This is a genomic window from Verrucomicrobiia bacterium (assembly GCA_019694135.1).
Classification (GTDB): Bacteria; Verrucomicrobiota; Verrucomicrobiia; order JADLBR01; family JAIBCM01; genus JAIBCM01.
In genome coordinates, this window is sequence record JAIBCM010000004.1 from 55,363 (window position 1) to 113,033 (window position 57,671).

54 protein-coding genes and 1 tRNA gene (2 of these 55 only partly in view) are annotated in these 57,671 nt (G+C 41.6%); 29 read left to right on the forward strand and 26 right to left on the reverse strand.

The features are described 5' to 3' along the window. On the forward strand, nt 1-694 hold the end of the coding sequence (locus K1X66_06880) for a hypothetical protein (GenBank protein ID MBX7158092.1). 800 nt of this gene lie to the left of the window's left edge; only the last 694 of its 1,494 coding nucleotides appear in the window; its start codon lies beyond the left edge, outside the window; the stop codon is at nt 692-694. Nucleotides 695-804: 110 nt separating this feature from the next. On the opposite strand, the gene K1X66_06885 is transcribed toward K1X66_06880, so the two are convergent. Both K1X66_06885 and K1X66_06890 read right to left on the reverse strand, forming a co-directional pair. After that, nucleotides 805-1,746 carry a flippase-like domain-containing protein gene (locus K1X66_06885; GenBank protein MBX7158093.1) on the reverse strand — a complete coding sequence of 314 codons (942 nt, stop codon included), beginning with the start codon at nt 1,744-1,746 and terminating at the stop codon, nt 805-807. Nucleotides 1,747-1,755: 9 nt separating this feature from the next. Beyond that, entirely contained in the window at nt 1,756-2,586 is an 831-nt protein-coding gene (locus K1X66_06890) for an aminotransferase class IV (GenBank protein MBX7158094.1), read from the reverse strand. 108 nt (nt 2,587-2,694) lie between these two features. On the opposite strand from K1X66_06890, the gene zwf reads away from it, so the two are divergent. From zwf to K1X66_06905, 3 genes are all read left to right on the forward strand, one after another. After that, nucleotides 2,695-4,209 carry a glucose-6-phosphate dehydrogenase gene (zwf, locus tag K1X66_06895; GenBank protein ID MBX7158095.1) on the forward strand — a complete coding sequence of 505 codons (1,515 nt, stop codon included), beginning with the start codon at nt 2,695-2,697 and terminating at the stop codon, nt 4,207-4,209. A 4-nt stretch (nt 4,210-4,213) separates the two neighbouring features. Further along, complete coding sequence (pgl, locus tag K1X66_06900) at nt 4,214-4,918, forward strand: 6-phosphogluconolactonase (protein MBX7158096.1); 705 nt, start codon at nt 4,214-4,216, stop codon at nt 4,916-4,918. A gap of 97 nt (nt 4,919-5,015) precedes the next feature. After that, on the forward strand, nt 5,016-6,428 hold the full coding sequence (locus K1X66_06905; protein ID MBX7158097.1) for a LysM peptidoglycan-binding domain-containing protein: 1,413 nt from the start codon (nt 5,016-5,018) through the stop codon (nt 6,426-6,428). Here K1X66_06905 and K1X66_06910 read toward each other — a convergent pair whose 3' ends face one another. Continuing rightward, complete coding sequence (locus K1X66_06910; GenBank protein MBX7158098.1) at nt 6,429-7,691, reverse strand: outer membrane protein transport protein; 1,263 nt, start codon at nt 7,689-7,691, stop codon at nt 6,429-6,431. An 89-nt stretch (nt 7,692-7,780) separates the two neighbouring features. On the opposite strand from K1X66_06910, the gene K1X66_06915 reads away from it, so the two are divergent. From K1X66_06915 to K1X66_06935, 5 genes are all read left to right on the forward strand, one after another. Then, the gene (locus tag K1X66_06915; protein MBX7158099.1) at nt 7,781-8,533 is read left to right on the forward strand and encodes an SDR family oxidoreductase; all 753 of its coding nucleotides are present in this window, start codon (nt 7,781-7,783) and stop codon (nt 8,531-8,533) included. Nucleotides 8,534-8,617: 84 nt separating this feature from the next. Further along, nucleotides 8,618-8,794, forward strand: coding sequence for a hypothetical protein (locus K1X66_06920; GenBank protein ID MBX7158100.1), 177 nt, complete (start codon nt 8,618-8,620; stop codon nt 8,792-8,794). A 321-nt stretch (nt 8,795-9,115) separates the two neighbouring features. Then, nucleotides 9,116-10,552: a class I SAM-dependent methyltransferase gene (locus tag K1X66_06925; protein ID MBX7158101.1), complete on the forward strand. Its 1,437-nt coding sequence runs from the start codon at nt 9,116-9,118 to the stop codon at nt 10,550-10,552. Then, nucleotides 10,545-13,256, forward strand: a complete 2,712-nt coding sequence (locus K1X66_06930; GenBank protein MBX7158102.1) for a response regulator — start codon at nt 10,545-10,547, stop codon at nt 13,254-13,256. Before K1X66_06925 ends, K1X66_06930 begins: the two co-directional genes overlap by 8 nt. Nucleotides 13,257-13,258: 2 nt before the next feature. Beyond that, nucleotides 13,259-14,524, forward strand: a complete 1,266-nt coding sequence (locus K1X66_06935) for a hybrid sensor histidine kinase/response regulator (GenBank protein MBX7158103.1) — start codon at nt 13,259-13,261, stop codon at nt 14,522-14,524. Nucleotides 14,525-14,527: 3 nt separating this feature from the next. Here K1X66_06935 and K1X66_06940 read toward each other — a convergent pair whose 3' ends face one another. Together K1X66_06940 and ruvC are read right to left on the reverse strand one after the other, a co-directional pair. Further along, nucleotides 14,528-15,067 (reverse strand): DUF2062 domain-containing protein, encoded by a 540-nt coding sequence (locus K1X66_06940; GenBank protein MBX7158104.1) that lies wholly within the window; start codon nt 15,065-15,067, stop codon nt 14,528-14,530. Nucleotides 15,068-15,218: 151 nt separating this feature from the next. Next, on the reverse strand, nt 15,219-15,707 hold the full coding sequence (gene ruvC, locus K1X66_06945) for a crossover junction endodeoxyribonuclease RuvC (GenBank protein MBX7158105.1): 489 nt from the start codon (nt 15,705-15,707) through the stop codon (nt 15,219-15,221). Between the two features lie 52 nt (nt 15,708-15,759). Here ruvC and K1X66_06950 point away from each other — a divergent pair, with 52 nt between their 5' ends. Further along, on the forward strand, nt 15,760-16,083 hold the full coding sequence (locus K1X66_06950) for a hypothetical protein (GenBank protein MBX7158106.1): 324 nt from the start codon (nt 15,760-15,762) through the stop codon (nt 16,081-16,083). Between the two features lie 15 nt (nt 16,084-16,098). Next, nucleotides 16,099-16,971 carry a hypothetical protein gene (locus tag K1X66_06955; protein ID MBX7158107.1) on the forward strand — a complete coding sequence of 291 codons (873 nt, stop codon included), beginning with the start codon at nt 16,099-16,101 and terminating at the stop codon, nt 16,969-16,971. Between the two features lie 3 nt (nt 16,972-16,974). On the opposite strand, the gene K1X66_06960 is transcribed toward K1X66_06955, so the two are convergent. The 8 genes from K1X66_06960 to tadA are packed head-to-tail and all read right to left on the reverse strand — an operon-like array spanning nt 16,975 to nt 29,354. Beyond that, nucleotides 16,975-17,628 (reverse strand): lipoate--protein ligase family protein, encoded by a 654-nt coding sequence (locus tag K1X66_06960; protein ID MBX7158108.1) that lies wholly within the window; start codon nt 17,626-17,628, stop codon nt 16,975-16,977. A gap of 11 nt (nt 17,629-17,639) precedes the next feature. Further along, complete coding sequence (locus K1X66_06965; GenBank protein ID MBX7158109.1) at nt 17,640-20,036, reverse strand: UvrD-helicase domain-containing protein; 2,397 nt, start codon at nt 20,034-20,036, stop codon at nt 17,640-17,642. 17 nt (nt 20,037-20,053) lie between these two features. Continuing rightward, nucleotides 20,054-20,578: an SRPBCC family protein gene (locus K1X66_06970; GenBank protein MBX7158110.1), complete on the reverse strand. Its 525-nt coding sequence runs from the start codon at nt 20,576-20,578 to the stop codon at nt 20,054-20,056. Between the two features lie 37 nt (nt 20,579-20,615). Continuing rightward, nucleotides 20,616-23,423 carry a hypothetical protein gene (locus K1X66_06975; protein ID MBX7158111.1) on the reverse strand — a complete coding sequence of 936 codons (2,808 nt, stop codon included), beginning with the start codon at nt 23,421-23,423 and terminating at the stop codon, nt 20,616-20,618. Further along, entirely contained in the window at nt 23,413-24,729 is a 1,317-nt protein-coding gene (locus tag K1X66_06980) for an alkaline phosphatase (protein MBX7158112.1), read from the reverse strand. Before K1X66_06980 ends, K1X66_06975 begins: the two co-directional genes overlap by 11 nt. Nucleotides 24,730-24,759: 30 nt before the next feature. Beyond that, on the reverse strand, nt 24,760-26,019 hold the full coding sequence (locus K1X66_06985) for a type II secretion system F family protein (protein MBX7158113.1): 1,260 nt from the start codon (nt 26,017-26,019) through the stop codon (nt 24,760-24,762). Nucleotides 26,020-26,025: 6 nt separating this feature from the next. Further along, the gene (locus K1X66_06990; GenBank protein MBX7158114.1) at nt 26,026-27,684 is read right to left on the reverse strand and encodes a GspE/PulE family protein; all 1,659 of its coding nucleotides are present in this window, start codon (nt 27,682-27,684) and stop codon (nt 26,026-26,028) included. Beyond that, nucleotides 27,684-29,354 carry a Flp pilus assembly complex ATPase component TadA gene (gene tadA / locus K1X66_06995; GenBank protein ID MBX7158115.1) on the reverse strand — a complete coding sequence of 557 codons (1,671 nt, stop codon included), beginning with the start codon at nt 29,352-29,354 and terminating at the stop codon, nt 27,684-27,686. The genes K1X66_06990 and tadA overlap by 1 nt, the downstream gene beginning before the upstream one ends. A gap of 141 nt (nt 29,355-29,495) precedes the next feature. Here tadA and kdsA point away from each other — a divergent pair, with 141 nt between their 5' ends. The 7 genes from kdsA (at nt 29,496) to K1X66_07030 (ending at nt 37,167) form a co-directional block, all read left to right on the forward strand. Next, a complete protein-coding gene (gene kdsA / locus K1X66_07000) occupies nt 29,496-30,296 on the forward strand; it encodes a 3-deoxy-8-phosphooctulonate synthase (protein ID MBX7158116.1) in 801 nt (266 codons plus the stop codon). A gap of 4 nt (nt 30,297-30,300) precedes the next feature. Beyond that, complete coding sequence (locus tag K1X66_07005) at nt 30,301-31,113, forward strand: MBL fold metallo-hydrolase (GenBank protein MBX7158117.1); 813 nt, start codon at nt 30,301-30,303, stop codon at nt 31,111-31,113. Nucleotides 31,114-31,116: 3 nt separating this feature from the next. After that, the gene (gene purD / locus K1X66_07010; GenBank protein MBX7158118.1) at nt 31,117-32,361 is read left to right on the forward strand and encodes a phosphoribosylamine--glycine ligase; all 1,245 of its coding nucleotides are present in this window, start codon (nt 31,117-31,119) and stop codon (nt 32,359-32,361) included. Nucleotides 32,362-32,367: 6 nt separating this feature from the next. Further along, on the forward strand, nt 32,368-33,390 hold the full coding sequence (locus K1X66_07015; protein ID MBX7158119.1) for a hypothetical protein: 1,023 nt from the start codon (nt 32,368-32,370) through the stop codon (nt 33,388-33,390). Nucleotides 33,391-33,457: 67 nt separating this feature from the next. Further along, nucleotides 33,458-35,638 (forward strand): ribose 5-phosphate isomerase B, encoded by a 2,181-nt coding sequence (rpiB, locus tag K1X66_07020; protein ID MBX7158120.1) that lies wholly within the window; start codon nt 33,458-33,460, stop codon nt 35,636-35,638. 14 nt (nt 35,639-35,652) lie between these two features. After that, on the forward strand, nt 35,653-35,874 hold the full coding sequence (locus K1X66_07025) for a hypothetical protein (GenBank protein ID MBX7158121.1): 222 nt from the start codon (nt 35,653-35,655) through the stop codon (nt 35,872-35,874). A gap of 60 nt (nt 35,875-35,934) precedes the next feature. Then, on the forward strand, nt 35,935-37,167 hold the full coding sequence (locus tag K1X66_07030; GenBank protein MBX7158122.1) for a 4-hydroxy-3-methylbut-2-enyl diphosphate reductase: 1,233 nt from the start codon (nt 35,935-35,937) through the stop codon (nt 37,165-37,167). Between the two features lie 14 nt (nt 37,168-37,181). Here the strand turns inward: K1X66_07030 and rfbA are convergent, their stop codons facing one another. Genes rfbA through K1X66_07045 form a run of 3 tightly spaced genes read right to left on the reverse strand, consistent with a single transcriptional unit; the run spans nt 37,182 to nt 40,004 of the window. Beyond that, on the reverse strand, nt 37,182-38,057 hold the full coding sequence (rfbA, locus tag K1X66_07035; GenBank protein MBX7158123.1) for a glucose-1-phosphate thymidylyltransferase RfbA: 876 nt from the start codon (nt 38,055-38,057) through the stop codon (nt 37,182-37,184). A 7-nt stretch (nt 38,058-38,064) separates the two neighbouring features. Beyond that, nucleotides 38,065-39,120: a dTDP-glucose 4,6-dehydratase gene (gene rfbB, locus K1X66_07040; GenBank protein MBX7158124.1), complete on the reverse strand. Its 1,056-nt coding sequence runs from the start codon at nt 39,118-39,120 to the stop codon at nt 38,065-38,067. A gap of 5 nt (nt 39,121-39,125) precedes the next feature. Continuing rightward, the gene (locus K1X66_07045; GenBank protein ID MBX7158125.1) at nt 39,126-40,004 is read right to left on the reverse strand and encodes a sugar nucleotide-binding protein; all 879 of its coding nucleotides are present in this window, start codon (nt 40,002-40,004) and stop codon (nt 39,126-39,128) included. An 85-nt stretch (nt 40,005-40,089) separates the two neighbouring features. Here K1X66_07045 and K1X66_07050 point away from each other — a divergent pair, with 85 nt between their 5' ends. Beyond that, nucleotides 40,090-40,749 carry a DUF1573 domain-containing protein gene (locus K1X66_07050; GenBank protein ID MBX7158126.1) on the forward strand — a complete coding sequence of 220 codons (660 nt, stop codon included), beginning with the start codon at nt 40,090-40,092 and terminating at the stop codon, nt 40,747-40,749. 24 nt (nt 40,750-40,773) lie between these two features. Here K1X66_07050 and K1X66_07055 read toward each other — a convergent pair whose 3' ends face one another. Further along, the gene (locus K1X66_07055) at nt 40,774-42,168 is read right to left on the reverse strand and encodes an MBL fold metallo-hydrolase (protein ID MBX7158127.1); all 1,395 of its coding nucleotides are present in this window, start codon (nt 42,166-42,168) and stop codon (nt 40,774-40,776) included. Nucleotides 42,169-42,290: 122 nt separating this feature from the next. On the opposite strand from K1X66_07055, the gene folK reads away from it, so the two are divergent. From folK to K1X66_07080, 5 genes are read left to right on the forward strand one after another with little or no spacing between them, the layout of a single operon-like run. Continuing rightward, the gene (gene folK / locus K1X66_07060) at nt 42,291-42,791 is read left to right on the forward strand and encodes a 2-amino-4-hydroxy-6-hydroxymethyldihydropteridine diphosphokinase (protein MBX7158128.1); all 501 of its coding nucleotides are present in this window, start codon (nt 42,291-42,293) and stop codon (nt 42,789-42,791) included. Continuing rightward, complete coding sequence (gene panB, locus K1X66_07065) at nt 42,772-43,533, forward strand: 3-methyl-2-oxobutanoate hydroxymethyltransferase (protein MBX7158129.1); 762 nt, start codon at nt 42,772-42,774, stop codon at nt 43,531-43,533. Before folK ends, panB begins: the two co-directional genes overlap by 20 nt. Nucleotides 43,534-43,590: 57 nt before the next feature. Further along, nucleotides 43,591-44,784, forward strand: a complete 1,194-nt coding sequence (sucC, locus tag K1X66_07070) for an ADP-forming succinate--CoA ligase subunit beta (protein ID MBX7158130.1) — start codon at nt 43,591-43,593, stop codon at nt 44,782-44,784. A 1-nt stretch (nt 44,785) separates the two neighbouring features. Then, nucleotides 44,786-45,658 (forward strand): succinate--CoA ligase subunit alpha, encoded by an 873-nt coding sequence (gene sucD / locus K1X66_07075; GenBank protein MBX7158131.1) that lies wholly within the window; start codon nt 44,786-44,788, stop codon nt 45,656-45,658. Between the two features lie 14 nt (nt 45,659-45,672). Next, the gene (locus K1X66_07080; protein ID MBX7158132.1) at nt 45,673-46,797 is read left to right on the forward strand and encodes a citrate synthase; all 1,125 of its coding nucleotides are present in this window, start codon (nt 45,673-45,675) and stop codon (nt 46,795-46,797) included. On the opposite strand, the gene rnhC is transcribed toward K1X66_07080, so the two are convergent. Next, nucleotides 46,794-47,717, reverse strand: coding sequence for a ribonuclease HIII (rnhC, locus tag K1X66_07085; GenBank protein ID MBX7158133.1), 924 nt, complete (start codon nt 47,715-47,717; stop codon nt 46,794-46,796). The two genes, K1X66_07080 and rnhC, sit on opposite strands and share 4 nt — an antisense overlap. Here rnhC and mutY point away from each other — a divergent pair. From mutY to K1X66_07100, 3 genes are all read left to right on the forward strand, one after another. After that, complete coding sequence (gene mutY, locus K1X66_07090) at nt 47,716-48,759, forward strand: A/G-specific adenine glycosylase (GenBank protein ID MBX7158134.1); 1,044 nt, start codon at nt 47,716-47,718, stop codon at nt 48,757-48,759. The genes rnhC and mutY overlap by 2 nt on opposite strands. A 2-nt stretch (nt 48,760-48,761) precedes the next feature. Next, nucleotides 48,762-49,184, forward strand: a complete 423-nt coding sequence (locus K1X66_07095) for an EVE domain-containing protein (GenBank protein ID MBX7158135.1) — start codon at nt 48,762-48,764, stop codon at nt 49,182-49,184. A 78-nt stretch (nt 49,185-49,262) separates the two neighbouring features. Beyond that, entirely contained in the window at nt 49,263-49,466 is a 204-nt protein-coding gene (locus K1X66_07100) for a cold-shock protein (protein ID MBX7158136.1), read from the forward strand. A 33-nt stretch (nt 49,467-49,499) separates the two neighbouring features. Here the strand turns inward: K1X66_07100 and trxB are convergent, their stop codons facing one another. Next, a complete protein-coding gene (gene trxB, locus K1X66_07105; protein ID MBX7158137.1) occupies nt 49,500-50,438 on the reverse strand; it encodes a thioredoxin-disulfide reductase in 939 nt (312 codons plus the stop codon). A gap of 61 nt (nt 50,439-50,499) precedes the next feature. On the opposite strand from trxB, the gene K1X66_07110 reads away from it, so the two are divergent. Continuing rightward, the gene (locus K1X66_07110) at nt 50,500-50,871 is read left to right on the forward strand and encodes a dUTPase (GenBank protein ID MBX7158138.1); all 372 of its coding nucleotides are present in this window, start codon (nt 50,500-50,502) and stop codon (nt 50,869-50,871) included. 75 nt (nt 50,872-50,946) lie between these two features. Here the strand turns inward: K1X66_07110 and K1X66_07115 are convergent, their stop codons facing one another. The 7 genes from K1X66_07115 to K1X66_07145 form a co-directional block, all read right to left on the reverse strand. Next, complete coding sequence (locus K1X66_07115; protein ID MBX7158139.1) at nt 50,947-53,520, reverse strand: CHASE2 domain-containing protein; 2,574 nt, start codon at nt 53,518-53,520, stop codon at nt 50,947-50,949. Further along, the gene (locus K1X66_07120) at nt 53,517-54,512 is read right to left on the reverse strand and encodes a flippase-like domain-containing protein (protein MBX7158140.1); all 996 of its coding nucleotides are present in this window, start codon (nt 54,510-54,512) and stop codon (nt 53,517-53,519) included. Before K1X66_07120 ends, K1X66_07115 begins: the two co-directional genes overlap by 4 nt. After that, nucleotides 54,509-55,414, reverse strand: a complete 906-nt coding sequence (locus tag K1X66_07125) for a sugar phosphate isomerase/epimerase (GenBank protein MBX7158141.1) — start codon at nt 55,412-55,414, stop codon at nt 54,509-54,511. The genes K1X66_07120 and K1X66_07125 overlap by 4 nt, the downstream gene beginning before the upstream one ends. Nucleotides 55,415-55,484: 70 nt before the next feature. After that, complete coding sequence (rpsU, locus tag K1X66_07130) at nt 55,485-55,673, reverse strand: 30S ribosomal protein S21 (protein MBX7158142.1); 189 nt, start codon at nt 55,671-55,673, stop codon at nt 55,485-55,487. 150 nt (nt 55,674-55,823) lie between these two features. Next, a complete protein-coding gene (locus K1X66_07135) occupies nt 55,824-56,540 on the reverse strand; it encodes an rRNA pseudouridine synthase (protein MBX7158143.1) in 717 nt (238 codons plus the stop codon). 10 nt (nt 56,541-56,550) lie between these two features. Next, on the reverse strand, nt 56,551-56,703 hold the full coding sequence (locus tag K1X66_07140) for a small basic protein (GenBank protein ID MBX7158144.1): 153 nt from the start codon (nt 56,701-56,703) through the stop codon (nt 56,551-56,553). 104 nt (nt 56,704-56,807) lie between these two features. Further along, nucleotides 56,808-56,890, reverse strand: a tRNA-Leu gene (locus tag K1X66_07145). Between the two features lie 171 nt (nt 56,891-57,061). Here K1X66_07145 and K1X66_07150 point away from each other — a divergent pair. Further along, a protein-coding gene (locus K1X66_07150) for a hypothetical protein (protein ID MBX7158145.1) crosses the window boundary here: on the forward strand, nt 57,062-57,671 show its 5' portion. The gene runs 539 nt beyond the window's last position; 610 of the gene's 1,149 nt are visible here — the first part of the coding sequence; its start codon is at nt 57,062-57,064; its stop codon lies off the right edge, out of view.

Consider the following 57,671-nt stretch of genomic DNA (forward strand, 5'->3'; position numbering starts at 1 on the left):
GGGCGGAACAGCGGGCGACTTTAAAATTGCGCCCAATTCAAGTCGTGTTGTATTTTTAGCGGATGATGATAGCACTGACTTAGAGCTGTATAGCGCTGCGATAGCGGGCGGGGGATTGATTAAATTGAATAAACCCATAGTCATGAATGGTGCAATTGGTAATTTCAAGATTAGTCCGAATTCTTCGCGCGTAGTTTATATTGGCGATGTGGAGGTTGATAAAAAGAACGAAATTTTTAGTGTTCCTATAGCCGGAGGAAATGTGACAAAGCTCAATAAAGCGGTGATAAATGGAGGAACGGTTTTTAATTTTTCTATCAGCGGCGATTCGGCTCGAGTGCTTTATTCTGGAATAGTCAATATCAATGCTTCTGAAATTTTTAGTGTTCCTGTTACTGGTGGAGCTTCGATAAAATTAAATTTACCTTTGCAAGGCCAGCAAGATGTGTTGCAAAACGAAATCACTCCTGATTCAACCAAGGTAGTTTATAGCGTGGATGATTGGTTGGAAAAGACGCGAGAAACTTTTTATGTGCCTATTACGGGAGGGCCTTCTAAACGGGTTAATGGAACGATGGTTGAAGGTGGGCAAGTTGGTGAATTTAAAGTGGCACCGTTTTCGGATCGTGTGCTCTATCGCGCTAATGAAGATTTTGTGGATCGTTTGGAGTTGTTTGAAGGGCGATTGCCTTGAAAAATAACTATGAGGCAAATATTACTTTGTAAAACGAATTTGATTAAATAACGTGTAAAAGGCAACCCGCCTGATTTGAAAGGAATTTGACAATCCTATTTTATTGATTTTTAGCTTTTAGTTTTAAGCTGAGAAAAATATTTAGCGAAAAAGGGTAACCCGCCAATTGCTGGCAAAACATAGCGTGCGGTGCAAAGTAAGCCCAATGCTGCAGCGATGTGAGCGTTAAAATAGGGTTGGTAAAAATAGATAAGAGCGCCGTCGCGTGTGCCGACTCCGGCAAAGGTCAGAGGAATAAGACCGGCTAAAATGGCTAAGGGAGAAAGCGCTAAATTAGTAAGAAAAGGAACTGATGCACGCAAAGCTAGTATGAAAAGCCAGATTTGGAAAAGGTGCAAAAACCATAAAAAAATAGAGGTGAGCGCCACGCGAAAAAGGCGGTTGCGATCTTTCCAAAAGTAGTCATGCATGGTAAGCCAAGCTTCTTCGAGTTTATGAAGTTTTTCGGCAATTTTCTTGGGGGAAAAATGTGAGCTGTAATAAAAGAAAGTTTTCGCAAGTTTTTTGGAACTTAAAAGTCCGAACCCCAGAATAGTGCCGCTGACGATGGCAAAGGTCATCATCCAAAAAAGTGCATCTTTTTGTGGGTAGAGTAGCAATCCTAAAATCCCCCAGAGTAGTAAAGAAAGCATATCGCAAGTTTTTTCAAAAACGACGAGGGAAAATGCGAGTGAGCCTTGTAGATGTCCCTGATTTTTTAAGAAGTAAGCTTTTGCGAGATCACCCATTTTTGAGGGAAGAACGAGATTTAAAACGCTTGCTGCTAAGGTTAATCGCGTGGCTTCTCCAATGGGGAAAGCGACTTCTAGAGGAATCATTTGTTGAAAACGCCAAGCTGTTAAAAAGGTGAGGGGAATAACTAAAGCAAGGCTGGTAATCATCCAGCCTGGATGGCAGTGGGCAAAGACTGGTAATAATCCGCGAAAATCGATTTTCCAATAGATGATTGCAAGGATGCCCAGGCTGATGATGAGGGAAATAATTTTTTTCATGCTAAAAATTTAACCAGTGAGTTTTTGATAGAGTTGATGCAAACGCTGGGTAAGGGGACCAGGCTTGCCGTTACCAATTTTAATTTGGTTCACTCGAATAGCAGGAATAATCTCGCGATTGCTGGAGGTAATAAAAAGTTCGGAACAATTTTTTAACAGAGCGAAAGAAATTGGTTTACGAATAAGGTTTAATCTTTCTTTTTTGATTAATTTTATCACTTCCTGAGTTGTAATTCCGATAAGAATGTTTTTATCTGCAGTGATAATTTGATTATTTTTGATGGCGAAAACGTTGAAAGTGGATCCTTCCAAAATGGCGTTTTGATTGTCAACAAACACGGCTTCGTCAAAGCCTTTTTTCCGCGCTTCGATAGTGGCTGTGACTCCGCTTAAGTAGCTGGTCGATTTGGCTTCGGGAAAGGAGCGGGTAAGTGGTGTGGTATAAAGTGAAATGCCCTTTTGATATTGCCATACGGGAAAAGGTTTAAAGGGTTCAATCCAAATGATGACTGAGCCAGTTTTTTCTGGGATAAAGCCCGATGAAATTCCGCCGGTGATGTAAATTTTGATTAAGCTTTCCGGAAAAGAATTGGTTTGGAGCGTTTTGAAAACGCGTTTTTTGATTTCGGCTAAAGAACACGGAAGTTTTAGATGAATAAGAGTTGCGGTTTGTTTTAATCGTTGCAAGTGGGCTTCGAGACGAAATGGAATTTTTTGGTAAGTTCGGATGGATTCAAATGCGCCGTAGCCTCGTGAAAAAGTAAGATCTTGAATGGGCAGTTGAGCGCGATCAGAGCGGATCAGTTTTCCGTTGATATTAAAAAAAGGTGAATGCGACATAAGGCAGTGAAGAATGGCATAATAATTGAGAATGGCGAGTTTTGAAATAAGATAGGAAAGTGAGTATTTTCTCGATTCGAGATTAAGGTTTGCTAAGGGTTGGCGTTTATGACTGAGATTTATCGTTCTACATGTGATTTGGGGGATGGAATGACGGTGACACCTCCGTTCGCGATGGTTATTTTTGGTGCGTCTGGTGATTTGACGGTGAGGAAGTTGATGCCGGCACTTTTTCATCTTTATTTAGAAAAACGTTTGCCGGAGATTTTTCAAATCGTGGGTTTTGCGCGCCGTCCCAAAACCGATGAACAGTTTCGCGCGGAAATGAAGGAAGGGGTTAAAAAATTTTCACGTTCGGAGCAATGGGATGAAAAAGCTTGGGCGGAATTTGAATCGCACGTTTTTTATTCGGTGGGAGAATTTCCCGATGCTTCGGCTTATGAACGATTGCAGCAACGTTTGTTGATGTTGCCAGGAAGTCGTGAGGTAGAGGGGCATTACTTGTTTTATTTAGCAACTGCGCCGGAATATTTTGGTGTGGTGGCGCATCATCTTCATGGAGCGGGTCTTTTTTCGGAATCGAAAAGGCAAAAGTTAATTGTGGAAAAGCCATTTGGCATTGATGGCGAGACAGCAGAAAAATTGACTCAGGAATTGCAAGCCGCGGTAGCCGAGTCTTTGCTTTATCGTATTGATCATTATTTGGGTAAGGAAACGGTTCAGAATTTGCTGTATTTTCGTTTTGCTAATTCTATTTATGAACCGCTTTGGAATCGTCGCTATATTGATCACGTTCAAATTACGGTGGCGGAGTCCGAAGGAGTGGGATCGCGAGGGGGTTATTTTGATAAGTCTGGATCGCTTCGAGATATGTTTCAGAATCATATGATGCAGTTGTTGGCTTTAACTGCGATGGAGCCGCCGGCGTCGTTGGATGCGGAATCGTTGCGTAATGAAAAGGTGAAGGTGCTCTGTTCTATTCCCGATTTTCAGAAGGAGCAATTATCGGAACGTGTGGTGCGTGGACAATATGATGGATATCGAAACGAGGAGCGGGTAGATCCTAAGTCGATGACGGAAACATACGTGGCAGTCAAATTATTTGTAGACAATTGGCGTTGGTCAGAGGTGCCTTTTTATTTGCGAACGGGCAAGTTTTTGAAGCATCGAACTAGTGAAATTGTGGTGGTTTTTCGTCGACCACCGAGTGTTTTGTTTCAAGCAAAGTGCGGTTTGCATTTGATGCGCAATACGTTGCGTATTCGTCTCCAGCCGGATGAAGGGATTCATCTTTGTTTTAATGCGAAAACACCAGGACGTGGTCGTATTGAATCGGTGGATATGGATTTTAAATATGCTTTGGAATTTGGTTCGTATTCGCCTGAAGCTTATGAGCGTTTGTTGTATGATGCGTTGGTGGGCGATTCCACGCTTTTTACTCGTGCGGATGAGGTTAAAGAGGCATGGCGTATAGTTGACTCGATTCAAAATCAGTGGCAGGATCAACCTATGCACACTTATGCTCGGGGCAGTTGGGGGCCTGAAGCGGCAGATCAATTAATGACATGCGAGGGAAATCGTTGGTTGACGGAGGAGGCGAGCACTCGATCGACCGCGCCTTGATTTTATGAAAAATGTAGCTTTTTTTGAATACGATAATGAACCGGCTTGGATAGATAATTTACTGAAAGCCTGGAAACGATTAGGAAATATCGCGATACAAAATCGTGGTTTTTTTGCTGTGGCTTTAGCAGGAGGTTCCACCCCCAAGTCATTTTATCAAGCGTTGGCGAAAGAGGAATGGAATTGGGGGGCGACGCGTCTTTTTATTGGTGATGAACGTTATGTGCCTCCGGATGATTCTCAGAGTAATTTTTTGATGATTAAACAAAATTTATTGGATGTTCTCCATGGAGCTTCTTCTTCTATCTATCGTTGGAGAACGGAATTGCGTCCTGAAGCAGCTGCGGAGGAGTATGAAATGCAGTTAAAACGAAATTTGGGTGATCCTCCTAGTTTTGATCTGGTGTTGTTAGGGTTGGGAGCAGATGGTCACACGGCATCGCTTTTTCCAGGCTCCAGCGCGTTGCGGGAAGCAGGTCGTTTTGCTGCGGTGAATGAAGTGAAAAATTTAAAAACGTTACGATTGACTTTGACCTATCCGATTCTCAACACAGCGCGAGAAGCCTGGTTTTTGATTCGCGGTGAAGAAAAGCGAGAAATTTTGGATGCGTTGCGCGATTTGGAAGCTTCTTATCCTGCGGCAAGAATTCGTCCCCAAAATTCTAAATATTATTATTTCTTGAGCGAAAAACAGAAAGAAGAGTCGTAAAAGGATGAAGAGCAGGCCACAAAAGCTTAGTGCGCTCTGACTCGACAGTTGCAAAAGGCTTGTTACGCTGAACAGCGTGTTCGGGAAATGTTTTGTTTTGCTGAATTTGGTTTTAGGTTTTGCCAGTTGTACATGGGCGGAAACGAACCAAGTTTATATCGTCAAAAAAGGCGATACGCTCACTCGTATTGCTGTTTGTCATAAAGTTTCTTTGACTGATTTGGTTGAGGTTAATCAAATTGATCCGCAAGCGATTTTATCCATTGGTAAGCAGTTGGTGATTCCCAATCCTGTTATAGTAACCAATTCGGCCACGACCAATGCAGAACCTGTTTTAGTTATTCCTTTGCCTGAGCTGCGAAATACAGATAGTAATGTTGTTGCGCAGACTTTTACTAATGCATCAACTCTTACAAATGAAATAAAAGAATCAACGAATTCTTTACTAATCACTAATGTGATTTCAGCGCCAATCAAAAATTCATCGCATGTTGAAGAGATTTATGTCGTGAAGCCGGGCGATAATCTTTATAACATTGGCAAGCGCTTTAGAGTTTCAGTTGAAGAATTGACGCAATGGAACCAAATTTCAGCAAAATCTATTCTTAAGATTGGTCAACGTTTGAAAATTTATTTGCCGTCTTCAGTTGGCTCAATGACTAACGCTGATGTTGTCTCCATTAAACCAGATTCTTTACCCCCTAAGGTAGAGCCTTTAATTTTAGATTCCTCGCCCAAACCTGAAAAAAAACCGGAGCCGCCATTGATTAGCAATGCTCCAACAGCACCCGTTCATTCTCCTGAACTCACAAACTCATCAGTTGTTGTCTCGAATAAGACTGAGGAAAAAAAGCCTGAATTAAAAACAGAAAGAATTGAAAAAGCAGAAAAAGTGGAAAAACCAGAACCAGAAAAAAAACCGGAACCGCCGCGACCTGTCGCTAAACCTCCTCCGCCCAAACCGGTTCAGCCGCCTCCAAGTCCTCCTCCTAAGCCCGATTCTTCAAAGGGTGGTGACAACTATATTTTTCTTCAACGCGTTAAAGCGAAAATCGATCAACCCAGAGTAAAGCCGGGTCGTTGGAAATATATCGTAGTCCATCATAGCGGCACGAGACAAGGGAATGCTCAAATTTTTGATACTTATCATCGCAAAGTCAAACGCATGGAAAATGGTTTGGCCTATCATTTTGTGATTGGTAATGGAAGCAGCACTCGCGATGGTGAGATCGAAGTTGGTAATCGCTGGATGAAACAGTTGCAGGGGGGACATCTTTATAGCGAATATTTAAATACGATTGCGATTGGCATCTGTTTCGTGGGAGATTTTAATCGCGATAAACCTACGGCTAAACAAATAGCCGCTTGTATTGAACTTATCGATTATCTCAAGAAAATATGTGGTAATTCTAAAATCAAATTTTGTTTGCATCGCGAAATCAATCCCCGTCCTACTGATTGTCCCGGTGATCGTTTCCCAGCTACTTTATTGCATCGAAGATTGGACTAATTAAAACTGGTAGCCAATTGAAACTGAAAATGCGTGATTATCAAATTTATAATCTCCATCGGCAGTTTCTCCAACCATAGAAGTGGTTTCACTATTTCTCACATGATTCCAAGGTCCAGTAACATAGTGGTAAGCTGCGGCGTAACGCCAATTTTTGTAACGGTAGGAAAGTCCGCAGCTCATGAAATGTAAATCAGTGTCTGGTAGGGCAGGAAAATAATTAGCATTTGGCACAGAATTTTCACTGAAGACGTAACCAGCACTTAGGGTCAAACCGTTCTGAAAATAGTAGCTAGCTCCAAATTCATACATCCAACTTGCTTTCCAATTGAGAGGCAAAACGACATCTCCTGAATTTTTTTGAATGGTTACGCTATTTAATGTGTCCCAATCCGACCAGTGTGCATTAAATTCAAAATTCCAAGATGGGGTGGGACGATATGAAACGCCCACTACAACCTGTTGAGGAAAATCAACTCCAACGGTAGTAATTTCAGAAGGAGTGTAGGGATTGGCTTCTGAATTGCCACGAAAATTCATAGTTGTTGCACTTCGATAAGTTGCTCCAAAAGAAAGTTGGCGAATGGGTTGCCACAAAAGACCAATATTAAAACCGTAAGCGATATCGTCTCCCTCTACTTCAAATTCATCGCTTTTGGGAAGACCGAATAAAGAATTTTGAGGATTGTTATACAAACTACTTGGCACAAAGATTCCGCGTTCTATTGAAATTTTGGCATAGTTAATGGTTGGGCCGGCAGCGATAGAGAAACTACGACTGACTTGTAAAGCAACGACAGGGTTAAAAGTTAAATATTGTAGTTTGGCTTCTGTAACGATGCTGCGAAACCCAGAATCTTCTGGCCATTCTAATGCTAATCCATAAGGAGCGTAGAGACCTAGCCCAAAAGAAAAGGGGCTGTTTTTAGGTGATACGGTATAAAAAAAGCTTGGTATGGATTGCAGCTCACCATCTGTATCAGAGTGGTGACCATCTAGACTTCGATATTCTGATTTGACGGTAATAGCATAGAGATTGAACTGAAGATTTTGTTTTTCTAAATGAGTGATACCGGCTGGATTGTAGTAAATGGCAGAAGGATTATCCGCCGTTGCCACAAAAGCATTTCCACGAGCCATTGCTTCGGCATCTTGGTTGGGGAGTAAAAAACCAAATCCATGGCTATCTTGAAAATTAATGGTAAAAAAGGTTAAGAAACTCACAATAAAATAATAGAAAAAACGACAGGAGATGGTGTGCATACTAATAATGATTTACAGTTAAAAAAAATTCTATTAAGTAACTTATGGAATTGCGAGACTATTATTAAAAAGTATAAAAGGTAATTTACATGAAAAATAAAGTGGTATTAGTCACTGGGGGAAGTTCTGGAATCGGCAAAGCAACAGCGCTTGCGTTAGCTCAAGCAAAAGCAAAAGTAGTCGTGGTTGCTGATAAAAATGAAGAAGGTTTGCAGGGGTTAATCCAAGAAATTAAAAGTATCGGTGAAGAGGCTTTTTATATTAAAATGGATGTATCAAAAGAGGGTGAGGTAGCGGCTTTGGTTGAAAAAATAGTGGCAAAGTATGGTCGCTTGGATTGTGCTTTTAACAATGCAGGTATTGAAGGGCCTCAACTTCCGCTTCATGAATTAAGTGAAAAAGATTGGGAGCACTTGATTAGTATTAATCTAAAAGGGGTTTGGCTATGTATGAAATATGAAATAGCTCAAATGTTAAAGCAAGGAGGTGGAGCTATTGTTAACATGTCTTCCGTGGCGGGAGTTGTAGGGCTTCGGGGTTATAGTAGTTATGTAGCTGCCAAACATGGTGTGATTGGTCTCACTAAAACAGCTGCTTTAGAATATGCGACATTAGGCATTCGAGTGAATGCGATTTGTCCCGGTGCTATTAATACTCCTCTTTTAGATCGCATGATTGGAGGAAATCCTCAAATTGAGCAATGGCTGATTTCACAAGAGCCGGTAGGTCGTTTGGGGCAACCGGAAGAAATTGCTAAGGCTGTTGTATGGTTATGCTCGAACGAGGCGTCTTTTGTCACGGGTCACTCCATGGTGGTGGATGGGGGAGCAACAGTTCAGTAGATTAATAATAAGTGATTTACTTTTCTCATTATCGTTTTGAAAAAAAGATTGAAGAAAAAGAGCGTTCTTCTATGCTTTTTTTTCATGAGCGACCCATTGCAAGTGGTTTTAAGAGAGCTTCAAGACTTGTCGGATTCGCAAGTAGAAAAAGTCGCAGAATTTATTGCTTATCTTAAGGGATTAAATGAGTTAGTCAAAAATGAGGAAGATGAGGACTTCTTAGAATCTGATTGGAAAGAGGGTAGGTTTGATCTCAATTGATAGCAAGAAATCACGGCTTTTTATTTACTAGTGAAAGATCGCGGTTTGAATCTTGAATGAATAGTGTTAATTCTGTTCCTAAGTGAGATAATAATCTATCTGGCTCTAGCTTTCGCGGAAAGAAAGAGATCAGGAATTTACTTTACATAATCTCTATTTATAAAATATTGAAACCTCAGCCACCCTCTTTTTAGGAAGAGGAAAATGGTTTTCTTTGCTGGAATAAGCTTTAATTTTATTTATCAAACCTAAAACTAATGAGTTATTTCTTCACTTGTATCATAAGGCTTTTCGAGGCATATTTTTAAGTTTACACTGACTATGATGATCAGTTCGGATTCGGGAAAGGAAAGTTTTGTTGTTTGTCGTAATAGTCAAGGAAGTGCTGTGCGCGCCACGGTGCTTCGAATGACTCGTCATACTGTTACCTTTGAAGTTTATAATCCCTTTAGCATATTACAAAATTCGGAAGTTTTATCTGAATTTAAAATTTTTGTGGGAGAAAGGCTTGCTTATAATGGCAAGGCTGTGGTGAGTGGGATTGTTAATACAGGTCTTTTATTAATTTGTGAAGTGAGTTTAGGAGAATCCTGGTTGGATGTAGACGTTTTTTCCCCTTTTGGCCTTCAAAAAAATATAAAATCTGAATTCGAAACTTTTCTCAAAGGCTGGGAAAGACTTCAAGGTGTCGTATCTGATTTTAAAGTTATGATTGCCGATATCCAGATGTTTTTAACCGATTTAAGACAATGGCTGGAGCAAGTTGAGTTTGGAATTCAGGCAGATCCCAACCAGAATCATGAACAGGTAGAAAGAGAAATCCTAGAAGATTTAGAAGGAGTCATGCTAAGGCGCGTTCAACCACTTTTTGACCGTTTTGAAGAAATGACATCGGGCATACAGGAGCCTATGCGTCCTATTCATCGTTTTTACGCCAAGCAACAACTTCATCCTTTGGTGCTTTGTGCTCCTTTTGTCCATCGAACTTATCAAAAACCTTTAGGCTATGCGGGTGATTTTGAAATGGTAAATATGATTTTGAACGATCCTTTTCAAGGGAGCTCCTTATTTGCTAAAGTAATTAACTACTCCTTTTTACAACAGGCTCCTGCACAGGCACACCGAAACCGCGTTAAATATTTAACTAATATTTTATTTGATGAGGTGGAACGTTTAAAAACTTCTGGCAAAAAAATTAAGATATTAAATTTGGGTTGCGGTCCCGCTCAAGAAATACAAAATTTTCTTCAGGCTTACGATCTTAGCGATTTAGCGCATTTTACTTTAATTGATTTTAATGATGAAACATTAGCTTATACGGAGCAAAAAATTAAAAATGCCTGTAAGCAATTTAAGCGGCAAGCTGAGTTTCGTTTTGTTAAAAAATCAGTTCATCAAATTTTAAAAGAGTGTGGAAAAAGTAACGAGATACTGATGCCTGAAGATTATGATTTGGTTTACTGCGCTGGATTATTCGATTATTTATCAGACAGAGTTTGCCAAAGATTAGTAGAAGTTTTTTACCAATTAGTTAGGCCCGGCGGGTTAGTGGTGGTAACAAATGTGGACATTCAGAATCCGCAAAAAAATATGATGGAATATGTTTTAGAATGGCATTTAATTTATCGTAATTCAGAAAATCTTCAATATTTGGTCCCAAAAGCCGTAGATAAAAACTTTTGGTCAGTCAAAGCCGACGAAACAAAGGTTAACATTTTTTTGGAGTTAAGGAAAAACTTGAGTTTGGTAAATGTCTGATGCAATCCATCTAACAGAAGCTTTTAAGCAATACAACCGTCAGATGCGGATTGTAAATGCTCGTATCGCGTGCTTGCTTGCTGGTTCTTTAATGCCGCTCGGTGCTTTGCTTGATTTTCTTGTTTATCCTTCTTATTTGTTGTCCTTCTTTAATGCTCGATTGTTATGTGCTTTTTTAATTTTTTTAGTTTGGTTTATTTTAAATACTAAATGGGGAGAGCGTTATTATTTGATTTTTTCTCATGGTTGGTATGCCCTCCCTACTTTTTTTATGGCCTGGATGATCTATCGAACAGAAGGTGAAACCTCTCCTTATTATGCGGGATTGAATTTAGTGATTGTAGGAACGAGCGCTGTGGTCCAAGGCACCTTTTTACAGAGTATTGTTTCTGTCTCTGTAGTGGTAGTTTGTTATTTTATTGCGATATTCACTCATGGAAATTTTGAACACATTAAAGCTTTTATTAGTAATCTTTATTTCATTATTTTAACAGCTATCATTGTGCTTACGGGAAGTTACTTTTATAATCGATTGCGTTTTCGCGAGTTTGCTTCGCGCTATGAATTGGATGAAAATAAGCGTGAGTTGGAAGCGGCGAATCAGAAATTAATTGAGTTGGATCAGGTCAAGAGCCGATTTTTTGCCAATGTCAGTCATGAATTGCGAACGCCGTTAACATTGCTTTTAGCTCCTTTGGATAAATTGCGGGCTCAAAAAGAGTTGAAGACGATTCGAGGAGGTATGGAGCTTTTAGAGATTATGTATTCCAATGCGATGCGATTGTTGAAGTTGATCAATGATTTATTGGATTTGGTGAAATTGGAATCGGGCCGCATGGAAATTAAGAAAGAATCGGTTGATGTCGAAAAATTAGTCTTGGGAATACTGACTTCGATTAAAAAAATGGCAGAGGATAAAATGGTGCGGATTAACAATCAAATTTCCGAACAATTGAGTTGGGTTAAATTAGATCGTGATAAGTTTGAGAAGATTATACTTAATTTGGTTTTTAATTCTTTGAAATTCACTCCGGCAGGAGGAAGCATTACCGTAAAACTTTTTGAGCAATCAAACCAATTGGTTTTGCAGGTGATCGATACGGGAATGGGTATTGCTAAAGAGCATCTGCCTCATATTTTTGAGCGTTTTTGGCAAGCGGACACTTCTTCTCGAAGAAAATATCAGGGCACAGGAATTGGGTTGGCTTTGATTAAAGAATTGGTCGAAGCGCAGGGCGGTAAAATTGTAGCTAAAAGTGAATTGAAAAAAGGGACGGAGATGACGATTTATTTGCCTTTGGAAAAAGGCGAGGCGACTGTGGATTTAGAACCGTCTCATACGTTACCGCTTGCGGAGTGGTCATTAAATGGGGAACGAAGCGAAGCAGAGGAGGTCACGGTAGTTTCACCTTCGGAAGAGTGGCTAGTGCAGTTGCATAAGCGAGCAGAATTATTTCCGGCGATGGTTTCTTTACGAGAATCGATTAAGCCGGTTGAGACCAATCTTTCTTCCAATCGGCCAAAAGTTTTAATTGCAGATGATGAGCCTGATATGTTGCGATTTATTAAATCGCAGTTGCAAACGCGTTTTCAAATTTTGGAAGCGACTAATGGCCAGCAGGCTATTGACAAGGCGCAACAGTTTTTGCCGGATTTAGTTGTGTTAGATATGATGATGCCAGTTAAAGATGGGGTGCAGGTTTGTCAGGAGTTGCGAGAAAAAATTTCAACTCGGCATTTACCTATTATTCTTGTGACGGCGCGCGCAGATGAGGAGACAAAGCTCGCGGCGCTTTCGGCAGGCGCAACCGATTTTTTAACGAAACCGTTTTCCTTAACGGAACTTTTAGTGCGTTGCGAAAATCTAATTAGCGCTTTTCAGTTGCAAAAAGAAATTGCTAGAAAAAACCAGGAATTGGAGGCGGCTTTGGAACAGATCAAAGAGGCGGAAGCTCAGTTGGTGCAATCGGCCAAAATGGCATCTTTGGGGCGCATGAGTGCAGGATTAATTCATGAAATTAACAACCCTTTAAATTATGCGAATTCGGCAATGTATGTTTTGAAAAAAGAATTGGTTCACTTGCCTGAACCTTCGCAGGAAAAAGTTAACGAAACATTACAAGATGTGAATGATGCCATTCAGCGAGTGCGCAGTATTGTAACGAATTTGCGTGGATTCACACATCCCGACACGGAAAGTTTTACGTGGGTTTTTGTTCAGGATGTTTTTGATGCCGCTATCCATTTTATTAATCCAGAAATTCATCGCGATAATATTAAAGTAGAAGTTCAAGTGGCTAAAGATTGGGAAATTCTAGGTAATAAAAATCAGTTGATTCATTTAATGATTAATTTGTTGCAAAATGCGATTGATAGTATGAAAGAAAAAGAATTTAAGGATGGAGAAGTGCCCACTTTGCGTATTCAAGGAGGTATCGGTTCCGAAAATGCAATTAGCATTCGAGATAATGGAATGGGCATTCAAGAAGAAAATCGTGAAAAGATTTTTGACCCCTTTTTCACGACAAAAGATGTTGGTGCAGGCATGGGATTGGGGTTAAGTATTTGCTATCGGATTATTCATCAACACCAAGGAAGGGTGAGAGTCGAGAGCGAAGTGGGGAAATTTTGTGAATTCATCATTGAATTTCCATCGCAAAACTGTAAAAAACAATCAATTGAGAGCGATGCTCTAAAGATATAATTATGGAAACTCCTTACGACTACAAAAAATTTGCTATTTTATACGTGGATGATGAAGAAAAATCATTGAAATATTTCACGCGAAGTTTTGATGATCATTTCCGCATTTTTACTGCATCCAACGCTGCGGATGGTTTTGAAATTTTGAAAAATCACGCTGATGAAATTGGTATTTTGATTACGGATCAGAGAATGCCTGGAGAAAAAGGGGTTCAGTTGTTGGAAAAAGTGCGTCACTTACGACCACGTATTTTGAGAATTTTAGCAACGGCTTATTCTGATATGGATGCTGCTATTGATGCTGTTAATACGGGCGCGATTTACAAATATATTACTAAACCCTGGGATATTCCTTATATGGAAATGACATTGCGTCGTGGTTTGGAATTTTTCATTGTTCAACAAGAACGCGATGGATTGTTAAAAGAAAAAATCGGAGCGTTGCATCGGGTCATGATGACGGATCGTTTGCTTAGTTTGGGGATTTTGGCTTCTGGTTTGGGACATCACATGCGCAATTCGTTGGTGGCAGTAAAAACTTTTTTGGATTTGGCACCGGCAGAATTGCGCTCCGAAAGCATTGAAATAGAAAAATTGAGAAATCCCAATTTTTGGAACGATTTTTACGGTTTAGTTAAAGATCAGGTTAAAAAAATTATCGATATTTTAGCGGATTTGGAACATATTCCTGATAAACCGAAACCCGATCTTTTCAAGCCAGTAGATTTGTTAAGTTTAATTCGATCGGCTGTAGAATCTTTTCAACCCAAGTTTCAAGCCCAGTCAGTTTCTTTGGAATCACATCTGCCCCAGACACTTGCTCAAGTTAAGGGGGATAGCGCTATGTTTGATCGACTTTTTCGTTTGTTATTGGCGGATGAATTGGCAAGTTTAGCCAAAGGACAGAAATTGTCTTTCACGGTGAAAGAAGGAGTTTCTGATGGTGCGGAACCAAAAGAAATTTTGATCGTTTTAGAAGATGATGGCAAAGGGCTTTCGGATGAATTATTGCGTAGCGTGTTTGATCCCTTTTTTGTGCGTAGCAATGGCGCTCAGGAGTATGGCATTAACCTTTTAGCTTGTTACTTCATTGTGCATCATCACGGAGGTTCTATGAAGGTGGAAAATCGCTCTGAAGGAGGATTGCGTCTTAGCGTTCGTTTGCCTTTTGATCCAGATACTTCTCTTTGTCGTGAAGAGGATCGTAACTTCTTACAAAAAGTTTTTATTAACGAACAAGTTTGGGAAGATCTTTTAGCAAAAGGTTAAGAATTAATCTTCGCTGCTAAGATTTTGAATTTTGTGGTGGTTTCGATTATGTTTAGAAAAAGTATTCGTTTTTTCTTTCCAAAGAGTTTGAATTAAAAAATAACCTCCGAGCCCTAAGATTAAACCGATTACTGAACAACCAAGAAATAGTGGAAATCCTGCTTGCCATAACCAAGTGAAATTGCCTTCAAAAGATAGAGTAGTCAGAGGGCGATTTAGGAGGAAACATCCTAAAGCATACGCAAAAGAATAAAAAAAAGGGGCTGTCAAAGGATTGGTAGTAAAAAGCAAAATAATAGTAGTCGGAAGATTGGCACGCAACAAAAGAGCCAGAGTTAAACCTGCAATCAAATGAAATCCAAAAAAAGGGCTCGTGCTAATTAAGCAGCCAATAACCCATCCTCGCGCGACCGGTTGTTTTCGCCAAGCCCAAGACGATTTCAAAAAAAGATTGTCGCCAAAACAACGATGTAAAAAACCGCCACGAAGTCGCCTTCGAGAAAATCCTTTCTTATGAATCCAACGAAAATATTTGAGTTTCAACAATAGCTCCTATTCAAACTGACGTGTCACTCGCCAGCAGCAACAAACGACTGACAATTTACTATGTAACACAATTCTTTTGCTTATTAAATTAGAAAGAAATAATGAAAAGAAAAAATCGAAGAATGATAATGTCTTACACATGGTTTTGTTAAGCGTAGCGACAACGTTGCGCATGAGTTAAAGCCACTGCCAAGGCATCACTTGCGTCGGGCGAGGGAGTGGTGTCTAAGCCTAATAAAGCTCGGATCATGAATGCGACTTGATTCTTACGAGCAGCTCCGCGCCCGGTTGAGGCCATTTTAATTTGACGCGGAGCATATTCAAAAAGCTCCAGACCATTTTGAGCCACTGCCAGAAGAACAACTCCCCGTGCGCAACCTAGCGTGATAGCAACCGAATGGCTTTGCACATAGATGGTTCTTTCTAATGCGACACCATGAGGATGATAATCATGAATTAAACTCTGCAATTTTTCATAAAGGTTCGCTAAACAATTTTCTACGCTTAATTGAGGCGAATTTTTAATGATTCCCCAAGTTAAAACGCGATGACGGGATGGAGAAAAGCTTTCGATAACGCCATAACCCGTACTGCGCAGCGAGGGATCAATGCCAAGAATCACTTGTGAAGAGCTCATGAGAGATGGTTTCTTAATAGAAAAATAGTATCATTTATGGCATATTATTACTATGAAAACTCAAATCAAAACTTGGTTGTTATTGGGTTGTTTTATTTTTAACGTTTACGGAGTGATGGGGCAAACCTTTGAAATAGAAACGCCCAAAACAAAAAAGAAAATAACTCCTGTAGAGCCCTCGCGAGCTCCTAATCGCATTATTGGCAAACGAGCTAATTATAGTGGAGCGATTATCCAATTCATTAAAACAAAACCGGCTTGGCAAGCAATCAATCCTTTTGCCCCGAAAGCCTATGGAGCAGGTTATCATAACACGACCCAGGATCCCTATTCTGGTGAAATCGACGGATTAAAGCTGTTCTCTATTGAGTTTTAGGTTAAACTCAAACTTATGGGTTTGTTTGGATTCGGTTCGGAAAACGACAAGGGTGAAGAAAAAAAAGAATCTTCTATCGATTCGGCGCAAAATGCATCTTCGTCCGATGAGCGCAAACCGACTTGTTCCGAAGTTACGCCTCGTTTGAAAGCATTGCCTTCCGGATTAAAAAAAGTTTCTGCTGGCTCGATTTCTTTAAGCTCAAATGAAAATAATGCCTCTCAAACTTCCTCTTTACCAGTCGAGGTTTCTCCAGCTTCTTCAGAAGATATGGTTTCAGAAAGTCAACGTATTTTAGCTTCACTAGCAAGTTTGACCGAGAGCGAACCTGTAGCAAAACCTGAAGAAAAAAAACAAGAATCGATTGTCGAACAATCGACTTCTCATGCTCAAACTTTTATTTCTTCGCTGCCTTCAGTCGTCATATCCGAATCTTTTTCTTCGGTGTCGCAAGATATTTCTACCGTGGCTGAACGTCGACAACGTGCTTATCGAGCTCTGTCACGTTGGTTGAACAATCCGACAGAAATTGAAGTGGATCTGGTTAATTTACCAAAAATTTTGCTAAAAAATTCTGAAATTCATGGTGCCGCCATTATCGATCAAGAAGGATTAATTTTAGGTTTGGAAACCTCGATCGAAATCAATCGTAAAGTGCTAGCGAATTTAGTATTGAAACTTTTTTATCAATGCCGATTTGCTGCCGAGGAGTTAGATCTTGTTTTTCGTGATCAAACAATTGTATCTCTTGGTGAATTAACTCTGCAAATCAGTCATTGGCAGGCTTTTTATTTGATTACTTTTCATCAGCATTTGCCCTCCGAAAAACTTTTGCATCGATTGCGAAAAACGGTTCGAGCTTTGGCTCGGGTTGAAATGGGAGTTTAAATCTTATCGCATTTCATTCCAGATTTTGAGCGAATAACGTTCTTTCTCTAATTTTTTTGCCAAAACGATTTCTTCTTCGGTTAATTGATCGCTTTGGAATTTTTTTTCAAAAATTTCTTCTACAGCTTGAATAAGATGTGAGAAAAAAGTTGTCGGCAAAGAATTGATTAAAAGACTGCCTTGATGCAAAACGGCAAGTTGGGTGCGACGTTGTGCGGCTCCGGCAATTTTTTGTCCGGAGCTATTGACTAAATCAAATTTAACCGGTTTTTGAAAGCAAGCTGAAGATTCCAGTTCAGAAGGTGCGGGAATAACTTGGCTGGTGATGTGACAGTGGGATAACGCTTTTTGGATGGCTTCATGAATTTTTCGATAACTTTCGCTCGTTCCGCTTTGTGCAAGGGAGTGGTTGCGAGGAAAAATGAGTGTATAGGTAAAATCGTTTGCATGATCCACCAGACCACCACCGGTTAAACGTCGGACAAAACTTCGACCTGGAGGCACCACGCTTTTGCTTTGAAAATACCCTAAAGAAACAGCGGGTTCATTCCATTGGTAAATTCTTAAAACAGGGGTTTGGCAAAGACGCAAAAGAGCTTCATCAACTGCCATATTGTAAGCAGGAGAGTTTTTATCATGATGAATGACGCGAGCCATAATGAAATAATCTATTTCAAGCACGCATCAATTTCAATGATTTGAGAAAAAGTGTTAGCTGGCAACGCTTCCCAGTCGACTAAGTTAGAAAAGGTGAAATCTGTTTCATTAGCATAAAGTGCTTGAGCTTGGGGCACAATTAACACCTTTTTAGCGCGAGTAAAAGTGACATATAAAAGACGTTGTAATTCTTCTCGTTGCGCTTTTTTTGTGATGGCTTCGTCGTCACAATCTTTTTGGTAAGGATGAACTTGAATTTTTAATTCTTGTGTTTCCGGATGGCGTTTGATTTTGGGATAAGTTTCGGGCGCGTGATAGATGCGACGGTTCATGCCTAAGGCTATGACAATAGGCCATTCTAATCCCTTTGCTTTCATGCTAGTTAAGAATTGAATGGCGTCATTTGGAGTAGAGAAAAGGGGAGCAGGATTTTTTAATTGTTCGGTCAGTTGTTTTACAAAACTTAAAAAAGAGACGCCTTGAATTTCAGCCATGCAAGCTTGATTCAGGATATATTCTAAAGATTCTAATGATTCATCAATTGCTTGTAAACGATCAGCTAATTGCGTTTGCTCAAAAACTTGTTGAACTTTTTGGCTTAAACTTAGTGGAAGCGTTTCTGAGGAACAAATTTCTTTTAAATTTTGTAGGAAAGTCAACGCAGCTTGGAGTTTGGGATGATGGGGCGTTTGACTGTAAAGGTTAAGACCTTCAGATAATTGCAAGTGCGCTTGAGCTAATTCTATGTCCGAAATGACAAAAATTTCTCTCAAAACTCCCAACAATTCAAAACGATCGTAAGGATGAAAAAGCGTGTAAAGGAGCATAGTTGGCCAGCTCAAAGCAGGAGTTAAAAAAGCAGGTTGTTTTTGAGAGAGACTGACTGTGGGAAGTTGGTAGAGGTCAAAAATTTGTCTGGCTTGTTCGAGCCATTCAATTCGAGGGCACAATACTGCTACGTCATTCCAGTTCCATGAAGCACTTTTGAGTAGTTGTTGTAACGGGTGTTTGGTGAGCCATTGAGCGACCCCATGGCATTCACTTATAAATGCTTCCTTAGTTTCGAGCGAAGGAGTTGTAGTAGAAGTAAAATGGAGAGCTATCGAGAATCCAGGATGAGAAGTGGGTTTATGAATCAATTCACGAAATTGAACATGGCTTTGTGTGAGACGGTGAGGAAATACATGGTTTACCGTTTGCACGATATGTTGAGGGCAACGCTGTGTGACGGAAAATTCCAAGCATTCGCTGTCGGGTTGATTTTCATAGGCTTGAGTGTAACGCGTGTAGGTTGCTACATCAGCGCGGTTGCTATAAATGGTTTGTTGATTATCACCCACAAAGGAAAAACGACCCGATTCGGGTGGAGGCGCTTGAAGGTTTTGTGGCCATTGAAAAGGTAAACTTTTCGCAGGACGAGCCAATTCGACTAATATGGAGAACATGTCGGAATCGGTGTCTTGTGCCTCGTCTAATAAAATGATGTAACGACGCGCGCGTAGACGCTCTAGACTTTCCGGTGACTGAAGAAGTTGGTGACACCATTGAATTTGATCATCGTAAGTAATTTTTCGTTCTTTGACTCGGAATGTTTGGTAAGCCAAGGCAACGTGAGACGCAAGGAAGAGAGCTATTTCTGATAGGGCATTAAGGTAGGGATAAAAAGTATGCTGTGCCTGATCTTTAAAAAATTTTGAGCCTTTGTCGTAAAAAGGAATTTCTAAAAATTTTTGATTAGCATGAAAAGCATCCAACCACTTCATTAAATGAGTCTGATTTTTAGCTGTGCTTTCTGCGCCTCGACCTTTTAGAGGTTGATCAGGTGTAAAATGTAGAACAGGTAATGAAAAAGAGATTTGTTTTTGCAAGCGCTTTCGAGCGTCAGCAGGTTTTATTTTGGAGGCTATTTGCAATAAGGTTTCGAAAGTGAAATGGCGAAGAAATTTATTTAGAGGTTCTTCGGGTAATTGAAGTTCTTTAAGTTCCTGGCTTTCACAAAAAGTTGTCCATAATTCAGCGGAATCGTCGATCAAATCTAAATCGCTTGGTAATCCGAGATGATGTCCTTCTTGCGTGAGAAGTTTCAGGCAAAAACTGTGAATGGTTCCGAAATAGGCTTTTTTTAATCGATTGAGTAATGGGTGAAGTTCTGAGTTGGCGGTGAGTTGTTCGATTAATAGGTTTTGGGTGCGAATTTTTAATTTTTCTGCAGCTAGTTTTCCATAAGTTACAACAACGAGTCGGCTTAAAGGATCATCTTGATTGGAATGAGTAGAGGTGTGAGTGGCTAAATGACAAATGCGACGAACAATCGAAGTGGTTTTACCTGTGCCCGCGCCTGCAGCGATACAGAAATTGCGATGAATCTCGGTTTCAAAACGGTGTCGGGCCGAGTTGTCGGAAGGCATGGCAATGAAGCCGCTTTTTAAGGGGCCTGTTCCAGTTGCGCTTTGAGTTTAGCGAGGCCTTTTCTGAAATCCTCTTCAATGAGCGGTGTAAAGACGAGCTGCATGGATTTTGAGATAGGATTTTTGCCATTATCACCGTAACAGCGCCAGGTGACTAAAGTGCCTGAGCCTTGAGGGAGAAGTTCTATGCCGCCGTTTAAGGTGTATTGATCCATATCAAGTCGATATTGAACAAAGCGATTGGGAATGAATTGGGTTAAGGTTAAAATGCCAGAACCTCTTTTACCTTGCCAATATTGTTTAAAACCAATTTCGCCTTCCGTTCCTTCGTAGCTATAAGTGATGGTAGGATCGTAATCTTCTTTGGTCCACGCAGACCATTTTTCCCACTCTTTAAAGTTCAAAACATAAGGGTAAATAACGGATGCATCTTTTTGAATGACTGTCGACTTTTCAACTTTCCATTGCTGGGGCATGAAAGTGGCAACGATAAAAAGAGCGCCAAAAACCAAGAGTAATCCCCAGAAAGTTTTTTTAATCATAATTTTTTCATATCATTTTATTAACATTTCTCAAGATTTAGTTCGTGAGGGCTTGTTTGGCTGCTAAGATTTTTTCGGAAATAGGGCGTGTTGCCAAGGGAAGTGTTTCTGTTTTTTGGTTAGAATGATAAAGAGGGCCTTTCATGCCAAAACAATTTTGTTTTTGTAGGGTAGCCAATTTCTTAAAATAAGGGAGAGCTGCTTCCCAATCTTTTCCAGTGAAAATTTTTATTAAACCTTGATAGGGTGACAAACAGCTAACTGTGATATTCTTGATAGAAGATGGAATGGCAAGATAGGCAGCTAATTGGAGGCCTTGGTTTTGTTCTAAATGTAAAGAATTAATACCTTTAAAATAGTTGGGATAAAAATGGATCACATGCCAGGAGTGATTTTTGTCATTGTCTTCCTGAATGAAAAGCAAATCGCAATGAACGTCTAAAGATATCGGGGAATTGATTCGAAAAGTGGGAGTGACTTGATAATCAGTATAGTTGGGCAATGTTTCCCAGAGATAATTGAGACATTGGCTAGCCATCCAGAATGATTTTTCAATTAGTGTGCTCCACCAAAGTGGGAGAGGATCAATTTCCAAATAGTGTGTCAGTTCTTTTGACCAATGTTTTTGTGTTTGATCTAGCTCATGAAAAAAAGTTTCTTTGGTCCAGGGTTTTTTTGTGGCCAACGTTTGAAAAACCGTTTTGATCCAATCCCAAGTCCAAATTCCTGTTGTTTTATTGAGATTGAAATGAAATTGATAGTGCGCGTTTGATTCGGCTTCCAGAAATGTTTTTAAAGCAAAGGTGGCTGGGAATAAAAGTGCTTGGTGAATCGTTCTGCCATTCCAGTTTTTGGTAAAGTTGGAAAGTGCAGACAGGTTAAAGTTATATTCATCAAAAGGTTTTTCAGGATTTTGTCGAGATTGATGAATGGCAATGAATTCATTTTTATCAAATATAAGAGGTGTAGCAGAAGTTAAAGGTTTTAAAGGTAAACAGTCAACTGATTGCAAGGAATCTGGAAATAAGTTTAAACATTGTCGAAACCATTTATTGGGAAAGCATGGGGTAGAAGGATTAGAAGAATCCATTTCGCGGGTGATGAGAGTAATGGAGTTTTGGCAGTTTTCGCAGAGATCTAAGAATCGGCGATTTTCTAAAACTGTGTAGTCTTCACTGGTCAATAGGTAAGTCTGGTGAGGTGCGCGAAGTTGATTTAGTTTTTTTCGAAGCTCATCCTCTAAAAAAGCATGGTAAGTAGGGGCGGAAGGCCAGACGGATTCATTGCATTCGAGAAAAATGAGATGCGACCATTGGCGATGCGTGGCTTGAGAAAGTGTTGTGAGAATGAGAGGAGATAAAGTTTTAAAATCGGGTTTTTGAAGGTTATTTTGAGAAATTAATTTTTTGATGAAATTCAAAATGATTTCTTTGGGTGCAGGATTAGGGTCAAAAAGAGAGCTAATATTTTCGGGAAAATATTTTTCCCAGGAAAAGGGAAGTGAAAAAAGGTCTGCGACTTGTTTCCATCGATCTTGCGCTTCTAACCAAGTTAAAGTTTGAGGCCAGGGAGGCAATTTTTCAATCAAATGGAGCAACGTTTTATCGAGAGAGTTTTGGGGATTGAGTAGTTTGGCGAGGGTGAAAGTTTGAGTCGTTGGCAGTCTATGAAAGAGATAATAAAAACGTTTTCTGGTCTCGATGGGATCTATGAATGCTGAATTAGGCAGGGAAAGTTCATTTAAAATTTCGATTAAAATAATAAATTTTTCGATGTGACATTGATTTTTTATGTAATCCCAATAAGCCAGAAAAAATTGATCAGTAAGAGACGGAGACGAGCGCAGTTCGAACTCGTGATGAAAGGGGATAGCCTTTTGCTGTAAGTGATGGATGAGTTCAATTGTGGCGGGAGAATCTTGTGGTGCGATGATGCCTATGGGTAAGTCGGTGGAGTTGTGGGAGATTTGGCATGTTAGTTGCTGAAGAACAACTTGAGTTGGTTGCGACTCATCTTTCGCCGAAAAAAGTTTTAATGAGGGTGCATGATTTTTTTGATTTAAAAATAGGTTGCTAACGAGCGAAAAATTAGCGGATTCGTAGCCGCTATCGCGACAGGTTTCGCAATTCACTTGAAGATGATATTCTAAGGTTTGAATCCATAACACGTCGGGGTCGCGCCCTGTAATGCGTGGCATGGGAACGTAAATTTCCATGTCTTGGCTTAGTAAAAAAGTGGTTTGGAGAAGAGATAAATGAGGTAAGAATTCAGCATCCCAACCGATCAAGCAAGTTATCCAATTTTTTGGAATTTTTTTAGTTGTTTGGGATAAAGTTTGCTCTATGTCGGGGTGCCATTGATTAGTTTTTTGCGTTTTTTCTTTCCAATTTTTAGAAAAGGGAGGAAGAGGTGAATCGGGAATGGAATCCAAAGACCAGTGGGCGCGAGTCAAATCTTTGATGGCCTGAAGACAAGAGGCTGGCTGCAAAGCTACGGATTGTGCTATTGCAGAAGATTGCTGACTGGCAATCATTTGAAGAGAAAATTCGAAAACGGAAGGTTCAATCGAAAAGTAGGGGAGGTGTTGGTGATGACAAAGTTCGCTTCGCAAAAGCGCGAGATCAAGGAAGGTGATGTCTGAAATCGAAATATTTTCTTGCGCGGCTCGTATACGAATCCATTGGCTTTGTGATAGATGAGGCAAAATTAAAAAACAGGGCTGTTCAGAAGCTAGAGATGAAGCGCGTTTTAACCAATTACGCAAGTTGTCTTGCCACACGTCTTCCAGAGTTCGATATTGGGCGAGACGGGTTGGAGTAGTTTTAGGAGCGGGATTATAACTCACTGTTAATCATTTCAAATAAGTCTGTATTTTCCAATATGCCATGAATTTTTTCTGCGCCGGGGCCAGAAGCAAGCACCAAACTATCGCCGGCGGTAGGCAGAGCTTGAGGCGATTGAAGAAAGGCGGTTTGGCGATAGTCGGGTGTGAGCGAATTGGTTTGGAGCAAACCTTGCTGTTGCAAGCGTTGCCATTCTGCTTGTTCTTTGGGGGTTCGAGGTAATGCTCCAGGGCCGCTCATCCAAGTGATGGTGGATATACTATTGGTTTGAGATTCAAAAAAGATGTTGCCTTTTGCTGTGGCCGGGAAAGAACCGTGCACTGTTAATCCACCCATATTGTAACCGGAAATAACGAGGATAAGCGCATTTTTGCCAGCATATTTTCGGGCGGTTTTTACGGCGATATCCAGATCCAAAATTTCTCCGACAGCGCGTTTGGCTTGATTTTGAGCAATGGCGCGAGTCGTTAGAGCGCTATCCACTACAAGCAAATAGCCGCCCACTCGATATTGTAACAGTTCAATGGCGCGTCGCACCATGTCTGATAATAACGGGTGTTGAGTGGGACGTTTTTGATTGGGAAACCAATAGGAAAGATCGGCGCGATAAGGCAGTTCGGCATCATCGAAAAGACCCAGCACGCGACCCGCTCTCCAAACCGATAAATCTTCCAATTCATCCGCATTTTCGATGACAGAAAATTTTCTTTGTTTCGCTTCTTGCATGAGATTACGTCCATCTTGGCGCAAGCCTATTGGATAACTTTCGGAGGGGGGACGAAAAACACTTTTCCCGCCGCCCATAAGAATATCAAGTTGAGAAGAATCCATGAATTGAGCTGCGATTTCCGTGCGATTAGCAAGATTTTTGGTATTAGCATAAAAAGCGGCAGGAGTGGGATCGGTTACATTTCCCGTGGTAATGAGACCTGTTTGCCGTCCTTTGCGTTGTGCGCGATAGACCAAGTTATCGAGACGATGATTTTTGGTGTCGAATCCTAGTGTGTCGTTGGGCGTTTTTTTGCCCGTAGCGATGGCCATCGTGGCGGCTGCTTCATCAGGAATGAGACTGTCTGCGGAGTAAGTTTTTAGAAGCGCGACATCGGTAAGTTGATCCAGATAGAGTTCATGTTTTAATCCTTCATCGTAAGCGCGTGATAAAGTTAAAAGTTCTGGACTTAATCCATGAACTAAAAAAACTATGACGCCATGAGGTTTAGGCGTCACATAGCTTTTGATATAAAAAAACGCGAATACCCCAAAGCAAGCGACAACGGCTGCTAAGGTTAATTGAATGCGTGTTGCCATAAGGCAGTGATCATATCAACGTAAGGAGCGCTAGCCTGAAGATTGCGCGCTGAGTTCTTGAATGATGCTGATCAAAGGCAAGAAAAGCGCCACGACAATTACACCTACGATCAACGCCAAAAATACAATCATCAATGGTTCCAAAAGTGAAGTGAGTCCCGCAACAGCATTATCCACTTCGTCCTCATAAACATCGGCTACTTTAATGAGCATGTCAGGCAAGCGTCCGGTTTCTTCACCAATGCCGATCATGCTAATCACCATAGGGGGGAACACGCCCGAAGCCTCCAAAGGAACGGCTACGCTTTCTCCTTCTTTTACACTGTCATGAACTTGGGCAATAGCGTTGGCTAAAACTTGGTTGCCGGCCGTTTCGCGAGTAATATTAAGCGCTTGCAAAATGGGAACGCCGCTAGAAACCAACGTGCCTAATGTGCGAGCGAATCGTGAAATAGCGGTCAGACGCACTAAAACGCCTAACAAGGGAAATTTCAGTTTGGCGCGATCCAAAAGAGCGTGTCCTGAAGCGGTGCGGGCAAAAAGTTTATAGCCAATAATTAAACCCACTACCACGGCAACAATGATTAAGAAATTGTTTTTCATTAAGTTGCTGGCTGCAACGACGAATTCGGTCAGGGGAGGGAGAGGTTTATCGCCTAACATATCGCGAAAAATTTCTTGGAATTTAGGCACAATAAAAATGAGCAAGAAAGTGAGGATAAGAATCGCAATACACAAAACAATGACGGGATAAATCATGGCCGAAATCACTTTATTCTTAATTTTTTGAGCTTTTTCTTGAAACTCTGCCAAACGCGTTAATACCACTTCCAAAACACCTCCGACTTCACCAGCTTTGACCATGTTAACGTAGAGTTTGTTAAAAAGATTGGGATGCGAAGCCATAGCTTCAGAAAAAGTGCTACCGCCTTCTACGGAACTCGACATTTCAACAATCGCGCCGCGAAGTGTTTTATTTTTTTCTTGGTTTGCCAAGGTGTGAAGACCGCGCAAAAGAGGTAATCCGGCATCGATTAAAGTGGCTAATTGTCGGGTGAAAACGGTTAACGCTTTGCTGGATATTTTTCCTGGGCCAAACAAAGATTTTTTTTGTGTGGTAATGCCGGTTGCTTCGGTTTCGATGCCTGCGACTGCGGCTTCAGTAATTTGTGTGGGAAAGTAGCCTTCGAGTTTAATGAGGGAGGCAGCTTCCGTTTCATTAGGCGCGTCCAAGGAGCCGGCAACTTGTTGGCCTCGGGGATCAATTGCGATATAATTATAATTGGGCATAAATTATTAGGTATATTTTACTACCTCCTCAATTGTGGTTTCACCATCAAAAATACAACGTAGACCATCTTCTCGTAAAGTTTGCATGCCTAGTTCGATTGCCTTTTGACGAATGACAATAGAAGGGGAACGGGCGTTAATCAACTCCCGAATCGGATCGGTAACATCCAAAAGTTCATAAATACCTTTTCGACCTTTGTATCCGGTTCCATTACAATTGGAGCAACCGCGACCGTAATAAAAAACTCGATCGCCTACATCGTGTGGGGAAAGATTGATAGTGCTCAAGGCGGCTTCGTCGGGTTCGTAAGGGGTGCGGCATTCAGGACAAATTTTGCGAATCAGGCGTTGTGCGAGAATTCCTTCGAGCGATGAAGAAATTAAATAAGGTTCCACTCCCATATCGATCAAGCGCGTGATTGCACCTGGAGCATCGTTAGTGTGTAATGAGCTTAACACCAAATGGCCTGTGAGCGAAGCTTGAATGGCAATGGTGGCTGTTTCCACATCACGCGTTTCTCCAACCATGATGCGATCGGGATCTTGTCGCAAGAAAGCGCGCAAGACTCGCGCAAAAGTCAGGCCGATTCCTTCGTTCACAGGAATTTGTTGAATGCCTTCGATGTCATATTCCACTGGATCTTCGACCGTGAGTAATTTTGAGTCGATAGTATTGATGCGATTCAAACAAGAATAAAGAGTCGTCGTTTTTCCTGAACCCGTAGGACCTGTCACAATAAAAATGCCGTTGGGTTTTTCGATGATATTGCAAATATAATCAAAAATTTTTTTCGGCATGCCCAACGTTTCAAGCGATAGATTAACTGTAGAACGATCGAGCACGCGCAGAACCACACTTTCCCCAAACTGCGTGGGAAGTGTCGAAACGCGCAAATCCACATTGCGTCCCGCCATAGTAGTTTGTATGCGACCGTCTTGAGGGATGCGACGCTCAGCGATGTTGAGTGCTGACATAACCTTAATTCGTGAAGTGACCGAAAGCGCTAGCGATTTAGGCGGTGGCGTCATCTCATACAAAGCGCCATCGACGCGGTAACGAATTTTGAATTCGCTTTCAAACGGTTCAAAATGAATGTCGCTTGCTCGCGCTTGAATGGCTTGCATCAACACGGTGTTAACGAATTTGACAATAGGAGCCGCATTCGCGGCTTGTTCCAGATCGCCTTTGGCAATATCAGGTGCAATTTCTTGAACGATATCCGCGGCAGAAACTTTGACGTGCCCGAAGTAACTTTGCAGTTTTTCTCGAATTTGGGACGGCAACGCTACTGAAATGTTAATTTCTTTGTTGGTGGCAAAACTTAGATCATCGCGAACTTGAATATTTAATGGATCGGTTAAAACAATAGTAATAGAATTGGAATCGTAGTTGATGGGTAAGGCTTCTTGAAGACGAATGGTTTGAGGATCAATTTGGCTAAGAATATCAGGTCGAAATTCGATGCTATTAAGATCAATAAAAGGCATGCCTAACAAGTTTGCTAAGGTTTGATAAAGGCTTGTTTCATCAAAGATGCCAAAATCGTATAGAACGTCAGGAATAGGTTTACCGGAGCGATGATGTTCTTCGTAAACTTCCTGAAATTGGTCAGGTGTTAATTGGCCTTGCTCCGAAAGAAAAGAAAGAAGAGGATCGGTTTCCATTAAGCTTTATCTCCCATAGTAGCTGACAATACTTCCGAAACCGAGGTGATGCCCGCTAGCACTTTGCGGATGCCATCTTCGCGCAAAGTTCTCATGCCAAGTTGTCGTGCGCGTGCTCGAAGTTCTGCGTGAGAAGCATTTTCTGTGATCATGCGACGTGCTTCATCATTGAGAACAAAAATTTCAAAAATACCCAAGCGACCTTTGTAGCCGCTACCTAAACAGGCTTCGCATCCCACGGCTTCCATAAAGTTTGCCTCGGTAATTTGGCTGGGTTTAATGCCGAGTGATTGTAGTTCGGATTCGGAGGGATCGTGAGGTTGTTTACATTTCGGGCAAAGTTTTCTAACGAGTCGTTGGGCCATGACCGCTTTTAATGATGAAGCGACTAAAAAGGGTTTTACGCCGATATCGACCAAACGCGTGATGGCGCCTGGAGCATCGTTAGTGTGCAAGGTGCTGAAGACTAAATGACCTGTTAGCGAGGCATTGATAGCAATGTTTGCGGTTTCTGCATCGCGAATTTCACCCACCATGATAATGTTAGGGGCTTGACGCAGCATCGAGCGCAAAGCAGCAGCGAATGTCATATCGACATCTTCATTGATCTGCACTTGATTAATGCCAGGCAAAATATATTCGACGGGATCTTCCGCTGTGATGATTTTGCGATCGGGCTTATTCAGATAATTCAGACAGCCGTAAAGCGTGGTAGTTTTTCCTGAACCCGTAGGACCGGTTACAAGAAAAATGCCATCGGCAAAACCAAGAATGCGTTCGATAACCTGTTGATCGTCGGAAAGGAAACCCAGTTCAGGCAAGCCCAGCATGAGACTACCTTTGTCCAAAATACGCATGACAATACTTTCCCCATGATTGGTGGGCACACTGGAAACACGAAGATCAATAGTTTTGGCGCCTACCGAGAGTTGAATTCGGCCGTCTTGAGGTAGACGTTTTTCTGCAATGCTCATGTTAGACATGATTTTGATGCGACTGACAATGGCTGATTGCAAACTTTTTGGCGGACCTTGCATTTCTTGCAAAACACCATCAATGCGATAGCGAACTCGCAGTTTTTTTTCCAACGGTTCGATATGAATATCGCTCGCTCGCGATTTATGGGCTTCAAGAATTAAAGAATGCACGAGTTTAATAATGGGAGCATCCTCCGCAGAAACGTTCGTGAGATCGGGTCCTTCTAATGCTTCGTTTTCTTTTTCTTCTTCTAAATCGCTTAACGAACCGTAATGCTCCACTAAGGCGCGTTCAATTTCTGTCAGAGGCACAACAACCGGGTCAATTTCGGTTTTTAATAAAAATGAAATACTGTCGATGGTTTCCAGATCAAATGGATCGGACAAAGCAATTCGCAATAAATTTTCCATTCGCTCTAAAGGGAAAAATCGGTAACGCTTGGCGATATGTTTCGGAACGGAATGAATGACTTCTTCGGGAATGTCTTCAATGCGATCGATAAATTCGATGCCAGCGGTATTGGCGATGGCTTTTGTCACATCCAGCTGAGTGAGATGACCTGTTCCGACTAAAATATCCAGAACGCTTTGACGATTGTTTTGAGCTTCCGCCTTGGCCGATTCGATGTCTTGATCTGTGATGAGTCCAACATCCTTTAATAAATCCAAAACTATCGGCTCATGTCCTGCCATAAGTATGAAGTTAGAATTAAGTCGCGAAATGCCAAGATGTTTTTTAAAATATATTTCAATTAAAATCCGACCTTAGTATTGACAACTATAAATACGATTTATGAATTTTCAAACTCTTGAGAAAATGCTTAGCTAAGGCCGATGCGAAAAAATGCGAATCCTAATCAGTTCCTTTTTATTGGGGGGCCTTGTGTTATTGAATCAGAAAAACTTTGTTTTCAAGTTGCCGAAAAGTTATGTGAAGTCTCCCATGAAGTGGGATTTCATTTTGTTTTTAAGGCAAGTTACGATAAAGCGAATCGCACGTCTCATGCGAGTTTTCGAGGGTTGGGAATGAGGGAGGGGCTGGCCATTTTGGAAAAGGTGAAAAGCCGATTTCAAATTCCCATTTTAACGGATGTGCATTCTGTTGAAGAAGTGAAACCAGTTTCAGAAGTGGCCGATATTTTGCAGATTCCTGCTTTTTTGTGTCGTCAGACCGATTTGCTTGTTGCAGCGGCCCAAAGTGGGCGCAAGGTTAACGTGAAAAAAGGTCAATTTTTGAGTCCGTGGGATGTAAAACCTATTTTGGAAAAATTAAGAAGCGCGGGTGCCAAGAAATATTTTATTACTGAGCGCGGTACGACGTTTGGTTATAATAATTTAGTGGTGGACATGCGCGGTTTGTTTTGGATGAAGCAATTAGGCGCCTCAGTTATTTTTGATGCCACACATGCCGTGCAACGACCGGGGGGATTAGGTCGAGCAACGGGCGGCGATCGCGAATTGGCGCCTGTGTTGGCGCGCGCTGCGATGGCGGTGGGGATTGATGGGTTGTTTTTTGAGGCGCATCCTCAACCGGAGAAAGCTTTATCAGATGGACCGAATCAATTATTATTAAAAGATGTGCCGAAAATTTTGCGTGAGTTGGCCGCGATTCGAAAAGTAGTGAGGGAGGGATAGTGCTATGAAAAAAATAATGATTTTAGGTCTTTTATTGAGTTTGGGAATGACTCGCGGAGGGGCTCAGGAGTGGCAGCGTTCCGTTCAAGCGAAATTAACTTGGTTGGGACATGGTTATTTTATTGTAACGACGGCTACGGGTATTCACGTTGCGATTGATCCTTATGATCGCAATTTATTTCCTTATCAATTACCGGCCTCTCTCGAGGCGGATATTGTTTTGATCACGCATGAATCCAACGAGGCTAATGCGGCAGAGCAAGTCGGTGGTAATCCGCAGGTTTATCGCAGCGCTACCGGTTTAGGACTCAATGTTGCCAATGGCATGCGATTTTTTGGCACTCGTAGCCAAAGGAGTAATGGCGCGAATAATGTGATTTTTTCTTTTCGAACGGGCGATATTCGGATCGCGCATCTAGGCGCTTTAGGTCAAAAATTAAGCGGCGATGATTTGGAGTCGATCGGTCCTATTGATATTGTTATTGCTCCTATCGGCCATCCTTTATCTTTGTTGCCTGAAGAGATGGTGGAAACGGTAAAAGCTCTTGGCGCAAAAGTTTTGGTGCCGGCTTTTTTTGCGACATCTTATTCTAAGAATTTTCGTTTGGGCTCGTTAGAAGAATTTTTAAAGAAAAATCCGGAAATCCCGGTAAAAGAATTGAACTCGAATGAGTTAATTCTTTCCTCGGCTAAATTGCCAAAATCGTTGCAGGTTTGGGTTTTAAAAACGCCTTCTGATGCGCCAACCCTACCTGAAAAGTCGAAAGATGATAAGGCCCAGAAAAAACCGGAAGCTCATTCTGAAACAACGCCTTAATTTATGAGGGTGTTAGTAGTCGGCAATGGAGCGCGCGAACATGCGCTTTGTTGGCGATTGAGCGATTATTGTGAAAAACTTTTTTGCGCTCCGGGCAATAGTGGTACTGGCTCCTTAGCAGAAAATGTTACGATTGAGGCTGACGACATTGAGAATTTGTTGCACTTTGCTCGTGATAATTCAATTAATTTAACTGTGGTCGGGCCTGAAGCACCATTGTGTTTGGGAATTGTAGATCGTTTTCGAAAAGCTGGCTTGAAAATTTTTGGACCGACTCAGGAAGCAGCCCGATTAGAAGGGGATAAAGCGTTTACTAAACGATTGCTGCATTGTTATCATTTGCCGACGGCTTTTGCAGAAATTTTTTCGGATTGTTCAGAGGCCAAAACTTATCTTAGTAAAACCACTTTCCCACGAGTTATTAAAGCTAACGGTTTGGCGAGTGGCAAAGGTAGTTGGATCGTTCATAATTCGAGTGAGGCTTACGCAGTGGTTGACCGATTGATGGGAGAAAAAATTTTTGGCGTGGCCGGTGAAACTATTTTGATTGAGGAATTTTTGCGAGGGGAAGAGTTTTCTTTGCATTTGTTGGTGTCTGGGAAGCAATTTATTATTTTGCCTTTGGTCAGGGATTACAAGCGATTAGAAAATCGTGATCAAGGACCCAATACGGGGGGGATGGGCGCATGCGGTCCTTTGGATAATGTTTCTGAAAAGGAGTTGAAAGCGGAGATTGTGGAACCGTTATTAGACGCTTTGGAGAAGAAAAAAATTCATTATCAGGGTGTGCTTTATGTGGGTTTAATGAAGACGGCAGAGGGTTTGAAAATTTTGGAATTGAATTGTCGTTTTGGTGATCCCGAGATTTTGGTTTTGGCACAAATTTTGTCAGGAAATTGGTTGGAAGTTTTTCAAAATTTAGCGCAAGGAAAGTTGAGGGAGAAAAATTTTTTGCAAGTTCAAGGATTTAGCGTAGCGGTGGTGAAAGCGATGAAGGGTTATCCTAGTTTTAGTCAGAAGGAGCAAAGGATCATGTTGCCCGAAGAAACCTCGGGGATAAAAATTTTTCATGCGGGAACGCATCAAAAACAAGGGCGACTCTTTACTCGAGGTGGTCGTATTTTAGCTTTATCGGCTTGGGGTGCGACGAGAAAAGGGGCAAAAATAAAAGTCGACACGTTGATTAATGAACGAAATTTTGATGATGAAATTTATCGTTCCGATATTGCTGCAGATTGGCTAGGATAAAAAGATATGGTGAAAATTCGGTTATTGATATTGATAGGCTGCGTGGTTGCTTTGATGGGAAGGGCAGAAATCCAGTCGACAGAAGAGCTTTTAACTTTGCTTCGTTCCAATTACGTGGATGCGCAGGCTTTGGATGCAACGGTACTAAATGAAGCATTGATTGTAGGGTTAAAAAAGAAGATAGAGCGAGGGTTTGAGGTGAGTTCAGAATCTTTGAGTGAATCGCTCTCTTTTTTCCAGAATTTTCAGGAGAGGAATGTTGTTTTTAATCAACGCTCTTTTTTATTATTACAATTTCTTAGCGATAAAAAAAATGAAAGGAATGCGAAGGATTATCGTAATCGATTAATGAGTCGCTTAAAAAGTCAACCGCCGGCAGGAATTGTGATTGACGTGCGAGGTTGGAAAGATCTTTTTCATTATAATGAATTAGCACAATTTCTTTCGTTTTGGGTTTCTAAAAATAGTTCTTTGTTCGGTTTGGCTGCCTCAGATGAAACAGAAAAATTTTATCAATCCCAAGATGAGCCAATAAATGTTGTGATTCCTATTGTAGTGATTGTGAATGAAGACACGCGAGGAGTTGGCGAGGTGATGGCGGAATCATTGCGTCGCAATAAACGGGCTGTGATTGTGGGCACGCAATCGGCTGGGATGGCAGTGCAAATATCAGAATGGATGGGCGCTCGCGATTCATTTTATCGTATTCCCACGCAGCGAGCGGTGTTTGCCAATAAAGAAGTGCCATTTTCTGGCAAGGTAGAGGCAGATGTGAAGGTGGCGATTGATTTGGATGAAGAGCGTTTCATTTTGCAGCAGGAAGCTGCAAGCGATGATTTGACTGCATTTATTTTTGATGAAGAAAAAGAAGTAAAAAATAATGAGGCGGCATTGGTGGAAAAGAAAGACGTTGCTCAAGAAAAATCTAAGCCAGCTCAATCCAGTGAAGAGAAAAGACAAGCGAGCGATATTGCTTTGCGCACGGGGTTGGATATTTTATTGGGGAGTCAAATTTTGAAAAATCTTTAAAAAGGAATTGGCAATCTTGACGACTGCTTTAGTTTGTAATGAAAGTTAAGCCCATAAAATATTGTTCATGAATCGAAAAAAGATTCTTTTTGTTTGTACAGGCAATATCTGTCGAAGTCCGATGGCAGAGGCGTTGTTGCGTGATCGTTTAAAAACAGTAGAGGTGCAAAGTGCTGGATTAGCTGCAGGGTTGGGGCAAGCCCCAAGTCATAACGCCATTTTAGCGATGCGTGAATTAGGAGTTGATATTAGCCATCAACGTAGCCAACCCGTTACTCCGGAATTGGTGAAATGGGCGGATCTGATTTTTGTGATGACATATGGTCATTTGGACATGATATTAATGTTGTTTCCTGCTGCGGCTGACAAAGTGTTTTTAATGCGGGAATTTGAGTCATCTCATCAATCGTTGCACAATTTGGAAATCGGTGACCCGTTTGGCGGATCGTTGGAACATTATATTGCTGTGAGAAAACAGCTTGAGCAAAGTTTACCCTATTTGGAGAATTTTCTTAAGGGCTCGGAAAATCCTGATCAGGCCATGAGATGGCATCGTGGTCGAATTCATTTGGCTTTTGGCGCAGACCATGGCGGTTATGAGTTGAAAAATAATTTGGTGAATTGGGCAAAAGAGCAAGGTTATCAAGTCACCGATTTTGGTACCAATTCGGCTGAGTCGGTGGATTACCCGGGTTACGCTCAGGAAGTGGCTTTGTCAGTTGCTAATCATGAAAGTGATTTTGGAGTTTTGATTTGTCGGAGTGGAATTGGAATGAGTATTGCGGCGAATCGGATTCCTGGAGTGCGCGCTACGGTGTTGAACGATGAGGCGGTGGCGGCAAAGAGTCGTGAACATAATGATATTAATGTATTATGTTTATCGGCGGATGAGGTGAGTTTTGAAAAAGCAAAATCAATTTTCAAAACTTGGCTAACCACACCTTTTGCTGGAGGACGTCATGAAAGGCGTGTGTGTCAAATTGAGGTGTATGGGAAAAATCGATTGAATCGCAATGCGGCTCTAGCGAAAAGTGATGAAGAGATTTTCAGGGCAGTTGAGGCAGAGTTGAAGCGGCAAAGTGAAAATATTGAATTGATTGCTTCTGAAAATTTTACCAGTCGCGCTGTGATGGAAGCGCAAGGGTCGTGCTTGACCAATAAGTATGCAGAAGGCTATCCCAACCGCCGATGGTATGGAGGCTGTGAATTTGTTGATGATGCGGAGAGTTTAGCAATTGAGCGGGCAAAAAAATTATTTGGTGCGGAACATGTCAATGTTCAACCCCATTCTGGAAGCCAGGCCAATATGGCGGTTTATTTTAGTGTTTTAAAGCCAGGCGATAAAATTTTAACGATGGATTTATCGCACGGTGGTCATTTGACGCATGGACATCCGATGAATTTTTCAGGTCGATTTTATGATGTAGTTCATTATGGGGTTTCTGAAAAAACAGAAACGATCGATTACGATCATGTCGCTCAACTTGCGTCGCAAAATCGTCCTAAGATGATTACTGCGGGCGCTTCTGCTTATTCGCGAGTGATTGATTTTGCGAAATTGCGAGAAATTGCAGATGCGGTAGGCGCTTATTTATTTGTCGATATGGCTCATATTGCCGGGTTGATTGCGGCGGGTTTGCATCCCTCACCGATTGGAGTGGCAGATTTTGTGACGTCGACAACGCATAAAACATTGCGAGGGCCGCGTGGTGGTTTGATTTTGTGTCGCGAAAAATATGCTAAAGAAATTGATGCGCTATTGTTTCCTGGAATTCAGGGCGGGCCTTTGATGCATGTGATTGCGGCGAAAGCGGTTTGTTTTTATGAAGCGTTGCAACCGGGTTTTGTGGATTATCAAAAGCAAGTGGTTCGCAATGCCAAAGCTCTTTGCGAGGGGATGAAGCGCAATGGATTTCGTATTGTTTCAGGTGGTACGGACAATCATCTCATGTTAGTGGATTTGCAACCGCAACAGTTAACGGGCAAAGAAGCGCAAGAAGTTTTGGATCGTGCAGGTATTACTGTGAATAAAAATGCCATTCCTTTTGATAAACAATCTCCTTTTAAGGCTGGAGGTATTCGTTTAGGATCGCCCGCAGTAACCACACGGGGTTTTAAAGAGGAGGAGATGTTTGAAGTGGCTGATTTGATTCATCATGTTTTGTTGAGTCGTCAGGATGAAAGGGCGATTCAAGGTATTCGCGAGCAAGTCAGGCAGATTATGAAACGTTATCCTTTGCCACATTAAAATTATCGAAGGTCATGAAACATTTAGAGGAGAGAGCACGACAAGCGGAAAAAATCATTGCGCAGCCTGCCGAGTATAAAGTCTGCGAAGGTTGTGGTTCGATTGTTAAGCAGTCCACGGTCATATGTCCGGTTTGTAAATCTTATCGTTTTGATGAACGTGAAGAAGCCGTGGTGGAACAAGCTAAGATTTTAGGATCACGTGAGGCGACCACGATTACAGATGAGGATTTATAATTCATCATTCCTTGGGGAAAGCCTTGCGTAATTGGGTAAAATAGCTTTAATTTAATAGATATGTCTCAACCTGTTGCTGCACCTAAAAAAGTTAATTTACGAACGCCCGATGTCATGAGCGCGGTGCAAGCACAAGTGGAAAGTCATTATCGCAGTGAATTGGTCGAATATGCTCGACATTCTTCGGGAGGCATTCTGACTGCGGGGGATTTGACCGTGCGTTTGGCTAAGGCGTTTGGATTTTGCTATGGGGTAGAGCGAGCCATTGATTTGGCTTATGCGTCAGCTAAAGTTTTTCCCAATAAAAAGATCTATTTGCTAGGCGAAATTATTCATAATCCTGAGGTCAATCATCAGTTGCGCGAGTTGGGTATTCATTCCTTGAAAGAGGAAAAAGAAGGTTATGATTTAAATTTTATTACTGCCGACGATGTAGTGATTGTGCCGGCTTTTGGCGCTGAAGTAAAAACGATGGATGTTTTGAAGGCGAAAGGATGTCAAATTGTTGATACGACTTGTGGTGACGTCATGAGTGTTTACAAACGCGTGCGCCAATATTCCCGGGAAAAAGTGACATCTATTATCCATGGCAAAGCGTGGCATGAAGAGACGAAAGCCACAAGTTCGCGAGCGCTTTCGGAAGATGGTTCGAGTCATTATTTGGTCGTGTTTAATTTGGAAGAAACCGATTATGTGTGCGATTATATTCGCAAAGGTGGAAATAAAGAGGAATTTTTGAAAAAATTTGAAGGGTGTCATTCTGTAGGATTTGATCCAGATTTGCATTTGAAAGATGTGGGTGTAGCGAATCAAACCACTATGTTGCGCGGTGAAACAGAAGAAGTGCAACGTCGCATTCAAAAAGCGATTGACGATCGTTATGGCTCCGTGGAAGCGCCTAAGCATTTTCGGTTTTTTGATACGATTTGTGGTGCGACTCAAGAGAGGCAAGATGCGCTTGAGCATTTGTTGAAACAACCTTTAGATCTTTTATTGGTAGTGGGCGGATATAATAGCAGCAATACCACGCACTTAGCTGAAATGGGCGAGTCTTTGTTGCCGACTTATTTTATCAAAAATTCGGATCAACTGATTTCTGAAGAAAATATTTCACACTATAATCTTCACGAGAAAAAAGAGATTATCACTTCCAATTGGTTACCAAAAGGTAAAGTGACAGTAGGTGTCACAGCAGGAGCCTCTTGCCCAAACAATATTATTGAATCTACGATTCGTCGACTTTTCTTTTTGCGTGGTATTTCTGTGGAAAATTTAATTCCTAAAGCCAGTTAATTTTTAAAAGTAAATTAATTCTGAAAAAAACGACGTTGCAAATAGGCGGCGTATTCGGTTTTGCCCAAGTCTTGAATTAAAGCTTCTAGTTGTTGTTTGCTAATCCAACCTTTTTCGAAAGCGATTTCTTCGAGGCAAGCAATTTTTAACCCTTGGCGATGTTGAATGGCTTCGACAAAATTTGCGGCTTCTAACAGCGATTCGTGGGTTCCGGTGTCGAGCCAGGCTGTGCCGCGGCCAAGTAGTTTTACTTTAAGTGTTTTTTGTTCCAGGTAGCAGCGATTGAGATCGGTGATTTCCAATTCGCCACGTGCTGAGGGTTTTAAATTTTGTGCGTAAGAAACCACTTTTTCATCGTAAAAATACAGGCCGGGAATTGCGCAATTGGATTTTGGTTTTTTGGGTTTTTCTTCAATCGATAAAACGTTGCCTTGCTTATCAAAATCTACTACGCCGTAACTTTCAGGATTGGCTACAGGATAAGCAAAAATAGTAGCTCCTTCGCTTTGATGTGTGGCGTCGTTAACAATATCAGAAAAATCGTGACCAAAAAAAAGATTATCACCCAAAACCAGGCAAGCGGGATGTTGATTGAGGAACTCAGCGCCAATGAGAAATGCTTGAGCTAATCCTTCGGGTTTAGGTTGTTCAGCATAGGAAATGCGAAGACCAAATTGGCTACCATCATTAAAAAGCTGTTTGAAAAGGGGTAAGTCATTAGGTGTAGAAATAATTAAAATATCTCGAATGTCCGCTAACATTAAAACCGAAAGAGGGTAATAAATCATCGGCTTATCATAAACCGGCATAAGCTGTTTGCTAATGGCGCGTGTTATGGGATAAAGCCGCGTCCCAGAGCCTCCTGCCAAGATGATGCCTTTGCGATTCATAGTTAATTTATGTTAACAATCCTAAACGTTCTCTGCGATATTTTCCAGAGGTGATCGCCTCGCACCATTCGCGATGGGTTAAATACCAATTTACAGTTTTTTCCAAACCGGTGTGAAATGATTCTTGAGGACGCCAACCTAATTCTTGTGCAATTTTTTCGCAATTCATGGCGTAACGTCGATCGTGACCAGGTCGATCGGGCACAAAGGTAATTAATTTTTCGTGCGATTGACTGGCTGGCGAAAAACGGTCGAGTAAGGCGCAGATGGCTTTGACAATTTCCAGATTGGTCATTTCGTTTAGTCCACCAATGTTATAAGTTTCACCGAGTCTGCCTTGTTGCAAGACTTGGTAAATAGCGCGGCAATGGTCTTCCACATAAAGCCAGTCGCGAACGTTTAAACCGTCCCCATAAATGGGTAGAGGTTTTTGTTCCAAAGCATTTAAGATAATTAAAGGAATGAGTTTTTCTGGAAATTGGTAGGGACCATAATTATTTGAGCAATTTGTCGTAAGCACAGGGAATTGATAAGTGTGAAAATAAGCGCGGACAAAATGGTCACTAGCCGCTTTGGAAGCGGAATAGGGGCTATTGGGAGCGTAGGACGTTGTTTCGCAGAATGCAGGTTCGTTGGATTGTAACGAACCAAAAACTTCGTCCGTTGAAACATGTAGAAAACGAAATATTTTCGCATCTGCTTGGGCTAGTTTTTTCCAATAACTTTTGGCTGCTTCCAACAGGCGAAATGTTCCAATCACATTGGTATTGAGGAAGGCTTCCGGCCCTTCAATGGAACGATCGACATGTGATTCGGCGGCAAAATGAGCAATGGCGCTAATATTATGTTCTAAGAGAATTTTTTCTACGAGTGATTGGTCACAAATATTGCCATGAATAAAGTGATAGCGAGGATTTGCTTCTAAATCTTTTAGGTTATCAAGATTACCCGCGTAAGTGAGCAGATCTAGGTTAACCACATTTTCAACTTTAGATTGGAAGAGAAGATGGCGAATGAAATTGGATCCAATAAAACCCGCACCGCCTGTAACTAAAATCTTCACGTTTGCTAAGCCTTCCAATTTTTTAGAGCTTGTTGCAGAGCTTCTTTTACAGGACGCATGATAATACCGCAACGTTGCAGTTTTTGAGTGTCCATCACACAATTGGAACGTGGCGTTTTGGCGGCTTGTGTCATGAACTCTTTTTCGTCGCTAAAAAATTTGAATGGTTTTTCACACACGCCACTGGCTTGGATCATGTTCACAACTTCTTTGGTGGTGATGGAGTCTGGATTGGTGACATTATAAATGCCAAAGGGCACGCGTTTTTCCCAGCAACTCCATGTGGCATGCACAAATTCGTCTAATTGAGAAAGGGAGTTGCGAGCTTCAAACAAAGTGTCGTAGCGCATGAGTTTAGTTAAATAATTACGCGGATTATCCACTTCATTGAACGGAATGCGAAGTCTCCAAATGTAACAAGCTTGGGCGCTTGCTAAAATTTCTTCTCCCAATGCTTTTGAACCGCTGTAAAAACTGCAGTGATTTTGGCGAAAACTAAAATTGGGTTTATCTTCTTCGGTAAATCCTTGTGGATTATTGACATTGCCTCCTTTATCGCCCGAATAAATACAGCCGGAGGAGACGTGTCCCCACGGGGTTTGAGTCAATTCGCACGCTTGCTGAATGACGCCTGGCAAAACCGCGTTGCCAAAAAGACATTCTGTTTTATGGATTTCGCAAGCGTCCACGTTTGGTTTTCCTGTATAACCCGCGGCATTTAATAAAAATTCAGGTTTTATTTCTTTTAATAAAGCTACGAGATTATCGCGTTGGGCGTAATCGACATCGGCACGTCGGATGTTACGAAAAGCGATATTGCGTTGCCGAAAATAGGCTTGATAAGCCGAGCCTACATAACCGGAACCTCCTAACAATAAAACCATAGCACTGGTTTCATAAGTGGTCGCACGATGTCTCGCAAGGTTTTTGTTGGGAAATCCCAAAATCTATGGTTTACTAGTGACTAAAATGATGAAAGCGATTGTCTGTATCGGATTATGTTTGCTTAGTTATATTCAAATTTTTGCTGGGCTAACGTGGGAAAAGCAAGAAATTGAAGTCAGTCCCACGAATTTGGTTCAAAAAGTGGCCGTTCAATTTTATTTTACCAATGCGGGTCCCGATGCGATAACGATTCAAGAAATTCAAACCTCTTGCGGTTGCACCACTGCAGCTTTGGAGAAAAAACGTTACGAGCCCAAAGAAAGTGGTTTTATTCCGGTAGAATTTAATGTGGGAGCTCGAACTGGGTTTCAGCAAAAAACCATTATTGTCAAAACGGATGAAACAAATCAGCCGCCAACATTTTTAACCTTCAAAATTCATTTGCCGGAAATTTTGAAGATCGAACCCAATATCTTGGAATGGAAGAGGGGTGAAACCAATGCCGTTAAAATTATAAAATTAGAAACGACTGGCATCGTCCCGCTGAAAGTAACCGGCGTGGAAAGTTCACATGAATGGATTGAGACAACACTCAAGGTGAAAGAAAGTGGAAAATTTTACGAAGTGGAAGTGAAGCCTTGGAAAACGGACGAGCCTATTATGAGTGTATTGCGTATTCGAACGATTTCAGGAACCAATAGCGAAATGTTTAGCGCTTTAGCAGCTCGCGTGATTGTTAATTAATAGCTAGGAAAATTTAAGAATTTATTACAAATCCACTTCTTGAAGATAATCAGCAACAGTAATTTGGCTTTGCGGATAGCGTTGGGCTAATTCACAGGAAAAGGGTTCTGATTGTTCCGGTTCGCCGTGAACGAGCCAAATTTTTTCTTTAGCGCCTTGAATTTTTTCAACATAATCCAATAATTCGCTTCGATCAGCGTGACCGCTGAAAGAATCGAGCGCTTCAATGTGGGCATTGACCTGAAAAGATTCGCCTAAAATATTAACGCGTTTTTCACCTGCACGAATTTTAGCTCCTAACGTGTTTTCTGCACAGTAGCCGACAAATAAAATCGTGGTGGAAGGATCTTCGATATGGTTACGAAGATGATGTAAAATACGGCCTGCTTCACACATGCCGGAAGCTGAAATAATGATGCAAGGTTCTGGTTTATGATTTAATTCCATGGATTGAGCGACTTGTCGAATGTAAGTGATGTGTTCGGAACCGAAAGGATCTCTTTTTTCGAACAAAATGTTGTAAGCTTCTTCATTGAAACATTCCGGATGCAGCCGAAAAACTTCTGTTGTGTTTACGGCCAAAGGGCTGTCGATGTAAATGGGCAGAGGAGGAATGCAATTTTGTGTTAGAATTTGATGGAAAATATAAATCAATTGTTGGGTGCGTTCGACTGCAAATGCTGGAATCAGAATTTTTCCGCGTCGTTCGAGATTGCGATTGATGATTTCACACAGTTGGTGAGTGGCAATGGTAGCAGTTTCATGTTCTCGCGCTCCATAGGTGCTTTCCATGATGAGATAATCAACGTCTGTTACCGCTTCAGGATCGCGAAGTAAGTCATTATTGCCACGACCGATATCACCCGAAAAAAGTAATCGCTTTTTTTTGCCATTTTCCACGATATCTAGACAAACTTGAGCAGAACCTAAAATGTGGCCTGCATCATAAAATGTTAGGGTGACTCCCTCGCAAATTTGGAATGGGCGTCTGTAGTTAATGGTAACGAATTGTTCCAGACATTTTTCGACTTCTTCGATTGTGTAATAGGGGGCTAAAGGTGTTAAATTATTTTTAAGGCGTTTCTTATTCAAATAAGCCACATCTGCGGCCTGCACTTTAGCCGAATCCGCTAACATTAACTGACATAAATCGCGCGTGGCAAAAGTTGAAATGATGTTGCCATTAAATCCCTGTTTGCAAAGTAGTGGTAAATTGCCGCTGTGATCGATGTGAGCATGAGAAAGAATTACGATATCAATAGAAGCGGGATCGAAGGGTAGGTGTTGGTTTTTTTCGAAACTTTCTTGTCTTTTGCCTTGAAAAAGACCGCATTCCAATAGGATTTTTTTGCCATTGATGGTTAAGAGATGTTTCGAACCTGTTGTCGTTCGAGCGGCGCCACAAAATGTAATTTTCATTCGAATATGATGTCTGTTGTAGGGTAAGTATTTTGCTTGCCAAGAATAAGTTTTTGTATTCGTTGATGCTAAAATTAAAATGATTGGTAATCTGTTCGAGCGCAGATTACTCTAAGAAAATTATGGTGGAAGTTGGCATAGGATTGGGAAGTAATCTAGGAGATCGCTGGGAGCATTTGACTGAGGCTTTGCATTTTTTGAAAAATTTGTCGGTAAATCATTTTCTTGAAGTTTCGCCTTTTTATGAGACATCTCCGGTTCATTGTACAACAGGTGCGCCTCTTTTTTTGAATGCTGTGGCTATTATTCAGAGTCGAGAAGCTCCCGAAGAACTTTTAGAAAAATTGCGAGGGTTTGAAAGAGCGCGCGGTCGAGCGGAGGTTTATGAAAAAAACAGTTCGCGACCCTTGGATTTGGACATTCTTTTTTGGGGAGATCGAATGGTGAAAAGTGAAAAATTAATGATTCCTCACCCACGTTTATTGCAACGGCGATTTGTTTTGCAACCGCTTTGTGATTTGCGACCGAATTTAATTTTGCCTGGTGAAACACAGCCCTTGCATTATTTTCTTTCTCACCTAACAAGCCAAGAAGAGGTGACACGTGTCAAAAATAACAGTTGATCAAGTTCGGTTGTGGAAAGGGCGAAAACCTCGGCCGTTGGCTTTAACCAGTTACGATTATCCGATGACACGTTTATTAGATGAAGTTGGTATAGAAATCATTCATGTGGGCGATAGTTTGGGAATGTTGGTTTTGGGTTTGCCGGACACGACAGAAGTAACGATGGCCGATATGTTGCATCATGTCAGAGCTGTGGCTCGAGCTAAACCCCGGGCATTAATTACTGCGGATTTATCATATCGAAGTTATGAAACTCTTCAGGAGGCAGTGATTCACTCGAAACAATTAATTGCTGCAGGAGCTGAGGCGATTAAAATGGAGGGCGGTCAAGAAATTGAAAATCAAATTCGAGCCGTTTTGGATACGGGTATTCCTGTGCAAGGGCATTTGGGAATGTTACCTCAGCATGTGAAAGAAGAGGGCGGGTATAAACGAAAAGGAAAAACGCAACAGGAACAATCGCGTCTCATAGAGGATGCAATGAGATTGGAGCAATTGGGTTGTTTTTCTTTGGTATTGGAATGTGTGGTGCCGGAAGTGGCGCGCCAAATTACGAGCCAAATCTCAATTCCTACCTTGGGCATTGCTAGCGGCGCAGAGTGCGATGGCGAAATTCGCGTAGTGCATGATGTGGTTGGTTTATTTCCTTGGTATCAACCGCCTCATGCTTGGAAAAAAGGGCAGATCGGAGAAAAAATTAAAGAAAGCATCCAGATATTTCGGGATGAATTTAATTTGTAGATTCTTGATTCGTAACGTTGACGTAGTGGAAGTTTTCTGACATTTTGCTGAGCGACGATGAATATTCATGAGTATCAAGCTAAAGAACTTCTCGTTAAATTTGGAGTTGCCACGCCACAAGGCTCTGTTGCGGCGACCCCTGACGAGGCTAAGAAAATCGCTCAATCTTTGAATCACCAAGCAACCTGTGTTGTTAAGGCCCAGGTTCATGCGGGAGGCAGAGGCAAGGGCGCTTTTAAAAATGGGTTTAAAGGGGGTGTGCATCTTTGTCGAACACCGGACGAAGTCTATAATGTAGCGGAAAAAATGTTGGGCCAAGTATTAATAACTCATCAAACGGGAGCGGAAGGTCGACTGGTCAGAAAAGTTTTAATTGCTGAGGCGGAAGAGATTCAGCGCGAACTTTATTTTGCGATTTTATTGGATCGCGCAGAAAATTGTCCTGTTATTGTTGCGAGTGAGCAGGGTGGTGTTGATATCGAAAAAGTAGCAGCGGAGACTCCTGAGCTTATTTTCCGAGAAAAAGTTCATCCCTTGTTGGGTTTGCAGGCTTATCAGACTAGAAAGTTGATCAAATTGCTTAATCTCACAGCTGAACAAAGTAAATTAGCGGCGAAACTTTTTTCTAATCTTTATAAACTTTTTATTCAATGCGATTGTAGTTTGGTAGAAATTAATCCTTTAGTTGTTACAAAAAAAGGAGAAGTCAAAGTTTTAGATGCTAAGTTTGGGTTTGATGATAATGCGCTTTATCGTCATCCCGAAATTGCGGCTTATCGGGATTTGGAAGAGGAGGATCCGCGCGAGGTTGAGGCTTCACGCTACAGTTTGAATTACATTGGATTGGATGGAAACATTGCGTGTTTGGTCAATGGCGCGGGTTTAGCGATGGCGACGATGGATATCATTAAATTTTATGGCGGTGAGCCAGCAAACTTTTTAGATGTGGGTGGTGGCGCAACGGAAGAGCAAGTCACCGAAGCGTTTAAAATTTTGATTGCGGATAAAAATGTGCAATCGATTTTAGTTAATATTTTTGGTGGCATTATGCAGTGTGACATCATCGCGCAAGGCATTATTAATGCTGTGAAACATGTGAAACTTTCTGTGCCTTTGGTAGTTCGTTTAGAAGGCACGAATGTGGAAAAGGGCAAAGCGCTTTTAAAAGATTCGCAACTGCCGATCATTGCAGCGAATGATTTGGCTGATGCCGCGCAAAAGGCAGTGGAAGCAGCAAGAGGAGGAAAATAAGATGGCAATTTTAGTGGATAAAAATACTCGCTTGTTGGTGCAAGGGATTACGGGAAAATCGGGTGCTTTCCATGCGCGTGGATGTCGAGATTATGGCACGAACGTGGTGGCGGGGGTGACACCAGGACGTGGTGGTGAAAAATTTGATGATGCGATTCCTGTGTTTGACACGGTTAGTGAAGCGCGTCGCGAGACGAGTTGCAATGCCACAATGATTTTTGTGCCTGCGGCATTTGCTGCGGATTCTATTTTAGAGGCGTTGGATGCGGGTATTGAATTGATTGTTTGTATTACGGAAGGCATTCCAGTTTTGGATATGATGCGAGTGAAAGTAGCCATGCAAGGAAGTAAAAGTCGGTTGATTGGGCCGAATTGTCCCGGCATTATTACGCCGGGCGCTTGTAAAATTGGAATTATGCCGGGCTACATTCATAAGCCGGGAAAAATTGGCGTTGTTTCGCGTAGTGGAACATTAACGTATGAGGCGGTATGGCAGTTAACCCAACGTGGTTACGGTCAATCGACGTGTATTGGAATCGGTGGTGATCCCATTAACGGCACAAGCCATCTCGAAGCGGTTAAACTTTTTAATGAAGATCCTGGAACAGAGGCGATTGTCATGATTGGCGAGATTGGTGGAACTGCCGAAGAAGAGGCGGCAGACTATATTAAGATGCAAGTGAAAAAACCTGTGGTAGCTTTTATTGCTGGGGCAACTGCGCCTGCGGGACGTCGCATGGGTCATGCGGGAGCTATTATTACTGGAGGAAAGGGAACGGCTTCGAGTAAAATTGAGGCGTTGCAAGATGCGGGAATCACAGTGGCGCCGACGCCGGCTGTGATTGGCGAAACGTTGGTGAAACTTTTAAATTAAGGAAGGAATCGGATATGCCAGTAACAGCCAGAGGATTGGAAGGAGTGGTCGCTGCGGAAACGCGCATTGGTGACGTGCGTGGAGAAGAGGGCATTTTGCTTTATTGTGGCTACGATATTAATGAGTTGGCGGGGAAAGTTTCTTATGAGGAAGTGGTTTATTTATTGTGGCATGATCGTTTGCCGAATCGTCTCGAGCTTGACACCCTTTCTAGCGAATTGAAAAACTCACGGGCGTTGCCTAAAGGAGTTATTGATTTTATTAAAAAGGCGCCCAAAAAAGCACAGCCGATCGATATTATGCGGACGGCGGTGAGCATGTTGGGTTGTTACGATTCGCCTCATCCCGAGGATGCGATTGATGCGAATCGTCGCACGGCTATTAAATTAGTTGCGCAAATTGGTGTGGTTGCCGCTTATTTTCATCGTGCGCGCAATGGATTGAGCTTACCGCCTGTGCGTGATGATTTGGGCGAGGCGGCGCATTTTCTTTATTTGTTAACTGGTGAAGAGCCCTCCGCAGAAGCCGAAAAAACTTTGGATATGGCTTATGTCTTGCATGCGGAACATGGGTTAAATGCTTCAACTTTTGCCGCTCGGGTAACCATTTCTACATTGAGCGACATGTATTCGGCGATTACCTCTGCCATTGGCACTTTAAAAGGGCCCTTGCATGGAGGCGCGAATGAAGGTGTGATTCATATGTTGCAAGAAATTGGTTCGCTGGAAGCAGTTGATCAATGGGTGGCTGATGCATTGGCACAGCGGAAAAAGATCATGGGCATTGGTCATCGCGTTTATAAAACGCTGGATCCGCGCGCGCCTCATTTGAAAGCGATGGCAGTGCAACTTTGCAAAAAATTAGGCGAACCGAAATGGATTAAGATGTCGGAACGCATTGCGGAAATCATGAAACAAGAAAAGAATCTCAATGCCAATGTCGATTTTTATTCTGCGACGGTTTATTATAGTTTGGGTATTCCAACAGATCTTTTTACGCCAATATTTGCTATCGCGCGCATGAGCGGGTGGACAGCGCATATTCTGGAGCAACTCGCAGATAATCGGCTTTATCGACCACTAAGTGATTACATTGGTAAACCGTTTGGATTAAAAGTGGTGCCGATTGAAAAACGTTAAGAAGACGTTTTTTGATTAATTTCAGTCCAAGTTTTGAAATGGGTTTTGACTAATTTTTTAACGGGTTCTTCTCCTAATTTTTCGATGAGTTCAGTGGCTATTTGTTTTACGCGACTGGAGGCGCCTAAGGGTAAGTTTGTTTGCAGTTGTCGGCCTTTGTTTTCCAACCATTGAACAAAGGAAGCGCGCGCGAGAATGGAAGCGGCTGCTACAACGGGATCGCTTTCAGCGCGATGTTGTTGGTGAACATGAATGGTTTTACCTTTAGCTCCCAAATATTTTTTGATTGTCCAGCTTGTGCGAGCAAATTGATCGCAAACTGCGCGTTCGCAGGGGATGATTTCTAAGAGGTTTTCGATGGCTTTGGCGTGGCCCCAGCCTAGAACTTCGTTCACGGAACCCATTTTTTTTTGGAGCTCGTTATATTTTTCTGGAGAAATGGGAATGATTTGGAAGCGTACCGACTGTATTTGTTTAATGGCTTCAGCTAATTGAATGATCTTTTTGTCCGAGGTGATGGCTTTACTGTCGCGAATGCCAAGTTCTTGAAAAGTTTTAATGGTGGCTGTGTCTGCGTAAACACCTGCTATTACCAGCGGTCCAAAAAAATCGCCTTTCCCGCTTTCATCCACGCCAATGTGAGGAATAAAATGTTCAGGATTGTGATGCTCTTCGTAACCCAATTTGGCTTCGCCTAAGATTTCAGGTTCCAAAGTGAACTCAATAAAATCTTTTGCTTCTTTGCCTTGAATCACGCATTTTCCGGATTGATAAGCCGCAACTTGAATTTTATTTTTCGAAGCTTTGAAGTGTGCATAGGGAAGGGTGGAAAACTCAAATTCGCGCTGTTGAAGCAACGTTTTCAATTTTTCGATTTGCGCCGAAGTTAATGCAATCGTATAGGTATGGGGTTCCGGCATGCAAAGAGTAAAGCGTAAAGACAGTTTGAAATCCAACGGATTCTCTGTGCCCTGGTCGAGTCGGGAAATGGCTCAATTTAGAAAAAAAATATTAACTTGGTATAAAGCGAATCAACGTGATTTACCATGGCGGCGCACGCGGGATCCCTATGCGATTGCGGTTTCTGAGATTATGTTGCAGCAGACTCAGGTGGCGACGGTGATTCCTTATTTTAATCGTTGGTTAAAACAATTTCCCACTTGGCAGACTTTGGCAAGAGCTTCTGAAGAAAAAGTTTTAAAGATGTGGGAGGGGTTAGGTTATTATCAACGCGCGCGAAATTTGCATGCTGCGGCCAAGCACGTGGTTAAACAATATGGCGGTCAACTTCCCGCGGATTGGGAGGCGATTTATCAATTGCCTGGCATGGGGCGTTACACGGCGGGCGCGATTGCGAGTATTGCGTTTTCTTTGAAAAAACCGGTTTTGGACGGGAATGTGATTCGTGTTTTGTCGCGTCTGATGGATTTGCAGGAGCCAGTGAATGAGCGTTGTGTTCAAGATAAATTGTGGCAATGGGTGGAAGAATTAGTGCCTTGGAAAGAGCCTGGAATTTTTAATCAAGCGCTTATGGAGTTGGGGGCGATGTTATGCACAAAGAGATCTCCAGCTTGTGGCTTGTGTCCTTTGCGTTTTTTATGTCGTGCAAAAAATCCCAAAAATTTACCTTACAAAAGTCAAAAAACTTTTTTTACCTCACGAGTTGAAAATGTTGCGATTTCTTTTAATAAAGAATTTATCTGGATGAAAAAACAAGAATCTACCCAGCGTTGGAAAGGCTTGTGGTGTTTTCCTGAGATTCAAAAAATCCCAGCGGCTAGGCCGTGGCGCGAATTGCTTTATTCCATCACTCGATATCGTGTGACTTTGCGGGCTTATTTTTCGTCGGTTTTTTTGCCGAACTGTAAAGAAATTTCATGGGCTCAATTACAAAATTTGCCCATGCCCTCACCGCACCGTAAGCTGGCCGATATTTTGATGAAAGAAAGGAAAGGGGATTGAAAATGAAGTATTGGTTAGTAAAACAGGAGCCGGAAAGTTATTCTTGGCAAGATTTTGTTAAAGATGGAAAGACGGCTTGGACAGGGGTAAGGAATTTTCAAGCGCGCAATTTTTTACGGGCAATGAGATGTGATGATTATGTGTTATTTTATCATAGTGTCACAGATAAAAAGGTAGTTGGGATCGCTCAAGTAACCCGAGAGGCTTATCCTGATCCTACCGCGAAAGGTGTGGGTAACTGGGCTTGTGTTGATCTAGTGCCGATTAAAGCTTTGACAGAACCGGTCTCTCTAGACATAATCAAGAAGGAGCCTGAGCTTAAAGAAATTCTATTAATTCGACAATCTCGTCTATCTGTTATGCCGGTGGAAGTTGCACAATTCAAAAAAGTAGTTAAAATGAGCAAAACGAATTTTTCTGTTTAACATTAAGAAATAAGGAAAGAATTTTTCTGGAAATAAAGAAATGAAAAAAGGAAAAAATCTGGAAGGGGGTGAATAAGCATGTTGGAAGGTATTGTCAAATGGTTTGACACGAAAAAAGGCTTTGGATTCATTGCTCCTAATAATGGTGGTAAAGATGTTTTTGTGCATTTTTCTGCTATTTATGGAGATGGCTTCAAAAATCTAGAAGAGGGTGATCACGTTCGTTACGAAATCATCGCTTCGGATAAAGGCCCCAAAGCTAGTCGTGTGGAAAAAGTTTAAAGGTTTTTAAATATTGAGAGTAGCGCAGAAGTGTTAAATAAGAGTTGAAAGATAGCGTTCTGTTTCAATTGCTGCGGCGCAACCTGTTCCGGCTGCAGTGATGGCCTGACGATAAACAGAATCAGCAACGTCGCCCGCGGCAAATATGCCAGGTATTGAAGTGCGGGTGCCTGTTTTCAACTTGATATAACCTTCTTCGTTTCTATCAAGCTGGTCAACAAAGAGTGAAGTATTGGGAATTAACCCAATCGCGATAAAAACGCCGGCGCACTCCAGTTGACTGATACTTTTGTCTAAGGTGTTTTGTAATTTTACGCCCGTGACACGGTCTTGTGTCACATCCAAAATTTCCGTTACGATAGAATTCCAAACTGGCTGAATTTTTTCATGAGCTAAAGCGCGTTCCTGCATAATCTGGGAAGCGCGTAATTCATCGCGACGATGAACTAAGTAAACTTTGGAGGCAAAATGGGTTAAATACAAAGCTTCTTCCAAAGCAGAGTCTCCACCGCCTACCACGACCAAAGGTTGATTGCGAAACATGGGCAAAGCGCCATCGCACGTGGCGCAATAAGTCACCCCTTTTTTATCGAGAAGTTTTTCGCTTTCCAAACCCAGATGACGGTGAGAGGCACCCGTGGCGATGATTAGGCTATGCGACAAAATTTCTTCGCTTTCTTTCCAGAGACGAAAAGGATGTTGCGAAAAATCGACTTTCTCGATTTCGCCAAATTGCACCTCTGCGCCGAAACGTTCAGCTTGTTTTTGCATGAGGGTCATCAATTGAAAACCGTCTATTCCTTCGGGAAATCCCGGGTAGTTTTCTACAATGCTGGTGGTGGTGAGTAAACCGCCCGGCATTTTGCCGGTTAAAACCAAAGGTTTCAAGTTGGCGCGCGCGGTATAAATTGCCGCGGTTAATCCAGCGCAACCCGTTCCCAAAATGGTGACTTTTCTTACATTTGCACTCATCATGAAAGACTATAGCGTTGCTGAGTTGCATATCCAGCGTCTTTTGTTTATGAATAAAAGTATGGATAGATTAGAAAAAATTTGGGATTTGCAAGAAGTGCTCAATCATCGGCTTGGCATTCAAACCGGTGCACTTAGTAGAGAAGAAAAACAAAAATGGGTTTTGAACTACTGTCGAGCGATGGGTCAGGAAATTGCCGAATTAACGGATAGCATTCCGTGGAAATGGTGGGCGAAATATCAAACTTTTGATGAGCAAAATGCGCGAGTGGAAGTGATCGACCTTTTTCATTTCCTGATTTCTATTGCGCAAGTTTTGGATATGAGTCCGGAAGATCTTTATCAAGCTTATCTCAAGAAAAATGAGGTAAATAACAAACGTCAAGATACCGGTTATCATGTAAAAGATGAACATGATTCCAAACACATCTAAAAACAATATTGTTTGTTAAGAGGGGCAGAGGGCTCGCTTGACTGATCCTTGATTGTTTGGGATTTAGCTTTTTATTTATATGGTCTTGGACTGTCGATGAGGTAAGAACCGATAAATCGAGCCGACAAGTAAACTCAATGTTGTCGCAACGAGACAACCTGTTACGGGAAATCGGATTTCAAAAAGATAAGCCAAAAAGGCGCTAATAATATACCAGTCTATGATAAAAAAGAACCAGGCAAAGAGTGGCCAAGGCCAAGCGTTTCTTATGCTGAACCATAGCAGGAAAAAAATAACGCTTAACCATAAGATCCAAATCAAGAAATTTGGAGTGAATGTGACTGCTTTTTTATTGTAAATCGCATGCCAGGCAAGAAGTTGAACTTCGGCGGGCGATAGCAATCCGACTGCGGTTGTGATGGGTTGATAAATATTGGTTGCGCTTCGGCTTACCATCACGAATTTTTCTTTTAGTTGATCCATATTCCAAGAGGACGGTTGAAACCGATTCGTTGTGGGCAGGCTGGCAGCCAGCACTAAAGAGTCTAAACCTATTCTTTTGATTCGTAACGCATCGGCAGGGTGGGTTTTAATCCACATGCGACATTGATCGTCGACAGGAATTTTAAATAATTTTTTCCCTCTTCTTTCGATAATAATTTTATTTTTTTTCCATTGCACATCGGCTGGAGTCAATCTTTCGTTTTGTAAAACGCATTGCAAAATAAAAGAAGGATAAAGGTTAGTGCCCCATCGAAAAGCGAGTGGCACATTTCTTAAGACATTGGAAGGTTCTATGGGTAAGTTATTAAATCCTAAAGCAGCCTGAGTAGAAAAAGTTTCTAAAGGGAAAAAACCGCCATTGTAAGAAGGCATGAGCTTGAATTGTTGTGTTTTTAATTTTAAATTTTCTATGGGCTGGTTATCAATCGCAGGTTCTTGTGTTTGAAGCGCACTGGCTGCCAAGACAACGCCTGGAGTGCGTTGAATTTGGTTGATAAAAGCATTATCGAAAGCAGTATAGTTCGGATCGCGTTCTGAAAGGATCATTTCGAAACCTACACCTCGCACGTCTCGACCTCGCAAGGTTTGTAAGAGGGTGGCATAAGGCAAACGCGAAAATGGCCATTGACCTTCCCCATAAGTGTTGAGGGTGCTGGCATCGATTTCTACTGCGACGATATTAGTTAAAAAAATAGGGCGAGAGCTGCCGAGTGATTGTAGCTTATCCCATTGTTTGTTTTCCCAAGTTTGCCATAAGCCAGAACGATCTAAAAACAAAACCAGTAAGAAAATAATAAGTCCGAAAATATACCAACTTGAAAACAAAAACGAAAAACGTTGATTTTGCGTTTGTTGTTTTAACCAGACCAACGCTTCACTTCTATTTTTCAATTTGCCCTCCAATTGTAAGTCATATGCTTTTTGTAGTAATTTTCCTACTTCTGGCCCTGGTGCGATATTCTGTGCTAATACATCTTTGCCATTAAGAAAACCTCGAGGTTTGATTTCTTCTTGAGAAAAATTTTCCCAATGTTGTTTTAAAAACTCATAAATTTTTAGATCGCCGTGCGAACTGAGACAGTCTACCCGATGCAGTTCTAACTCTTCAAAAAACGTTTCTCGAGATAAGAACCGTTTTAATGTGCTGAGACGCATTTGAGGCGCATCTTTGAAACTCATATGATTAGCCACCATGGCAACAATGCGTTCGGATTGTGCGTTAGAAAATCGTAGGCGAGTTAAAATCTTTTTTGACATCGCGGCGCTTACGCTTTCATGGCCGTTGAACCGGATGCGACCGGTGGCATCGACAGTATAAGTTGCGGGTTTTCCGATGTCATGCAGTAACACAGCCCAAACCAAAGATTCGTCGCGCTGCTGGAGATGGCTCAACATGAGTCTGACATGCACGAAAACATCGCCTTCAGGATGGAATTGAGGAGGTTGCTCGACGCCTTTTAATGCTTCGACTTCGGGTAAGATAACTTTTAGCAATCCACTGTGGTCTAATAAATCAAAACCTTTCACCAGATTGGGGCCAGTTGCCCATTTCTTGAATTCTTCGCGAATTCTTTCTGGACTAACCTGGTTAATGGTGGAGGCTTCGGCTTGCAAAGCTTGCCAGGTGTTGGGTTCTATCTGAAAATTTAAAGCGCCCGCAATTCGAACTGCGCGCAGCAAACGTAATTTATCTTCCGCGAAACGTTCTTTGGGGTCACCTACAGCGCAAATCATTTTATTTTCGAGATCTTTTTGACCTCCGACAAAATCCAAAACACGGTTGGTGACAGGATCAAAAAAGAGAGCATTGATGGTGAAATCGCGTCGATGTGCGTCTTGTTCCACACTAGAAAAAGTGACCGATTCGGGGCGTCGTCCATCGATGTAGAGATTATCTTTACGAAAGGTTGCGACTTCGATGTGACACCCTTTTTCTTTAACAATGACGACGCCAAAACTTTTTCCTACTAAATCACTTTTCCCAGGAAAGAGGGCTTCGACTTCTTCGGGTCGCGCGCTGGTAGCAATATCGTAATCAGTAGGGGTAATGCCCAAGAGTTGGTCGCGCACGCAGCCACCGGCAAAGTAAGCCTCAAACCCTTTGCTTTGTAAAAGGCGTAGAATTTTTTCGGCGATGTCTCTCATTGGTGAGCCGTTACTTTATTCGTTCTAAGCTCTTTTGGACAACGATAAAAAATATAAAGTAAGCCACCAATGAGTGCGAGAATAACTGCCAGAATCCAATAGGTTAAAGAGAAGATAAAAGCTTTTTCTTCACCGATATGAGCTCCGCGAAAGAGTAGTAAAAAAGCTGTTTCGCGCAGACCCAAGCCTGAGATGGTGATGGGTAAGGTAATGACGGCGTTCACTATCGGCATCATTCCCGTCATTAATAAAAAGGGAATAGGTAAAGAAAATGCGCGCGCTAAAAAGTAGCCACAAAAAATCAAACTCAAATGCACGCCGATCGATAAGATAAAGCAGACGCTGATTAAAGTTTTGCCTTTCTGTAAGCAAATTTCCAGAGCTTGATCCATTTGTTCGAGAAGATTTTTTCCCCAAGACCAACGTTTGATAAGATGAAATAAGCCCCAATTTTTTTTTCTGAAAAGTAGAGCGCTAAGTAATCCTATCATGCCGGCTCCTAACATGGTTGATAAGAACAAAACAAAAATTTTGCTTTCCGGCTCTTGAGAAAGCCATCGCCAACTCAAAGGTAGGGCGCAGAATGCTAAAGCGCACAATCCTAAAAACCCTAAAATGCGATCCAGAAAAATGCTAAAGAGCGCGGGAGTTTTTTTTATTTTTTTTATTTGAAAAAGGTAAAAGGCGCGCGCGGCATCGCCACCAATCACTCCTATTGAAAAAATAGAAAAAAATAGACCAATAAAGCCTATTGCCAAGGTGTGAACAAAACCTAAGTGAATATCTTGTGTTTTTAATAGAAAATGCCAACGAGCAATGCCGATGATAATTGATATTGCGGCTGTGAGCAGAGATAACCAAAACCAGTTCCATTGAAGATTTTCCCATTCTGTGCGCCAACGTTCCAGGGTGAGTGGAAAGCGATAAAAGAGAAGCGCTAATAATCCTAGCGAAAAAACGATTTTTAGAGCAATCATGATGCCGCGTTTCATAGTGTCTCAAATTTTTTTAATTCTTTAACACTTTGGTGAATGTCTTCTTGTGATACTTTAGGATGAAATTCTAAAACCCAAGGAATATTAGTGGGGAGTTGCGGTAGAAAAAGTTGCCACGCTACATTTCCTTTTCCTATAGCTTGATGATCGTGCGAAGGAAAAAAGGCGTCGTGAATATGACAGCCACCGAGATGGGATTGTTGTTGGGAAAACCGCTCCCAATGGTTGATCCAACCTTTTTCTTGTTTGAGTTGAGCATGGCCAAAATCGTGCCAATAAACGACTGTGTCGGAAGGGTAGCGGCGCCATATGTTTTCTAGTTCTTCTTCAAATGGTAGCTCTCCAAAATAAAGTCGATTTTCAATGCCGAGTTTGATTTTTTTACTTTGCGCGTAAGAAACAATGGGCTGTAAACATTCATGCACTCGATTCCAAAGGGGAGCCACTTGCTTTTGCCGTAGTGTAACTAGTTTCAATTTACAATCTACAGCGCTACTTTTTTTGCTTTGGGTCAAAGCCTCTAATAAAAAGCGCTCTTCTTTTTCAGAAAATAATGAACCAAGATGAAGCACGACATGTGAAGCGTCTACTTGTTCTGCAAAATCAATCGTCTCTTTGGTTTTTTGCACGGCTCGTTTTCGATCGGCTTGATGGGAGGATGTGTAAGGCAAAAAATCGGGCGCATCTTTTTGCATGCCGGCCGGTAGGGGACAGTAATTATGAACGCTACTGATTCGCAAAGCGCTTTTGTTCAGATGTTTTAAAATGCCTGGCATGAGTTCGGCGCGAATGCCGTGTCCAAGTTCTACCAATTGGAATCCTAGGGTTTCGATTTCTCGGAGCATGGAGCCGCCTTTATTATGTCGATGAGCATTCCAACTGGTTGAAAAAGCGATCACATTACATTGATAGTTAATAAAAAACCCGGTCGATTGTGGAATGACCGGGTTTTAAAATTTTACCACTGAATTATAAAGAGAAATTTCCCCAATAATTAATGCGCGGCGTTTTTAATTTGCGACGCTTTCTTTCACTGGGTTTCTCATAATTCTTGCGCAAACGTGCTTCACGAAGCGTTCCTTCGCGATCGAGTTTTCTTTTCAATCGGCGCAACGCTTTTTCTACAGATTCACCTTTTTTTAAACGAACTTCACTCACTCGTGTTCACCTCGACTCTCTCTATTCTCATTTATCATTTAGACGAATTAATATCCCCTAATCATCGGCTATAAAGGGTGGTTCTGTCAAACAAAGCCTTAAAAATTTATATCTAATTAATTATGAATATCTTATGATTAATTTAATTCATTAATTAAACGATTTTTTCAGTTTTTTTAGCTCTTCTAAGTTCAATTTTCGCCATTTTCCGGCCGGTAAATGGTCTAAAAGGATGGGGCCTACTTGTGTCCGAACTAATTTTTTTACTTCGTATCCTAACTGAAAAAATTGCTGGCGAATCTGACGTTTAATCCCCTGGCTTAAAATCACTTTTACAGTTTTTCCGCTTAAAGCATGAATCGCATCGAACTTGGCGCGTTTTCCTTCCACCCAACTTCCTTTTAATAGACGAGTGCTCTTTTGAAAATCAAAAGCTTTATCCAAAGTGGCCCGATAAATTTTACTGACATGATAGCGTGGATGCGAAAATTGCTGCGCTAAATAACCATCATTAGTTAACAACAATAGCCCTTCACTTTCCGCATCCAATCGCCCAACGTAAAATAACGATTTAAACTCAACCGGCAATAAATCGTAAATGGAACGGAAAGAGCCTTCCGATTTTTTGGAGCAGACGAATCCACGCGGTTTATTAAAAGCAATGACTATCTTTTCTTGCTTGAGGCGAACTTCTTTCCCATCACAAATGACTTGATCTTGGGACTTAACTCGTGTCGCTAAAGAAGTGATTTTCTTGCCATTAACCCAAACTAGACCATCGCGAATCAATCGTTCGCAAGAACGGCGCGATCCTAATCCTGCTGAGGCTAGAAATTGATTGAGCCGCAGATGCGAGCCTTGCGGCATAAATTTTTATTTATTCAGGTTTAGTTTTGCGCAACCCGGTCACGCGATCGCCAGGTTTCCATTGACCGCGCTTTTTTAATAATTCAACCCGCTCGAATCGCTTGAGCACACTTTTTTTGGCAGCCATGGCGCCTTGACTCTTTAAACTACGATGTTGTGACATAACTTTTACTCTTTCAAAATTTTTAAGGATCATGAAAAAAAATCCCCATTTCGACAAGCAAATTTCCCGAAGTAAAGGGTTGATTAAAAAATTAACTAGCAAAATGCCCGAGGCGGGACTCGAACCCGCACGCCCTTGCGAGCACAGGATTTTAAGTCCTGTGTGTCTGCCATTCCACCACTCGGGCTAGCTAAAATAGATAGCTCACGATTAGTTTTTCTAACGGTGAGATCTCTAAACGCTATATAAAGAATGAAAATGAAATGCAATGGGAATTTAGAGGGAAATTTTTTATCTCTATCTATTGCCTTTTATTCTAAGCAATGTTATGGTGGTCAAATTAAGGAGGTTTAAAAGAATGAAAAAGAAATTTCTGTTTTTTATTTTATTGTTGAATGGTATTTCTTTACGTTTGAGTCAGGCGCAAGTCGTGATTACGGACGTTGCACAAGTTTACAATGAAAATTTTACCGTCTTAACACCAGCCAATACGCCGTGGGTAGATAATTTTTCATTACCAGGATGGTATTTAGTTCAAGAGACCAATAATATTAATGCTCTTTTGGTTAATGACGGATCGACAAGTATTCCTAATATTTATAATTTCGGCATCAATGCTGATGCCAATCGTTCATTGGGAGCTCTATCGGTGCCTAATCAAAGCGCTTTTTGGGGTTTGCATTTTAGTAATGCTACCGATTTAGTCATTAATAAAATTAATTTAAGTTACGTGGGCAAGCAATGGCGAAGAGGGGAAATGGCTGGTATTCAGAAGCTGCAATTCTTTTTTCGAAAAGGAGGAACAAACTTCTTGGCAGATACTAATAATCTCGATTGGACAGCACAACCCATTTTTGATTTTATTAGTCCACAAACTAATTTCTTTTCGGCTATTTTAAATGGTAATAGTCCTACTAACCAAACCTTTATTTCTAATTCAATAACCAGCATCATTATTGCTCCAGGTG

Excerpts from the sequence above, each read along its gene's own strand:
- K1X66_06885 (MBX7158093.1), bottom strand. The coding sequence starts at position 1,746 with ATGAAAAAAATTATTTCCCTCATCATCAGCCTGGGCATCCTTGCAATC.
- K1X66_06890 (MBX7158094.1), bottom strand. The coding sequence starts at position 2,586 with ATGTCGCATTCACCTTTTTTTAATATCAACGGAAAACTGATCCGCTCT.
- zwf (MBX7158095.1), top strand. The coding sequence starts at position 2,695 with ATGACTGAGATTTATCGTTCTACATGTGATTTGGGGGATGGAATGACG.
- pgl (MBX7158096.1), top strand. The coding sequence starts at position 4,214 with ATGAAAAATGTAGCTTTTTTTGAATACGATAATGAACCGGCTTGGATA.
- K1X66_06910 (MBX7158098.1), bottom strand. The coding sequence starts at position 7,691 with ATGCACACCATCTCCTGTCGTTTTTTCTATTATTTTATTGTGAGTTTC.
- K1X66_06915 (MBX7158099.1), top strand. The coding sequence starts at position 7,781 with ATGAAAAATAAAGTGGTATTAGTCACTGGGGGAAGTTCTGGAATCGGC.
- K1X66_06920 (MBX7158100.1), top strand. The coding sequence starts at position 8,618 with ATGAGCGACCCATTGCAAGTGGTTTTAAGAGAGCTTCAAGACTTGTCG.
- K1X66_06925 (MBX7158101.1), top strand. The coding sequence starts at position 9,116 with ATGATGATCAGTTCGGATTCGGGAAAGGAAAGTTTTGTTGTTTGTCGT.
- K1X66_06930 (MBX7158102.1), top strand. The coding sequence starts at position 10,545 with ATGTCTGATGCAATCCATCTAACAGAAGCTTTTAAGCAATACAACCGT.
- K1X66_06935 (MBX7158103.1), top strand. The coding sequence starts at position 13,259 with ATGGAAACTCCTTACGACTACAAAAAATTTGCTATTTTATACGTGGAT.
- ruvC (MBX7158105.1), bottom strand. The coding sequence starts at position 15,707 with ATGAGCTCTTCACAAGTGATTCTTGGCATTGATCCCTCGCTGCGCAGT.
- K1X66_06950 (MBX7158106.1), top strand. The coding sequence starts at position 15,760 with ATGAAAACTCAAATCAAAACTTGGTTGTTATTGGGTTGTTTTATTTTT.
- K1X66_06955 (MBX7158107.1), top strand. The coding sequence starts at position 16,099 with ATGGGTTTGTTTGGATTCGGTTCGGAAAACGACAAGGGTGAAGAAAAA.
- K1X66_06960 (MBX7158108.1), bottom strand. The coding sequence starts at position 17,628 with ATGGCTCGCGTCATTCATCATGATAAAAACTCTCCTGCTTACAATATG.
- K1X66_06965 (MBX7158109.1), bottom strand. The coding sequence starts at position 20,036 with ATGCCTTCCGACAACTCGGCCCGACACCGTTTTGAAACCGAGATTCAT.
- K1X66_06970 (MBX7158110.1), bottom strand. The coding sequence starts at position 20,578 with ATGATTAAAAAAACTTTCTGGGGATTACTCTTGGTTTTTGGCGCTCTT.
- K1X66_06980 (MBX7158112.1), bottom strand. The coding sequence starts at position 24,729 with ATGGCAACACGCATTCAATTAACCTTAGCAGCCGTTGTCGCTTGCTTT.
- K1X66_06985 (MBX7158113.1), bottom strand. The coding sequence starts at position 26,019 with ATGCCCAATTATAATTATATCGCAATTGATCCCCGAGGCCAACAAGTT.
- K1X66_06990 (MBX7158114.1), bottom strand. The coding sequence starts at position 27,684 with ATGGAAACCGATCCTCTTCTTTCTTTTCTTTCGGAGCAAGGCCAATTA.
- tadA (MBX7158115.1), bottom strand. The coding sequence starts at position 29,354 with ATGGCAGGACATGAGCCGATAGTTTTGGATTTATTAAAGGATGTTGGA.
- kdsA (MBX7158116.1), top strand. The coding sequence starts at position 29,496 with ATGCGAAAAAATGCGAATCCTAATCAGTTCCTTTTTATTGGGGGGCCT.
- K1X66_07005 (MBX7158117.1), top strand. The coding sequence starts at position 30,301 with ATGAAAAAAATAATGATTTTAGGTCTTTTATTGAGTTTGGGAATGACT.
- purD (MBX7158118.1), top strand. The coding sequence starts at position 31,117 with ATGAGGGTGTTAGTAGTCGGCAATGGAGCGCGCGAACATGCGCTTTGT.
- K1X66_07015 (MBX7158119.1), top strand. The coding sequence starts at position 32,368 with ATGGTGAAAATTCGGTTATTGATATTGATAGGCTGCGTGGTTGCTTTG.
- rpiB (MBX7158120.1), top strand. The coding sequence starts at position 33,458 with ATGAATCGAAAAAAGATTCTTTTTGTTTGTACAGGCAATATCTGTCGA.
- K1X66_07025 (MBX7158121.1), top strand. The coding sequence starts at position 35,653 with ATGAAACATTTAGAGGAGAGAGCACGACAAGCGGAAAAAATCATTGCG.
- K1X66_07030 (MBX7158122.1), top strand. The coding sequence starts at position 35,935 with ATGTCTCAACCTGTTGCTGCACCTAAAAAAGTTAATTTACGAACGCCC.
- rfbA (MBX7158123.1), bottom strand. The coding sequence starts at position 38,057 with ATGAATCGCAAAGGCATCATCTTGGCAGGAGGCTCTGGGACGCGGCTT.
- K1X66_07045 (MBX7158125.1), bottom strand. The coding sequence starts at position 40,004 with ATGGTTTTATTGTTAGGAGGTTCCGGTTATGTAGGCTCGGCTTATCAA.
- K1X66_07050 (MBX7158126.1), top strand. The coding sequence starts at position 40,090 with ATGATGAAAGCGATTGTCTGTATCGGATTATGTTTGCTTAGTTATATT.
- K1X66_07055 (MBX7158127.1), bottom strand. The coding sequence starts at position 42,168 with ATGAAAATTACATTTTGTGGCGCCGCTCGAACGACAACAGGTTCGAAA.
- folK (MBX7158128.1), top strand. The coding sequence starts at position 42,291 with ATGGTGGAAGTTGGCATAGGATTGGGAAGTAATCTAGGAGATCGCTGG.
- sucC (MBX7158130.1), top strand. The coding sequence starts at position 43,591 with ATGAATATTCATGAGTATCAAGCTAAAGAACTTCTCGTTAAATTTGGA.
- sucD (MBX7158131.1), top strand. The coding sequence starts at position 44,786 with ATGGCAATTTTAGTGGATAAAAATACTCGCTTGTTGGTGCAAGGGATT.
- K1X66_07080 (MBX7158132.1), top strand. The coding sequence starts at position 45,673 with ATGCCAGTAACAGCCAGAGGATTGGAAGGAGTGGTCGCTGCGGAAACG.
- mutY (MBX7158134.1), top strand. The coding sequence starts at position 47,716 with ATGCAAAGAGTAAAGCGTAAAGACAGTTTGAAATCCAACGGATTCTCT.
- rnhC (MBX7158133.1), bottom strand. The coding sequence starts at position 47,717 with ATGCCGGAACCCCATACCTATACGATTGCATTAACTTCGGCGCAAATC.
- K1X66_07095 (MBX7158135.1), top strand. The coding sequence starts at position 48,762 with ATGAAGTATTGGTTAGTAAAACAGGAGCCGGAAAGTTATTCTTGGCAA.
- K1X66_07100 (MBX7158136.1), top strand. The coding sequence starts at position 49,263 with ATGTTGGAAGGTATTGTCAAATGGTTTGACACGAAAAAAGGCTTTGGA.
- trxB (MBX7158137.1), bottom strand. The coding sequence starts at position 50,438 with ATGAGTGCAAATGTAAGAAAAGTCACCATTTTGGGAACGGGTTGCGCT.
- K1X66_07110 (MBX7158138.1), top strand. The coding sequence starts at position 50,500 with ATGGATAGATTAGAAAAAATTTGGGATTTGCAAGAAGTGCTCAATCAT.
- K1X66_07115 (MBX7158139.1), bottom strand. The coding sequence starts at position 53,520 with ATGAGAGACATCGCCGAAAAAATTCTACGCCTTTTACAAAGCAAAGGG.
- K1X66_07120 (MBX7158140.1), bottom strand. The coding sequence starts at position 54,512 with ATGAAACGCGGCATCATGATTGCTCTAAAAATCGTTTTTTCGCTAGGA.
- K1X66_07135 (MBX7158143.1), bottom strand. The coding sequence starts at position 56,540 with ATGCCGCAAGGCTCGCATCTGCGGCTCAATCAATTTCTAGCCTCAGCA.
- K1X66_07140 (MBX7158144.1), bottom strand. The coding sequence starts at position 56,703 with ATGTCACAACATCGTAGTTTAAAGAGTCAAGGCGCCATGGCTGCCAAA.